The sequence below is a fragment of the Mycobacterium sp. P2_H7 genome, from assembly GCF_056403275.1.
Genome location: NZ_JBFUFU010000004.1, coordinates 1 through 55009, shown reverse-complemented (window position 1 = coordinate 55009; position 55009 = coordinate 1). Strand labels below are relative to the sequence as shown.

At 66.1% G+C, this 55009-nt stretch carries 61 protein-coding genes, 2 tRNA genes and 1 rRNA gene (1 of these 64 cut by a window edge); 27 read left to right on the top strand and 37 right to left on the bottom strand.

Translation table 11 applies throughout. The annotated features are described in order from the left end of the window. The 3 genes from AC1DY7_RS04620 to AC1DY7_RS04610 form a co-directional block, all read left to right on the top strand. Positions 1 to 15, top strand: partial view of a catalase gene (locus tag AC1DY7_RS04620; RefSeq protein ID WP_477492485.1) — the 3' portion only. Its footprint begins 2136 nt before the window's first position; 15 of the gene's 2151 nt are visible here — the last part of the coding sequence; its start codon lies off the left edge, out of view; the stop codon is at positions 13 to 15. Between the two features lie 123 nt (positions 16 to 138). Next, complete coding sequence (locus tag AC1DY7_RS04615; protein WP_477492484.1) at positions 139 to 1689, top strand: FMN-binding glutamate synthase family protein; 1551 nt, start codon at positions 139 to 141, stop codon at positions 1687 to 1689. Between the two features lie 72 nt (positions 1690 to 1761). After that, complete coding sequence (locus tag AC1DY7_RS04610) at positions 1762 to 2025, top strand: hypothetical protein (protein ID WP_477492483.1); 264 nt, start codon at positions 1762 to 1764, stop codon at positions 2023 to 2025. A gap of 42 nt (positions 2026 to 2067) precedes the next feature. Here the strand turns inward: AC1DY7_RS04610 and AC1DY7_RS04605 are convergent, their stop codons facing one another. Next, positions 2068 to 2583, bottom strand: a complete 516-nt coding sequence (locus AC1DY7_RS04605) for a hypothetical protein (RefSeq protein WP_477492482.1) — start codon at positions 2581 to 2583, stop codon at positions 2068 to 2070. An 89-nt stretch (positions 2584 to 2672) separates the two neighbouring features. Continuing rightward, positions 2673 to 3233: an RNA polymerase sigma factor gene (locus tag AC1DY7_RS04600; protein ID WP_477492700.1), complete on the bottom strand. Its 561-nt coding sequence runs from the start codon at positions 3231 to 3233 to the stop codon at positions 2673 to 2675. A 203-nt stretch (positions 3234 to 3436) separates the two neighbouring features. On the opposite strand from AC1DY7_RS04600, the gene AC1DY7_RS04595 reads away from it, so the two are divergent. The 6 genes from AC1DY7_RS04595 (at position 3437) to AC1DY7_RS04570 (ending at position 5977) form a co-directional block, all read left to right on the top strand. Further along, the gene (locus AC1DY7_RS04595; RefSeq protein ID WP_477492481.1) at positions 3437 to 3904 is read left to right on the top strand and encodes an Asp23/Gls24 family envelope stress response protein; all 468 of its coding nucleotides are present in this window, start codon (positions 3437 to 3439) and stop codon (positions 3902 to 3904) included. A gap of 5 nt (positions 3905 to 3909) precedes the next feature. Beyond that, positions 3910 to 4206 (top strand): hypothetical protein, encoded by a 297-nt coding sequence (locus tag AC1DY7_RS04590; RefSeq protein ID WP_477492480.1) that lies wholly within the window; start codon positions 3910 to 3912, stop codon positions 4204 to 4206. After that, entirely contained in the window at positions 4206 to 4388 is a 183-nt protein-coding gene (locus AC1DY7_RS04585; RefSeq protein WP_477492479.1) for a DUF2273 domain-containing protein, read from the top strand. Before AC1DY7_RS04590 ends, AC1DY7_RS04585 begins: the two co-directional genes overlap by 1 nt. Beyond that, entirely contained in the window at positions 4366 to 5109 is a 744-nt protein-coding gene (locus AC1DY7_RS04580; RefSeq protein ID WP_477492478.1) for a hypothetical protein, read from the top strand. The genes AC1DY7_RS04585 and AC1DY7_RS04580 overlap by 23 nt, the downstream gene beginning before the upstream one ends. Continuing rightward, positions 5109 to 5663, top strand: coding sequence for a hypothetical protein (locus tag AC1DY7_RS04575; protein ID WP_477492477.1), 555 nt, complete (start codon positions 5109 to 5111; stop codon positions 5661 to 5663). The genes AC1DY7_RS04580 and AC1DY7_RS04575 overlap by 1 nt, the downstream gene beginning before the upstream one ends. Positions 5664 to 5764: 101 nt before the next feature. Next, on the top strand, positions 5765 to 5977 hold the full coding sequence (locus AC1DY7_RS04570; protein ID WP_477492476.1) for a CsbD family protein: 213 nt from the start codon (positions 5765 to 5767) through the stop codon (positions 5975 to 5977). 925 nt (positions 5978 to 6902) lie between these two features. On the opposite strand, the gene AC1DY7_RS04565 is transcribed toward AC1DY7_RS04570, so the two are convergent. Continuing rightward, the gene (locus tag AC1DY7_RS04565) at positions 6903 to 7103 is read right to left on the bottom strand and encodes a hypothetical protein (RefSeq protein WP_477492475.1); all 201 of its coding nucleotides are present in this window, start codon (positions 7101 to 7103) and stop codon (positions 6903 to 6905) included. A 212-nt stretch (positions 7104 to 7315) separates the two neighbouring features. Here AC1DY7_RS04565 and AC1DY7_RS04560 point away from each other — a divergent pair, with 212 nt between their 5' ends. Continuing rightward, a complete protein-coding gene (locus AC1DY7_RS04560) occupies positions 7316 to 7759 on the top strand; it encodes a response regulator (protein ID WP_477492474.1) in 444 nt (147 codons plus the stop codon). 107 nt (positions 7760 to 7866) lie between these two features. Further along, positions 7867 to 8472 carry a DUF1345 domain-containing protein gene (locus AC1DY7_RS04555; RefSeq protein WP_477492473.1) on the top strand — a complete coding sequence of 202 codons (606 nt, stop codon included), beginning with the start codon at positions 7867 to 7869 and terminating at the stop codon, positions 8470 to 8472. A 114-nt stretch (positions 8473 to 8586) separates the two neighbouring features. Here the strand turns inward: AC1DY7_RS04555 and AC1DY7_RS04550 are convergent, their stop codons facing one another. Then, the gene (locus AC1DY7_RS04550) at positions 8587 to 9954 is read right to left on the bottom strand and encodes a CYTH and CHAD domain-containing protein (protein WP_477492472.1); all 1368 of its coding nucleotides are present in this window, start codon (positions 9952 to 9954) and stop codon (positions 8587 to 8589) included. An 85-nt stretch (positions 9955 to 10039) separates the two neighbouring features. Further along, the gene (locus AC1DY7_RS04545) at positions 10040 to 10642 is read right to left on the bottom strand and encodes an LGFP repeat-containing protein (protein ID WP_477492471.1); all 603 of its coding nucleotides are present in this window, start codon (positions 10640 to 10642) and stop codon (positions 10040 to 10042) included. Between the two features lie 264 nt (positions 10643 to 10906). Here AC1DY7_RS04545 and AC1DY7_RS04540 point away from each other — a divergent pair, with 264 nt between their 5' ends. After that, positions 10907 to 12112 (top strand): Fic family protein, encoded by a 1206-nt coding sequence (locus AC1DY7_RS04540; RefSeq protein WP_477492470.1) that lies wholly within the window; start codon positions 10907 to 10909, stop codon positions 12110 to 12112. A gap of 33 nt (positions 12113 to 12145) precedes the next feature. Here the strand turns inward: AC1DY7_RS04540 and AC1DY7_RS04535 are convergent, their stop codons facing one another. Together AC1DY7_RS04535 and AC1DY7_RS04530 are read right to left on the bottom strand one after the other, a co-directional pair. Next, positions 12146 to 12403 carry a DUF3297 family protein gene (locus tag AC1DY7_RS04535; RefSeq protein ID WP_477492469.1) on the bottom strand — a complete coding sequence of 86 codons (258 nt, stop codon included), beginning with the start codon at positions 12401 to 12403 and terminating at the stop codon, positions 12146 to 12148. Positions 12404 to 12779: 376 nt separating this feature from the next. Continuing rightward, positions 12780 to 13964, bottom strand: coding sequence for a site-specific integrase (locus AC1DY7_RS04530; protein WP_477492468.1), 1185 nt, complete (start codon positions 13962 to 13964; stop codon positions 12780 to 12782). A gap of 243 nt (positions 13965 to 14207) precedes the next feature. Here AC1DY7_RS04530 and AC1DY7_RS04525 point away from each other — a divergent pair, with 243 nt between their 5' ends. The 9 genes from AC1DY7_RS04525 (at position 14208) to AC1DY7_RS04485 (ending at position 23300) form a co-directional block, all read left to right on the top strand. Further along, entirely contained in the window at positions 14208 to 14441 is a 234-nt protein-coding gene (locus AC1DY7_RS04525) for a helix-turn-helix domain-containing protein (protein WP_477492467.1), read from the top strand. After that, positions 14432 to 15457 (top strand): helix-turn-helix domain-containing protein, encoded by a 1026-nt coding sequence (locus tag AC1DY7_RS04520; protein WP_477492466.1) that lies wholly within the window; start codon positions 14432 to 14434, stop codon positions 15455 to 15457. The genes AC1DY7_RS04525 and AC1DY7_RS04520 overlap by 10 nt, the downstream gene beginning before the upstream one ends. Further along, positions 15442 to 15741 carry a zinc finger domain-containing protein gene (locus AC1DY7_RS04515; protein WP_477492465.1) on the top strand — a complete coding sequence of 100 codons (300 nt, stop codon included), beginning with the start codon at positions 15442 to 15444 and terminating at the stop codon, positions 15739 to 15741. The genes AC1DY7_RS04520 and AC1DY7_RS04515 overlap by 16 nt, the downstream gene beginning before the upstream one ends. Beyond that, entirely contained in the window at positions 15742 to 16206 is a 465-nt protein-coding gene (locus AC1DY7_RS04510; protein ID WP_477492464.1) for a hypothetical protein, read from the top strand. Further along, positions 16203 to 16625 carry a hypothetical protein gene (locus AC1DY7_RS04505; RefSeq protein ID WP_477492463.1) on the top strand — a complete coding sequence of 141 codons (423 nt, stop codon included), beginning with the start codon at positions 16203 to 16205 and terminating at the stop codon, positions 16623 to 16625. Before AC1DY7_RS04510 ends, AC1DY7_RS04505 begins: the two co-directional genes overlap by 4 nt. Further along, on the top strand, positions 16618 to 17013 hold the full coding sequence (locus AC1DY7_RS04500; protein WP_477492462.1) for a helix-turn-helix domain-containing protein: 396 nt from the start codon (positions 16618 to 16620) through the stop codon (positions 17011 to 17013). Before AC1DY7_RS04505 ends, AC1DY7_RS04500 begins: the two co-directional genes overlap by 8 nt. Next, positions 17010 to 17243: a hypothetical protein gene (locus AC1DY7_RS04495; RefSeq protein ID WP_477492461.1), complete on the top strand. Its 234-nt coding sequence runs from the start codon at positions 17010 to 17012 to the stop codon at positions 17241 to 17243. Before AC1DY7_RS04500 ends, AC1DY7_RS04495 begins: the two co-directional genes overlap by 4 nt. Beyond that, the gene (locus AC1DY7_RS04490) at positions 17240 to 18343 is read left to right on the top strand and encodes an HK97 family phage prohead protease (RefSeq protein ID WP_477492460.1); all 1104 of its coding nucleotides are present in this window, start codon (positions 17240 to 17242) and stop codon (positions 18341 to 18343) included. The genes AC1DY7_RS04495 and AC1DY7_RS04490 overlap by 4 nt, the downstream gene beginning before the upstream one ends. 283 nt (positions 18344 to 18626) lie before the next feature. Then, positions 18627 to 23300: a phage tail tape measure protein gene (locus tag AC1DY7_RS04485; RefSeq protein WP_477492459.1), complete on the top strand. Its 4674-nt coding sequence runs from the start codon at positions 18627 to 18629 to the stop codon at positions 23298 to 23300. 31 nt (positions 23301 to 23331) lie between these two features. Here the strand turns inward: AC1DY7_RS04485 and AC1DY7_RS04480 are convergent, their stop codons facing one another. From AC1DY7_RS04480 to AC1DY7_RS04470, 3 genes are all read right to left on the bottom strand, one after another. After that, on the bottom strand, positions 23332 to 24213 hold the full coding sequence (locus tag AC1DY7_RS04480) for a type II toxin-antitoxin system death-on-curing family toxin (protein ID WP_477492458.1): 882 nt from the start codon (positions 24211 to 24213) through the stop codon (positions 23332 to 23334). Further along, positions 24210 to 24374 (bottom strand): hypothetical protein, encoded by a 165-nt coding sequence (locus AC1DY7_RS04475; RefSeq protein ID WP_477492457.1) that lies wholly within the window; start codon positions 24372 to 24374, stop codon positions 24210 to 24212. Before AC1DY7_RS04475 ends, AC1DY7_RS04480 begins: the two co-directional genes overlap by 4 nt. Positions 24375 to 24469: 95 nt before the next feature. Beyond that, entirely contained in the window at positions 24470 to 25510 is a 1041-nt protein-coding gene (locus AC1DY7_RS04470) for a hypothetical protein (RefSeq protein ID WP_477492456.1), read from the bottom strand. Positions 25511 to 25841: 331 nt separating this feature from the next. On the opposite strand from AC1DY7_RS04470, the gene AC1DY7_RS04465 reads away from it, so the two are divergent. After that, positions 25842 to 25916 (top strand) — tRNA-Ile (locus tag AC1DY7_RS04465). A 154-nt stretch (positions 25917 to 26070) separates the two neighbouring features. Here AC1DY7_RS04465 and AC1DY7_RS04460 read toward each other — a convergent pair. The 4 genes from AC1DY7_RS04460 to AC1DY7_RS04445 form a co-directional block, all read right to left on the bottom strand. Then, positions 26071 to 27108: a tyrosine-type recombinase/integrase gene (locus AC1DY7_RS04460; RefSeq protein WP_477492455.1), complete on the bottom strand. Its 1038-nt coding sequence runs from the start codon at positions 27106 to 27108 to the stop codon at positions 26071 to 26073. Then, positions 27105 to 27464: an amino acid aminotransferase gene (locus AC1DY7_RS04455; RefSeq protein WP_477492454.1), complete on the bottom strand. Its 360-nt coding sequence runs from the start codon at positions 27462 to 27464 to the stop codon at positions 27105 to 27107. Before AC1DY7_RS04455 ends, AC1DY7_RS04460 begins: the two co-directional genes overlap by 4 nt. A 227-nt stretch (positions 27465 to 27691) precedes the next feature. After that, positions 27692 to 28474 carry a hypothetical protein gene (locus AC1DY7_RS04450; RefSeq protein WP_477492453.1) on the bottom strand — a complete coding sequence of 261 codons (783 nt, stop codon included), beginning with the start codon at positions 28472 to 28474 and terminating at the stop codon, positions 27692 to 27694. A 209-nt stretch (positions 28475 to 28683) separates the two neighbouring features. Further along, positions 28684 to 28757 (bottom strand) — tRNA-Pro (locus AC1DY7_RS04445). A 95-nt stretch (positions 28758 to 28852) separates the two neighbouring features. Here AC1DY7_RS04445 and AC1DY7_RS04440 point away from each other — a divergent pair. After that, on the top strand, positions 28853 to 30340 hold the full coding sequence (locus AC1DY7_RS04440; protein ID WP_477492452.1) for a cryptochrome/photolyase family protein: 1488 nt from the start codon (positions 28853 to 28855) through the stop codon (positions 30338 to 30340). Here AC1DY7_RS04440 and AC1DY7_RS04435 read toward each other — a convergent pair. From AC1DY7_RS04435 to AC1DY7_RS04400, 8 genes are all read right to left on the bottom strand, one after another. Continuing rightward, positions 30320 to 31234: a sulfite exporter TauE/SafE family protein gene (locus AC1DY7_RS04435; RefSeq protein WP_477492451.1), complete on the bottom strand. Its 915-nt coding sequence runs from the start codon at positions 31232 to 31234 to the stop codon at positions 30320 to 30322. The genes AC1DY7_RS04440 and AC1DY7_RS04435 overlap by 21 nt on opposite strands. 203 nt (positions 31235 to 31437) lie before the next feature. Then, the gene (locus tag AC1DY7_RS04430) at positions 31438 to 32220 is read right to left on the bottom strand and encodes a sulfite exporter TauE/SafE family protein (protein WP_477492450.1); all 783 of its coding nucleotides are present in this window, start codon (positions 32218 to 32220) and stop codon (positions 31438 to 31440) included. A 22-nt stretch (positions 32221 to 32242) separates the two neighbouring features. Continuing rightward, positions 32243 to 33679, bottom strand: a complete 1437-nt coding sequence (gene der / locus AC1DY7_RS04425) for a ribosome biogenesis GTPase Der (protein ID WP_477492449.1) — start codon at positions 33677 to 33679, stop codon at positions 32243 to 32245. Next, positions 33676 to 34362, bottom strand: a complete 687-nt coding sequence (gene cmk, locus AC1DY7_RS04420; RefSeq protein ID WP_477492448.1) for a (d)CMP kinase — start codon at positions 34360 to 34362, stop codon at positions 33676 to 33678. Before cmk ends, der begins: the two co-directional genes overlap by 4 nt. Next, on the bottom strand, positions 34359 to 35102 hold the full coding sequence (locus tag AC1DY7_RS04415; RefSeq protein WP_477492447.1) for a pseudouridine synthase: 744 nt from the start codon (positions 35100 to 35102) through the stop codon (positions 34359 to 34361). The genes cmk and AC1DY7_RS04415 overlap by 4 nt, the downstream gene beginning before the upstream one ends. A 1-nt stretch (position 35103) precedes the next feature. Beyond that, the gene (scpB, locus tag AC1DY7_RS04410; protein ID WP_477492446.1) at positions 35104 to 35853 is read right to left on the bottom strand and encodes an SMC-Scp complex subunit ScpB; all 750 of its coding nucleotides are present in this window, start codon (positions 35851 to 35853) and stop codon (positions 35104 to 35106) included. After that, positions 35853 to 36665: a segregation/condensation protein A gene (locus tag AC1DY7_RS04405; protein WP_477492445.1), complete on the bottom strand. Its 813-nt coding sequence runs from the start codon at positions 36663 to 36665 to the stop codon at positions 35853 to 35855. Before AC1DY7_RS04405 ends, scpB begins: the two co-directional genes overlap by 1 nt. Then, positions 36662 to 37543 (bottom strand): ParA family protein, encoded by an 882-nt coding sequence (locus AC1DY7_RS04400; RefSeq protein ID WP_477492444.1) that lies wholly within the window; start codon positions 37541 to 37543, stop codon positions 36662 to 36664. The genes AC1DY7_RS04405 and AC1DY7_RS04400 overlap by 4 nt, the downstream gene beginning before the upstream one ends. 88 nt (positions 37544 to 37631) lie before the next feature. Between AC1DY7_RS04400 and AC1DY7_RS04395 the strand changes: the two genes are divergently transcribed. Then, positions 37632 to 38384 carry an O-methyltransferase gene (locus AC1DY7_RS04395; RefSeq protein WP_477492443.1) on the top strand — a complete coding sequence of 251 codons (753 nt, stop codon included), beginning with the start codon at positions 37632 to 37634 and terminating at the stop codon, positions 38382 to 38384. Here AC1DY7_RS04395 and AC1DY7_RS04390 read toward each other — a convergent pair. Then, on the bottom strand, positions 38375 to 40045 hold the full coding sequence (locus AC1DY7_RS04390; RefSeq protein ID WP_477492442.1) for a cytochrome c biogenesis protein CcdA: 1671 nt from the start codon (positions 40043 to 40045) through the stop codon (positions 38375 to 38377). The two genes, AC1DY7_RS04395 and AC1DY7_RS04390, sit on opposite strands and share 10 nt — an antisense overlap. An 8-nt stretch (positions 40046 to 40053) precedes the next feature. Continuing rightward, positions 40054 to 40770 (bottom strand): peptide-methionine (S)-S-oxide reductase MsrA, encoded by a 717-nt coding sequence (gene msrA, locus AC1DY7_RS04385; protein ID WP_477492441.1) that lies wholly within the window; start codon positions 40768 to 40770, stop codon positions 40054 to 40056. Between the two features lie 199 nt (positions 40771 to 40969). Between msrA and msrB the strand changes: the two genes are divergently transcribed. Then, on the top strand, positions 40970 to 41470 hold the full coding sequence (gene msrB / locus AC1DY7_RS04380) for a peptide-methionine (R)-S-oxide reductase MsrB (RefSeq protein WP_477492440.1): 501 nt from the start codon (positions 40970 to 40972) through the stop codon (positions 41468 to 41470). Between the two features lie 19 nt (positions 41471 to 41489). Here msrB and xerD read toward each other — a convergent pair whose 3' ends face one another. From xerD to AC1DY7_RS04350, 6 genes are all read right to left on the bottom strand, one after another. After that, the gene (gene xerD / locus AC1DY7_RS04375; protein WP_477492439.1) at positions 41490 to 42437 is read right to left on the bottom strand and encodes a site-specific tyrosine recombinase XerD; all 948 of its coding nucleotides are present in this window, start codon (positions 42435 to 42437) and stop codon (positions 41490 to 41492) included. Further along, positions 42434 to 43054, bottom strand: coding sequence for an NUDIX domain-containing protein (locus AC1DY7_RS04370; RefSeq protein ID WP_477492438.1), 621 nt, complete (start codon positions 43052 to 43054; stop codon positions 42434 to 42436). The genes xerD and AC1DY7_RS04370 overlap by 4 nt, the downstream gene beginning before the upstream one ends. Beyond that, complete coding sequence (locus AC1DY7_RS04365; RefSeq protein ID WP_477492437.1) at positions 43047 to 44795, bottom strand: CTP synthase; 1749 nt, start codon at positions 44793 to 44795, stop codon at positions 43047 to 43049. The genes AC1DY7_RS04370 and AC1DY7_RS04365 overlap by 8 nt, the downstream gene beginning before the upstream one ends. A 134-nt stretch (positions 44796 to 44929) precedes the next feature. Next, complete coding sequence (locus AC1DY7_RS04360) at positions 44930 to 45862, bottom strand: copper transporter (protein ID WP_477492436.1); 933 nt, start codon at positions 45860 to 45862, stop codon at positions 44930 to 44932. A gap of 31 nt (positions 45863 to 45893) precedes the next feature. Beyond that, positions 45894 to 47078, bottom strand: coding sequence for a putative cytokinetic ring protein SteA (gene steA, locus AC1DY7_RS04355; RefSeq protein ID WP_477492435.1), 1185 nt, complete (start codon positions 47076 to 47078; stop codon positions 45894 to 45896). A gap of 100 nt (positions 47079 to 47178) precedes the next feature. Further along, a complete protein-coding gene (locus tag AC1DY7_RS04350) occupies positions 47179 to 47697 on the bottom strand; it encodes a CGNR zinc finger domain-containing protein (protein ID WP_477492434.1) in 519 nt (172 codons plus the stop codon). Positions 47698 to 47816: 119 nt separating this feature from the next. Here AC1DY7_RS04350 and AC1DY7_RS04345 point away from each other — a divergent pair, with 119 nt between their 5' ends. Beyond that, positions 47817 to 48266 carry a VOC family protein gene (locus tag AC1DY7_RS04345; RefSeq protein ID WP_477492433.1) on the top strand — a complete coding sequence of 150 codons (450 nt, stop codon included), beginning with the start codon at positions 47817 to 47819 and terminating at the stop codon, positions 48264 to 48266. 50 nt (positions 48267 to 48316) lie between these two features. Next, positions 48317 to 49156 (top strand): pyridoxamine 5'-phosphate oxidase family protein, encoded by an 840-nt coding sequence (locus tag AC1DY7_RS04340; RefSeq protein ID WP_477492432.1) that lies wholly within the window; start codon positions 48317 to 48319, stop codon positions 49154 to 49156. A 3-nt stretch (positions 49157 to 49159) separates the two neighbouring features. Here the strand turns inward: AC1DY7_RS04340 and recN are convergent, their stop codons facing one another. The 7 genes from recN to rrf all read right to left on the bottom strand — a co-directional run bounded on the left by recN (position 49160) and on the right by rrf (position 54976). After that, the gene (gene recN, locus AC1DY7_RS04335) at positions 49160 to 50914 is read right to left on the bottom strand and encodes a DNA repair protein RecN (protein ID WP_477492699.1); all 1755 of its coding nucleotides are present in this window, start codon (positions 50912 to 50914) and stop codon (positions 49160 to 49162) included. Beyond that, complete coding sequence (locus AC1DY7_RS04330; RefSeq protein WP_477492431.1) at positions 50914 to 51837, bottom strand: NAD kinase; 924 nt, start codon at positions 51835 to 51837, stop codon at positions 50914 to 50916. The genes recN and AC1DY7_RS04330 overlap by 1 nt, the downstream gene beginning before the upstream one ends. Continuing rightward, positions 51834 to 52640 (bottom strand): TlyA family RNA methyltransferase, encoded by an 807-nt coding sequence (locus tag AC1DY7_RS04325; protein WP_477492430.1) that lies wholly within the window; start codon positions 52638 to 52640, stop codon positions 51834 to 51836. The genes AC1DY7_RS04330 and AC1DY7_RS04325 overlap by 4 nt, the downstream gene beginning before the upstream one ends. Positions 52641 to 52644: 4 nt before the next feature. After that, positions 52645 to 52848 (bottom strand): hypothetical protein, encoded by a 204-nt coding sequence (locus AC1DY7_RS04320; protein ID WP_477492429.1) that lies wholly within the window; start codon positions 52846 to 52848, stop codon positions 52645 to 52647. Between the two features lie 27 nt (positions 52849 to 52875). Next, positions 52876 to 53877 (bottom strand): HAD-IIA family hydrolase, encoded by a 1002-nt coding sequence (locus AC1DY7_RS04315; protein WP_477492428.1) that lies wholly within the window; start codon positions 53875 to 53877, stop codon positions 52876 to 52878. 1 nt (position 53878) lies between these two features. Continuing rightward, positions 53879 to 54703 carry a tetratricopeptide repeat protein gene (locus tag AC1DY7_RS04310; RefSeq protein ID WP_477492427.1) on the bottom strand — a complete coding sequence of 275 codons (825 nt, stop codon included), beginning with the start codon at positions 54701 to 54703 and terminating at the stop codon, positions 53879 to 53881. A gap of 160 nt (positions 54704 to 54863) precedes the next feature. Further along, a 5S ribosomal RNA gene (rrf, locus tag AC1DY7_RS04305) occupies positions 54864 to 54976 on the bottom strand. Positions 54977 to 55009: the final 33 nt, after the last annotated feature.

Genomic DNA, 55009 nt, shown 5'->3' with positions numbered 1-55009 from the left:
CGCGCTTCTCGCTGAGCCTCATGACAATCCGGTGGCGGATATCGGGCGGGTCCGTTAACGGCAGCTGACAGCTTGGCGTCCAGGAACAGGACACGCGTCCTTGCTCGTGCTCGCCGCTTATCGTTTCCGGCTGTGCCGATGAACTGGAAGAGCCTGCTGCCCGTTGCACCGATCGCGGGAATTGCGGCGCTCGCCGCGTACGACCTCACCCAGAAGCCTCATGCGTTGCTGCGCAACTTTCCGGTGATCGGTCACCTTCGCTACCTTCTCGAAGAGATGGGTCCCGAACTACGCCAGTACATCGTGACGAGCAATGACGAGGAGCGACCGTTCAGCCGCAACCAGCGGCGCTGGATCTACGCGTCGTCGAAGCTGCAGAACAACTACTACGGCTTCGGCACCGACAACAACGTCGAATACACGCCGGGCTACCCCATCATCAAGCACCGCACGTTCGCCGTCGTCTCGGACGGGTCGGTGCGCACGTCGAGCGCCATCCCGTCGGCCAAGATCCTCGGTGGGCCACGCGGACGCGCCAAGGCATTCCGGCCCCAATCGGTGGTCAACATCTCGGCGATGAGCTTCGGGTCCATGTCGGCGAAGGCAATCGAGGCGATCAACAAGGGTGCGGCCCTTGCGGGTTCGATGCACAACACCGGAGAGGGTGGCCTGTCACCGCATCATCGCAATGGCGGTGACCTCATCCTCCAGATCGGCACGGCGTACTTCGGTTGCCGTGATGAGCACAGTCGCTTCGATATCGACAGACTCAAGCGCGTGGTGGAGTCCGCGCCGGTCAAGGCGATCGAGATCAAGCTCAGTCAGGGCGCCAAGCCCGGTCTCGGCGGCATGCTCCCCGGGGCGAAGGTGACCGCCGAGATCGCCGAGATCCGCGGCATCCCCGAGGGTGTGGACTGCCGAAGCCCGTCGCGACACACCGAATTCCACGACGTCGACAGCATGCTCGACTGGGTCGAGTTCATAGCGGCCGAAACCGGATTGCCGGTCGGCATCAAGTCGGCGGTCGGCAACATGGATTTCTGGGACGAGCTGGTGGCGCAGATGGCCTCCGGTGAGCGCGGCGTCGACTTCGTCACCGTCGACGGTGGCGAGGGCGGCACCGGCGCGGCTCCCCTGATCTTCAGTGAATCGGTCGCCTACCCGTTCCGCATCGGCTTCGCCGAGGTGTACAAGCGGTTCGCGGCGGCCGGCATCAGCGACCGGGTGACGTTCATCGGGTCGGGCAAGCTCGGTCTGCCCGACAACGCCGTCGTCGCCTTCGCGCTCGGCGCCGACATGGTCAACGTGGGCCGCGAGATCATGCTCTCGATCGGCTGCATCCAGTCACAGAAATGCCACACCGACTCCTGCCCCACCGGAATTGCCACCCAAAATGCCTGGCTTTCAAGGGGTCTCGACCCGACATTGAAGTCCGAGCGGGCGGCGAACTACATCAAGACGCTGCGGCGTGATCTGCAGAAGGTGTCCGAGGCCTGCGGCGTGGAGCATCCCGGGTTGATCGCCACCGATGACTTGGACATCCTCGAAGGTGTCGGATCCAAGACCCCGCTGCGTGAGGTGTACGGATACGAGGCGGGGTGGGGCCTGCCGTCGGTGGCCGACCAGGCAGCGGTGATCGCCATGATGGCCACCGTCGGATCGGCACAGCACCTGTCGGCGATGCAGTAGGGTGTCACGCAGGAGGCAACTGGGAACGCGCACGATGCCTGCGCGTAACCAGCAGGCCGTACTGTCGCCGCTATGCACACCAGTTCTGTCGAGTCGGCCCTAATCGCTTTTCGGGAGCTGCTCAGTGCTGCGATCTCACGAGGTCGCCGCCCTCACCGCACCGGTGACCTCGGTCCGGCGACGTGGATGGCGATAGATGTCGTCGCGCGCGAACACCCCGACGCCGAACCCGAGCACATCGTGGCCGCGCACGACGCGTTCGCGATCGAGCATCCGCACTGCATCGAGGGTTCAGCGTTCGAGGTTGTCGCCGCGAACGGGCCGGCTGCGGTGTAATTCGTCTATGCATCCCGTGACAACCGACGACATCTGTTGAAATCAGCCGTTCCCTGATTCGACGAGGTCGTCCCAACTGATGTCTATCTGTGCCGAGTTGGTCCCGACGGCCTCGTGTAAAAGGAGTGCGGCGTAGTCCCGCAGTGTGTCGCCGTCTTGGAGATAGGTCTGACGGCGTTGGCCGACGCCGACACCGATCAGGTGAATGTGCACTGCCGCCAACTCTCGCGCCTCGACGCGTAACTCGACGTCGGCAACGGCCGCGGCCACCGCAGCGGCGGCATCGGCGAGCGACCACGTCAGCAGTTTGGCAAGGGCGATATGGCTGACGGTGACATCGGGACTGGAGGTGCGGATCGGTATGCCTTGGCGCGGAAACCCCGAAATCCGTTGCGCGATCGAGGCACGGATCTCGCTGAGACTCGAACCGGTCCGCTCCCAACGGGTGTCGGGGGCGGGGTCGGACTGGCTCAGGCCGGCGAACCGGCGGGTGGCGTCGGCGATCCACGCCGCCGCATGCGCGGTCGCTTCGTACTCGTTTTCGGCTGCCGTGCTCATCAGTTCTCCAAACTGGCCTCGCTCTCCAGTGTTACGCATTCGGCCGGGGCTGTACAACCGGGCGGGAACGGTCGCGCCGCACGACGGCGTCATGGCCGGAATCCTTCGAGGCGCTCTGCCAGGCGTTTTCGGGTGCGCTGCAGCAGGCCGCGCACCGAGCCCTCAGTGGTATGCAGCACGGTGGCGATCTCGGTCAGCGGCAAGTCGTAGATTTCGCGCAGCCACCACGCAGCGCGGGCCGAGTACGGGAGCTTCGCGAGCTCCTGGTGCAGCGCTGACATGAATGCGGCGTATTCGGCCTGCTGTCCTGGCCCGGGCCGGAAATCGATGGTCTCCGGTGCCGAATCGAGGTCGCTTTGCGGGTGCCGCCGACGGAGCGCGTCGATGGTCTTGCGGGAAGCCAGCGAGTACAGCCAGGTCCGGAACTGGGACCGAAAGGCGAATGTCGGCAACGCTTTCCAGGCGGCGATGAAGGTTTCCTGCACGATGTCGTCACAATCACCGGACTCCGGGTAGGTGTGCACGACGAAGCGCAGCAGTGCCGGCGCGTGGCGCGCCACCAGTGCATCGAACGCCGCGGCGTCGCCGCGCTGAGCACGACGGGCGAGCGTGTTGTCGGGCAGCGACCCAAGCAGCTCGTGGGCCTGCACGCAGCGTCCTCCTTGCACGTTGTTCACCGATCGACTGACTCGCTGTCGATTCGGAACAGAGGGCGTGCCGGATTGGTCCGGATGGCGGCGCATCACCAGAAATGTGTTCTGCGTCTCGTTTGCGTGCGGGGCACCGGTCGGCCCGCGACTAACGACTGTGCCGGACAAAACGTCCGCGTCAGCCCACATCGAAGGAGTTACCGATGACCACAGCAGTTCAGGCCCGTGAAGTTGGCTCTGTCGCCCAGCCCGGTTCCGAGCTGGCCGAACTGACCGGCCAGCACGGCGCCACCACCATCGCCGACATCGTCGTGTCGAAGATCGCCGGCATCGCCACCCGCGAGGTAGACGGGGTCTACGACCTCGGGGGGCAGGCCGCCCGGGTGGTCGGCAAATTGCGGGAAACCCTGCCTGGCGCGCGTGACCTCACGCAAGGTGTCAGCGTCGAGGTGGGCGAGCGTCAGGCGGCCGTCGATATCGGCATCGTCGCCGAATACGGCGTGGCCATTCACGATCTCGCCGAAGGCATTCGGGGCAACGTCATCGCTGCGGTCGAGAACATGACGGGGCTTGAAGTGACCGAGGTCAACATCACCGTCCACGACGTGCACTTCGCCGACGAAGACGACCGCGGCGACGGTGCCGGCGACACCCAGCCTCGCGTTCAGTGACCGATGTGAGCGCTGCCGATCGGGTCGATCGCGTCGTCGCGGCGGTCACCGCCGTCGACGGCGTGATCGGTCTGCATTCCGGCCCGGGCGTGGCTGCAACGCACCTACCCGGCCGCACCGTGGCCGGGGTCCGACTCGGCAACGAAGGCGCGGTCGTGCATGTCGTGCTGGCGCTGCACAAACCACTGCTCGCCACCGCAGAACAGGTCCGGGCGGCAGCGAGCGCTGCTGCAGGCATTCCCGTCGACGTCGTGATCGGCGACGTAGGCGATCAGATCCCGACTCTTGAAGGAAGGCAATGATGAACAACGGTTATCTGTTGCCAGGCCTGTTCGCAGGCCTGCTGTTGGCGCTGGCCGGAGTGTGCGGAGGACTCGTCGGGTTTGTCCTGGCGCTGGTGCTCGGCGCCGCGGGCGCGGCCGTCGGTGCGCACCTGGACGGCACCATCGACCTGACCGCGCTTGGCCGACGGCCAAGGAACTGACGTGACAACGGATGCGGCCACCGCGGAATCGACTGCTCGCGGGCAGACGGTCATCGATGCACGGGTGCGGCAACGCCTGGTCGAGCGTGCCGTCCTGTCGGTGACGGGCGTGGTGGCCCGACGGACGCTGGTCCCTGGCCGCACCCTGCCAACCATCACTGTTGGGGGACAGAGTGATTCACCGGATATCGACGTGGATATCGCCGCCTCGTGGCCGGTGGACAGCGACACGCTGATCGATGCTGTGCGCCGCGCGGTCATTGGGGAGCTGGCGACGGCCGTCGGCGAGCATCCTGCGTCCGTGAACGTGCGGATTGCCCGCCTGGAAGCCACGCGCAGTACCGCGCAGGTATCCGACGCCTATGCCACCGTCCAGGACGCCCCCGCGGTCGCCGACCATCACTCACGCTCTCTGGCGCCTCGCGGTTTCGCCGCATCCACGGCGACCGGCCTGCTCATCGCTTTCGCGCTGATTGCGGTCGGCGCCATCGCGATCCGGGATGCGGTGAGCAGCGGTTCAGACTGGATTTCACTTGCGCTGAACTGGGCTGCTCACCAGCAGTGGCAGTGGTGGTGTTGGCCGGCCGCAGCGCTGGGCGCGCTCGCCGGGCTGGTGTTACTGATAGTGGCGGTGAAACCTCGTCGCCGCTCCCATGTCGAGGTGAGCGATGACGTCTGGGTTACGCGTTCTGCCGCAAAGTCTTTCGTAGGAGAATCGTAATGACACCGACACTACGAGCAACCGACCGACTGCTCACCGCAGTGCTCGCGCTGCTGTTGCTCGGCGCCGGGATCTGGGCACTCGGATACGGCAGTGGTAACCGTATCGCCCGGGCGGCGGCCGCGCGGGTCGACGGCGCGGCGCTGGGTAGGGTCACTGCGCAGTCGTGGTGGCCGGCGGCGTCGGTGACCGCCGGCGTGATCGTGATTCTGCTCGGAGCGTGGCTGGTGCTTCTGCATCTGCGGTCCCGCGCCGTACATTCCCTGCCCCACGGTGGTGGGGTCATCGACGTGGCGCAACTGGCCGATGCAGCTGCACAAGATCTGGGCGGCCATCCCGCCGTGCAGTCCGCGAAGGCGACCACCCACACCCATCGAGGTCGCGCGGTCGTGCGGATCACCGTCGGGGTCACCCCCGACACGGGAAGCGAGACGATCCACCGGCTGGCGCGCCACTGCGGAGCTGAGGTCCGGCGTGCCGCCGGCCACGACGTTGCTTTTCAACTATTGGTCGAATCTGCTCGCCCCGAACGTGTGCGTCGAGCGGTGATCTGACACCAACCGTCCCGCCCGGTAGATGAATCGGCAGCGGGCTCCAAATAACCGGAGCGGTAAGCCTTTTCGATGGCTTGCCGCACGACGAAGGGAACACGAAAATGGGAATCGCAGACAGCGCCAAGAACAAGGCCGAGGATCTCAAAGGCCAAGCGAAGGAAGCAGTCGGTTCGGCCACCGGCAATTCGGACCTGCGGGCCGAAGGACAGGTCGACCAGGCCGTGGCGGCGGTCAAGGACACGATCGCCGGCGCCGCGGACAAGGTCAAAGACGGCGTGGAGGCCGTCAAGGACAAGCTGACCGGGAACTCCTGACCAACGTGCACCCGGGGGGTGCCGCGACATCCTGACGGCACCGCCCCGGGTTGCCCGGTCGGCAATCGGTTACCCACCCCCTGAACGGGGTAATGAATCAGCATCACATCAGGAGGCGCCAGCATGCTCACTCAGGACGACACTTCGGTTGACGACAGCTTCGTCGAGCGGGTATCCAAGCGGGGATTTCGCGCTGCCGCCGAGGCGGCCCGCGCGTGGGCATGGGCAAATCCCCTCGTGCCCTTGGCATTGGCGGCGGCAGCCATCGCGTCGCACTTCTTGCACCGACGGGGGCGCCCCTCGCGCGTGGGCGATGTCGTGGACAGCACGCTCAGTACGGCCGGCCCGTTGTTGGATCCGCCGCGGTCGAAGTCGGGGTGGCGGATACCGTCCCCGTTCGCATCGCTACGGCACCGCTTCATCGCTCGGATCACCCGCGGTGCGCGGGCCCGGCGGCACGAACCCCTCAGTCCGGCCATATCCCCTCGACCATGACCACGGGTATCGCGGTGGGGACGCAGGGCAGGGTCTTCGTCCGGCCTGTCAGTCTCCACATCCACCGCCCGTTGTCTGCCCGCAGGGTGACCATCTCGCCGTCGAAGCTGAGTCCGATGTCGGGATTCGTACGGGCGCCGGCAAGGACGTGGCTCGCAAACCACATGACCGGTGGGGCGTGTTCGACGCACAACTGAGCGCCGTCACGGCGGAAACGTAGTCGATCGCATGATCGCTGGGCGGTCCGGATCTCTGTCGCGTTGGTCATCGCCGTCCCTTCATGGGGTGTGACGCGTGTCGTGCGTACAGAGTTTGCCCATTACGCCCCGAGGTAAACATCGGAGTTTGCCACCACTTTGGCGATGGGCGTCTGCGGCCTCGGCCGACGGTGACCGAAATTCGGCTTTCGATCCCGTTGTTTTGCCACGTCCTAGCCGATATCGAGTTTCGCATCGTCATGCACTTCGGTACCTGCGATCAGATGACACGCCTCCCCGAAACCGGTACGTGAGTTTGCAAGGATCTCCGGATATTCTTTGCCAACCGGGGTAAGTAGCGGTGAAGGTCGACCGTCCTGCCACGAGGGCCTGACGAGACACCATTCATCGGCGCCGCCGACGATGCCGGGCATGGCGAATAGTGTTGCGGCACAGGACTTCACCTCCTCCTGAGCTGAATCGGTGGATCACCTGAACCGTCGTGTCGGCCGGTCGTCGTCACGCAGGAGCACGGCGTGGGCTACGGTGACACAGTCTCCGTCAAAAGAGCGGCGCAGGCATCTGCCTCCTGCGTATGGGCCAGCCCGCCCCGACGCAGCCCGACCTGACGTATGGAGCATCGCGGATGACACCTACCGGTAGACCCATCGACGTCCTGCTCATCGAGGACGATCCCGGGGACGAGCTCATCACTCGGGAAGCATTCGAGACCAACAAACTGGCCAACACTCTGAGCGTGGTCCGCGACGGCCAGGAGGGGTTGGACTACCTGTACCGGCGCGGTGCCTATGAGGGTGTGACCCGGCCCGATCTCATCCTGCTCGATTTGAACCTGCCCAAATACAACGGCCGCCAGATCCTCGAGATCATCAAGGCCGACCCCGACCTGGGCTCCATTCCGGTCGTCGTGCTGACGACTTCGGATGCGCAGGAAGACATCCGGCACAGTTACAAGCTGCACGCCAACGCCTACATCACCAAGCCGGTCGACTTCGACCGTTTCACCACCGCGGTACGCCGCATCGACGAGTTTTTCGTCCAAGTGGTGCGCCTTCCGCAACAGCCCTGACCTTCCCGGCGTCGGCGCGTCACGGCCTTGATGAGGACACGCGGTGGTCCACTGACCCGATGGGGATACTCGGGTCGTTAGGACGCAGCGGACCTGCAGCGGTACGGATGGTGACTGCCGTCCTGATCGGGGTCGGTGTCGGGTTCGCCGTCGGATGCGTCGACGTCCGGTATGCGCTCGTTGCGGGCTGGATCAGCACTGCCGCGGTGTATCTGGTGTGGACGTGGGCGGTGATCGGCGCGATGGACGCGACGGACACCGCGTCGCATGCGACCCGGGAAGACCCGACACGTCCCTTGTCAGACCTGACTCTTCTGCTCGCCAGCATCGCGAGCCTCGGCGGCGTCGCCTACCTCCTGATGGCCGGCGCGACCCACGGCGCCGACACCGAGATCGCTGCCGGTGTCGGGGTGGCGAGCGTGGCGGCCGCCTGGCTGGTGGTGCACACCGTCTTCACGCTGCGCTACGCGCTTCTGTACTACACGCCGCCGTCCGGTGGGGTGTCGTTCAACCAGGACGATCCACCGTCCTACGCCGACTTCGCCTACCTTGCATTCACCCTCGGCATGACCTATCAGGTGTCCGACACAGACCTGCAAACTCGCGCCATCCGCGGCACCGCCCTGCGCCATGCGCTGCTGTCGTTCCTGCTCGGCGCGATCATTCTGGCCAGCACCATCAACCTGGTAGCCGGACTCGGGTCATCGTCCTGAGCGGGCACTCTCAGATCGACTGGCCCAGCCCCAACATGTTGTTCTCCGAATCCCGGAAGAATGCGCTCCGCTCGCGCGTGCGTGCTCGCCGCGAGACTCATCGAGTTCGGCGTATCAGTTCAGCAAACTGCGCGCCTGCGCTCGGCACTGCGCCGCGATGGCGTCCTCCCGGCCGTACAGGATTCCGAACGTGAAGCCGTTCTCTGCCGGCGTGGTGCCTGCCGTCGCGCCCAATCGTCGCAAGACCTCCTTGGCCACCACCGTGTCCTGATGGTCGCCGAGCACCGACTGGACTTCTTTGTGCCCCTTGCGTCTACGTGCCGCCTGCCCGTCGATCGGCTCGACGAGTTCGGCGGCGTAGCGGGCCCGCTTCGCCGCCTTACGCGCACCATGCAGCAGCTCGGCGTCGTCGTGGTCGAGCGCACCCGCCAAACGTCGGCGAGCCTTGCGGCTGGCGCGCCGGGCGTCGTCGCGCAAGTCGCCGACGGAGACGTTCTTGACCACGGGTGGATCGATCCGCCACTGCCGCAACGTGTTCAGGATCTCGACGTAGCGCTCGCTGATCATGGCGTCGTCGACAAGCTTGCGCGCGGGCAACTCGATAGCCATCAGGTCGCTGCTGATGCGTGATCGCACCGGGCCCAGGACCAACTCCGGGGCGATGCGGTCCAGCGCAGCCGCGAATCGCTCCTGCTGCACCTGGGCGTCGCGGACCTCACCGAGGACGCCGGCGAACCATTTCAACTCGCCGTCGAACGTCGCGACGTCGACGGTGAGGCGCCTGTCGAAGACGCGCAGAACGCTGCGAATGCGGCGGATCGCGACGCGGGTGTCGTGGATCGGATCGAGGCCGCGCCGCAATTCGAGGTCACCGCGAATGATCTGGTCGATCTGCTCGTCGATGTAGGACAGCACAGTCGACGGTGCTTTCGACACTTTCCTGGGTGTCCCGCCGATCGCGTGCGCAAGTTTCGACGGGTAGTCCGAGGGACGCGCCCCGGACGACTTCAGCCGCTTACGCAGTCGCTTCGGCACAGTCGCGGTTCCCGGCGCCAACTCGACTTCAACTTCCCGCCATGCCAAGAGCGCTGCACCGTTGGAGGCACGCACGCCGTCGTCGGCCAGCTCGAAACGCAGGGCACCCGCACTGTCCACGCGGTGCCGGCGGCGATGAGTGCGGATCGTCGTGACACTGTGCAGCGGCTTACCCAGCGACACCCCCGCCAGCACGCGCACCAGTTCTGCCGGCATGGAATCTTCTGGGGGCCAGTGTAATTCGAGGCGTCCGTCGTCTGCCGGCACCTTCACCCGCCAACCGGTGTCATCCTCTCCGGTGCGGTTGCGGACCACGATGCCGAAAGCCTGCAGGTCGTGGTCGGCGGTGTCGTAGTACACGCTTTCCAGGTCGACGGCATCGATGGCGACGTGCGCGCCCGGAACCACATCGGTCAGGGGCGGAAGGACGAATCCGTCATCGACCATCCACTTTGTTTCTCGTTCCAGCTGTTGATGCATCCGGTTGGATCCCCCGGCCTGACACGTCTCAAACGGCGGAATTGAACCCCGCCTACAGGCCGGCCGGCACGACCTTGTCATTGACGGTCACTTCGACCTGGCCGGTCTTCGAGTTGTACGCGATCTTGCCGTGCTGAAACGTCGTGACGAGCAGGTCGCCGTCGGCGGTCTCGTCACTGGTGGGAACGCCCAGCGGACCCACCGAACCGTTCTCGCCGGTGATCTCCGGCATTCCGGCCGCATCGCGTTGGACATTCCAGGCCTCGCGGATCTTGCCCCAGGTGATGTATCCGGGCGTTGCGGCCTCGGCGTTCGCGGCGATGATCACGCCGCCCTCGAACTGCTGGAACACCGCCCCGCTCTCACGGGCCCCCGCGTTGCGGTCGCCGGTGAGCGGCTTGCCGAGAAAGTCCTTCTGATTCTGGGTCGCCGACAGGTATTTGGCGGCGATCGGGCCGGTCAGCGTCACCTCGACGTCGCGGTCGCCAACGAGCTGCACCTGGGCGGGCTGCGCCGGGGCTTCGGAGGTGGCGATCAACCCGACTTGAGGCGACAGCGACGCGTCGGCGCCCCCGTCATTGCCGCAGCCCGCAGCGATCAGCGCGACAATCGCCAGGCCGCCGACAGTCATGGGGCGGTTAGCCATCTTCCTCATCAGTTCCTCTCGTCTCTTCTTCGAGCACCATGTGATCCGCCTGGGGAACTACCCCCAAAGTGCATCATGCAACACCTTGGATGGCCGTGCGGGGCGGGGACCTGCGGCGCATCACTGATCTGGTTGATCCCGACGTGGTCCAATGTCGGCATCGCCGCATGGGACACGAAGCTCGCCGCGATCGTCGATCAGCGCATACGCCATCTGATGTCTCACCTCTTCCGATAGCATCACTTGCTCCATAAGTGATGCTATCGTGCAGAGGTGGCATCACTTGTTGGCACAGGCATTGGCCATGAAAAGTTGACCTGGCCGACGCCCACGGAAGCGGGCTACGGCCTGGCCGATCTCCGCGCGGCGCAACGCCAAGCCGGCGAATACGACGCCGCGGTGCCGGCGGCAATCGCCAACCTCCACATGGCCTTACCTGCCCACGTGCTTGCCAACGCCGACGAAGCCAGCCGAGAAGTTGCACGCTTCGACGCCGAACTCGGGCATGAGATTGCCCCGTTTGCCTCAGTGCTGCTGCGATCGGAGTCTGCGGCCAGCTCCAACATCGAAAATCTCACAGCATCCGCGCGCGCCATCGCCGAGGCCGAGGCCCTCGGCGCGACAGGCCGCCGCAACGCCGCCCTCATCGTGAGCAACACCGAGGCCATGAAGGCCGCCGTGGCCCTCGCCGACCAGATCGACGGGGATGCGATCCTCGCAATGCACGCGGCACTGATGCGCGGCAGCCACCCAGCCATGGCTGGCCGATGGCGTACCGAGCAGGTTTGGATCGGTGGAGGCGCCTTCGGCCCCCGGGGCGCTGATTACATTGCGCCGCAACATGACCGGGTTCAGCCCGCCATCACAGATCTGCTTCAGTTCACCCGGCGTACCGATGTGCCAACGCTGCCCCAGATCGCGATCGCTCATGCACAGTTCGAGACGATCCACCCGTTCACAGATGGCAATGGTCGCACCGGGCGAGCGCTGGTGCAGGCGATGCTGCGCAACAAGCGACTCACTCGCCAGGTCACCGTTCCGGTCTCGGCCGGCCTGCTCTCCAACACCGACGCGTACTTCCAGGCACTAGGTGCTTACCGGGGCGGCGACCCCGCGCCCATCGTCGAACAGCTTTCATCAGCAGCCATTCTCGCGGTCGTCAACGGCCGGCACCTCATCGGCGACCTTCGGGCGATCCGCGAACGTTGGAACGAACAGATCACCGCACGGCGAGACTCGTCCGTTCATCGCGTCGCAGATTTGCTTGTCCGACAACCGGTGTTCAATGCCCTGACGCTCCAGCGCGAACTCGGAATCACCACCGGCAACGCCCGCCGGTACGTCGACCCCCTCGTCGAGGCGGGCGTCATCGTCGAGTTCACCGACCGCACCCGCAACCGCGCGTGGCGCGCACCGGACATCCTTGTCGCTCTCGACGCGTTCGCCCAGCGCTCCGGGCGCCGCACCATCGCACCGTGAACGACTCACCAGAACCGTCCGGGTATCCCTCCGCTATTCCGCTGAGCGGAAAAAGGGTTCAACTGTGCCGCTGAGCTTGACGACCATCGGATTTCCGCGGCGATCCTTGGCGGTAGGGACCTCCACCTTCACCCAACCCTCGGCCACGTCGTATTCGTGCACATTGGTCTTCTCGACGCCGTTGAAGCGAATGCCCACGCCGCGCAGGAGCGCCTCTTCGCTATAGAAGGGGCTGCGCGGATCGATGGATAGGTGATTCGGGGGAACGTCTGTGTTCTGATCCTGGGACATGGTGGCTTTCGTCGAGTGCTGCGTAGATTCTTGGATCTGATTGTCCAAGAACCTACGCGACCCCGTAGTCGCGGGTTCCTCGTAGGTCTCGGCGCGGAATTTTCCCCGCTAGTGACTCTCCGTGATGAATCCGGGTTCGTCGAGCGCTCAAGCGATCTTCCGGAAACAAAAAGACCAGCTCAAGGCTGGTCTTTTTGTCGGGCTGACAGGATTTGAACCTGCGACCACTTGACCCCCAGCTATAAGGATCGCATACCGATGCTGTCCGAATCCGTCCTAATTCGTTTGTGTAACAACGGATTATGGACGACCTCGGACAACTTTGGACACCCTCGTACGAATCCGAATTCAGCGCGGGCTGAGGTCAGAACTGCGGTCATTGAAGTCCCAGCTGACCGGCCAACCCCGTCACCGCGGCCCGGGCGGTGTCCTGGGAACTGTGGCCGTATACGTCTCCCGTGATGGCAATCGATGAATGCCCGAGCATGTCAGAGACGGCCTTCAGGTGGATGCCTTGTTCAAGCCACGCGTACGCGGCGGCGTGCCGCAGGGTGTGAACCCCAACCCCGCCCGCGTGGCCGGCCGACTTCGCCGCCACCTCCATCACTCGCAGGAGATTCCGCGGATCCACTGGCTTGCCCAGCTCTGTCGTGAACACCAGCCCTGACTCCTGCCATTGATCGCCGGCACGGAGCCGCTCGGCCTTCTGCGTTATGCGATGCCGCCGAAGCGCCGACACCACAGCGGAATCTAGCGGTACCTCTCGCCGCGACCGGGTGGTCTTGGGTTCCGTACGGATCAGCTCTTTATCCACTCTGCTCAATGTGCCGGTGACTCGCAGTACCTCAGCGTCGAGGTCCACGTCCCTCCAGCGCACCGCGAGGGCTTCACCACGGCGGAGGCCGGTTGTCGCGATCAAGACGAGCGCCAAGTGGTAACGGCTACCGGACGCTGCCGCGAGTATCGCAGCCACATCGCCAGGCTCTAGGTGGGTCACCTCCTGCCGTGCCACTCCCGGCCGCTGCACCGCGGCCGCGGGGTTCTTGGCCAACAGCCCGTCCCGCACTGCACCGTCAAGCCCTGCCCTCAATACCCCGTAGACGGAGCGGATGGTGCTGTCGGAGTATGACCGCATCAGCTCCGAGCCCTCCCCCTTGCCAGGCTTCATCTGAGACCTCATCCGCCGGATCATCGCCTCGACGTCTGTTGGCCGCAGCTTGTCTAAGCGGATCTTCCCGATAGGTGTCGCCTCAATGTGTTTCTTTGCCAGGAGCGCGGTCGTGGCTCTTGTAGTGGGCTTCCTGTTCGACACCGCCAGCGTGGTCTCCCGCCACGTCGCGAGCCACGCCGCCACGGTTATGGTGGCGTCTTTGACTGGCTGACCGTCGTTAAGCCGATCGCGCGCAACCTTCATCTTGTCGCTAGCCAGCTTCTTTGTCCGCCCGTAGAAGCTCTGCCGCCGCAGCACGCCGTCCTCGTCGGTCCACGCCAGCGATGCCTCCCAGCGCCCATCAGAGCGCTGCCGGATATAGCCTTCGCCGTTGCCTCTTCGCCCCGCCATGTCCGTCCCTGTCTTGTCGTTATTCGTGAGGTCACGAACTACGCAACTTTGTAGACCGATACCGAAAAACCCAAGACTTGCAGTTTGAGGTTTTCACCTGGGGTCATTCCAGCATCCGAGGGCTCTGCGAAGTCAGTTAAGTGGTCTCCGCAGACCCGCGGAGGGAGCTTACCCCGTCCGCTGTTCAAGGTAGTTCTAAGTCGTCCAATTCAGTAACTATTGGAAGCCCTAGGAGTCCCTTACATGACCACTGAAATCCACACGCTTGCAACCACATCTGCCGAACCACCCAAGCGTCGCCTGGTCACCCACGAGCAGGCGCGTTCCTATCTTGGCGGCATCGGGCGCGGCACGCTATACCTACTTCGCAGGGAGGGCGAGATCACGTTTGTGAAGATCTCCGGCCGCTCGTTCGTTGACCAATTGTCACTCGACGCCTATATCGACCGGCAGATTGCCAAAGCCGAATGCGGGTAAGCCCGGCCCTCCCGGAGCGGACGCGCGCCAATCGGCACGGTCCTGCCGCCGAAGAGCAAAGTGCCCGGCACCATCCCGCGCCGGGCACTTACCAGCGGTCGCTGCACAAACCGTATGAACAACAGCGGCCAGAGTACCTGAAACAGAACACTTTGGCGCCCGACCGCACCTCGGGGCGTTGCCGATATGCATTGGCCCCGAGGAGGATTGAACGTGCAGTATCGCATTATCGGGTGGTGCTCACCTTGATCAGTAGGAAGATCACCTATCTGACCACGCTCCGTGGAGTGAACATTTCACCTGTCGACTATCGAGTGCTGATCACCCTCCTCACCTACGCGGATGCGGATGGGACGAGGGCCTTTCCGAGTGCCAAAGAGCTTGCGAAGGCCTGCCATATGAATCTCAAGACGGTCCCGGCCGCGTTGAAACGGCTGGAGCAGCGGGGCCTGATCACTTGCGTCAAGCGCAGCAAGGGCGGCCCGGGTTGCTCAACGCGCTGGGAGATCAACGAGGTGCCCCAGCTGCCGGGCGAGCCGGAAGAACCACCCCACCTCGCGGAGGGGTTATCGGAGATACAACTACCCTGCAGGGCGGAGGGGTTAGCAGAGCGTGAACCCTCCCATCGGGAGGAGGAGTTACAGTCGGAAGTATCTCCGGTGGAAGGGGTTTCGGCTAGCGAGGTGCTAAGCACTGCGCTAAACCCTGCGCTAGGGGTTAGCGACGGGGATCAAACCCACCCGTTTGACGGCTCTAACTCCCCCGCGCCACGGCCGCAACCCCCCCGTCCGTTGGGGAACTACCACGTTAAGACCACGTCTATAAACCATGCCCTTGCGCGTGTTTTGGAGGTAAGTCCAGAGGGACGTCCGAATCGGACTCGCCCTGGCCTCTGCACTCGATGCGGGCAAGCCGATTCGCTAGGCGACGAAGCCACGACCAATGAAGACCCATTGCTCTGCGGCAACTGCAACTTCGATTCGGTTACAAACGCTCGGCGATGGGGGCAGCGATGAGCCGGGCCGGCCAGCCGATCGCGGCGGCGTACGAGCAGACGAACGCACGGGCTGTCGCGTGTCCCACGTGTTCTGCTGCAGCTGGGGAGTTCTGCGGAGATCACCATGGCCGACTCCACCGCGTGCCGCATGTCCACCGAATTGCGGCGGCTCGCCCACAGGCCCAGGATCGCCGCTCGGCGACGAACGGAAGCGATGTGGTGGAACGGCCCGAAGTCACGTCCACGGTGACCGCGACTTACCGGGATCCGTCCGAACCCCGGTACGAGCGTGAGGTCCGGTAGATGGTGCTCACAGGCCGTGAGAAGACCGCGGCGTGGCGGGAACGCAAACGCCTCAGCCTCGTCGGGGTCAAGGCGGACGACAACGCGGGAAAGCGCGCAGCGGTTCAGGCGGCATTGAAAGCTGACCCCGGCGCGGCGGTGGCGGTGGTAGCCGAACATCTCGGGGTCTCGCCTTCCCTGGTTGGCCGCGTACGGACGGAACTCGCGTCGCGGCTCCTCGCCGCAATAAAGACACCCAACCTGCCCGACGCGTCGTGCCGCGGACAGCACGAACTGTTTGACCCGGCTGCAGCCGGAGAGGATCCGACGCACGTCGAGCAACGCTTCGTCCGGGCAGTCCGGGTCTGCGCAGGCTGCGCAGAGTTCATCGAGTGCCGCCGATGGCTTGACCAGCTTCCGGCCCATCAACGTCCGGCCGGAGTCGTGGCCGGCCGAATCAACCCCAACGAGAGGACCGCCCCATGAGCGACGAGATAAGTGCACGGCCGCAGGATGATTGGTTCAAGTTCGTCGCCGCGGTGACGATGGCCGCGCAGAAGAACGCCATCGACCTGGTCGAGCTGCGCGTCACAGATGCGACCACTCGGCGACTGTTGATATCGGTGCTGGCGCACCCGATCGAGAACGCGCTGGCACCCGCGGTAGAGGCGCTCCCGGACGGGCGGCACTACAGCACGGGCTGGCCGGTAGTCACACGTGAGGATCTGGGCCCGGACTGCGGCTGCGCGTACACCCACGTGTGGCACTTCGACAGGCGCCACGAGGCCAACAAGCCGCGGGAACTGCTAGCCCAGCCGTGCCCCCGGGGTGGCTGGCACCGGCTATTCATAACAGCGCCAGGCGAACTCGACGTGGTCACGGAGGGCGGGTCGACTGGTGCGTGACGGGCTGATTCTGGAGGAGAACGAGGTGGCGTTCCATGCTGCGGTGTTCGAGGTGGCCGAGCGATGCGCGCGGGAGCTGGGGCGCCCCATCACTCCACTGGTTGGCCTGCGGAGGAAGGACTTGCAGGCGTGGCTGGATGTACGTCGCGCAGATGGTCGCGATGACGCGACGACGCGACTGCTCGCGGAGGTGATGGCTCACGATGAGGACGAGGACGAACTGATCGATACCGAGGAGGCCGCGAGAGTGTTGGGCATCAGCGTCGGGGCTGTAGCCAAGCGTTGCCGCCGAGGCGGCATGTTCGCCGCTGTTGCACACCAGTCCCGGGGTCGCTGGCTCATTCCACGGGCCGACGTGCAGGCCGTGATGGGAACGGGAGCGGCGTGAGTGCTGCTGTGCCGCCAGAGCAGTTGCTACAGGCGCTGGACACGCTGCTTCGCAAGCTCGAGACCGATCCAGCGGAAGCTGTCAACGCGTTGGAGGCGCTTCGCTCGTCTGACCCGGATACGGCGGTGCGCATCGAGGCGGTATTACAGCAGCTCGCGGCACCGGACGATCACAGTCGGACGTTCTGGGAAGCAATCTACTGCGGACACGATGAAAGGGCGTCGGAGTGAATCGTGCTGAGGCTGAGGCGCTTATCGCCAAGGATGCGCACGCGAATGCAGAGCGAAACCGCAACTCAGCGGCGTTTCTGGCAGAGCGGCTGATCAGCGGTCCAGTGCGCCGGGCCAGGCCCACCACCATCACGGACGCCCCCGAACATCGTGGAGTCTGGGCCGCCAACTGGGAACTCCGTGAGCAGGGCTCAGCGCTGAAGCTAAGCGGATATGCATCGACGTTCGAGCCCTACGAGATGCACGGTGGCCCCGCCAAGGGCGGCTGGATCGAGCAGATTGCGCGGACTGCGTTCGACAAGACTCTGAGGGGGAAACCTGACCTCCACTTGCTGATCAACCACGAGGGAATGCCCCTGGCACGTACCAAGTCTGGCACTCTGCACCTGTCGGTCGACGATCACGGCCTGCTGGTAGAGGCGATGCTTGATCGCGAGGACCCGGACGTGCAACGTCTGGAAGGCAAGATGAAGCGCAAGGACATGGACGAGATGTCGTTCGCGTTCCGAGTGATCAAGCAGACATGGACCGAAACCGAGGGTGATCCAACGGGCCTGCGCACCATCGTCGAGGTGTCCCTGCACAAGGGCGACGTGTCGGTGGTCAACTTCGGCGCGAATCCGACGACACACGCGGAGCTGGCGAATCAGCAGCGCAGGGGCCGCAAAGGTTCCCCGTCGGTGGTTAAGCCGGTCATGGCGACAAAGGTGTCACGGGCGGAGGCCGCCGCAATTGTCGCGGCTGACTCAGCGACGGCTGCAGTTCGTCGAACCGAAGGTGACGAGATCGTCAAGCGCGCGCTGGAGATGCTCAACGGTCGCCCTGCCGAGGTCCCGGCCGATCGCGTGGCAGCCGAACAGCATCGTCGAGCGGAGGTCAATGAGCGTCTTGCGAAGCTGGCGCACGCCATCCAGGTCCGTGAGGCAACCAGCGGGCGCCGGCAGTGGGCCGCACGAGCCGAGCATCAACGGCTGGCGGAGGACGAGCAGCAGCGACGTCAGGCCGCGGACGAGCGGCAGGATCAGCTCCGATGCCGCCGCGACATCGTGGACACCGTCAAGGCTCGTAAGTCGAACATCGATCTGCGACAGAAGAATTGACCACTGAAGACTGCGGTGGCCCGGTGCCTCTCGCTGACGGGAGCCTTCTGTCGTTCTTCACTCCCGTCACGTCGCGTGCGCCGTTTGGCAGTGGAGACCAGCGCCGCCACCGGGCCACCCCGCCCATTAACCAGAGGAGTCGTCGGTGACGACAGCTGTTGAGCTTGCTCAGATCTGGGTGCCACTCATGCCTGAGGCGTCGAAGCTGGCCCAGGGCGTCGAGAAGATCGGGCGGGACGCCGAGCAACGGTTCGGCCGCGCTACCAAGGTGATGGGCGGCCAGATGGCATCGTCCTTCACCTCGGCGTCCCGCAAGGTCGTCGAGAGCCTCCGCGACATCGAGAAGCACACCACCTCAGTTGCTAAGGCCAACAAAGTAAATGAGGACGCACTGGGGCGCCTCACTGTTGCGCAGGTCCGGCAGCAGCAGGTCTCGGCGAACGCCAAGGCGACGGAGGCGCAGCGGGCCGCAGCCATCGAGACGGTCAACCGGCTGGAGCGCGCCCAGACCATCACGGCGGACAACCTCACCGCTGCCACCAAGAAGCTGACGACCGCCCAAGCAACGCAGATCGCCGCACAGAAGTCTCTGGCCACTGGCCGGCCAATGGCCGCCGTTATGCCGCTCGGCGGTGACATGGCGGCCACCGCGGAACGCGCGGGGACGGAGTCCGGATCACGTTTCGTCACTGGCTTCAAGCGGGTTCTGGGAGCCGGTGCCGCGCTCGCGATCGGTGGCGGGTTCATCGCCGGAGTCAAGAGCGCCGTCATGGCGGGCGTGGACATGGAGACCAACCTCAACCGGCTACAGGGCGTCACCTCCGCCACCGCGGCGGAGATGAAGAACGCCAGCGACATTGCGCACCAGCTCGGTGCCGACACCACGATCGTGGGGGCCTCAGCAGCCGACGCGGCCGCCGCCATGCTGGAGCTGGCCAAGGGCGGCCTCACGATGCAGCAGGCCCTCGCTGCGGCCCCAGGTACCCTCCGGCTGGCCGCTGCCGCTCAGATCGACGCCGCCACCGCAGCGGAGTCTCAGGCCACCATCCTCAATAGCTTCCAGCTCGGGGCAGACCAGGCCAACCGTGTTGCGGACGCTCTCGCCAACGTGGCGAACGCAGCCCAGGGTGAGGTCCCGGACTTCATGCTGGGGATGCAGCAGGCTTCTGCCGTCGCTCACGGCTTCGGCATCTCGATGGAGGACACCGTCGCGGTCCTCGGGCTGTTCGCCAAGGCGGGCATCCGCGGCTCCGACGCCGGTACGTCGTTGAAGACGATGCTGACGCATATCGCGAACCCGAGCGATCAGGCCTCCGCCGCGATGGATGAGCTGAGCCTGAGCCTGCACAACGCGCAGGGCGAGTTCGTCGGTATGCCGGAGATGTTCCGCCAGATCGGCGAGGCCGCAAACCATATGCGGCCGGACGACTTTCAGCGCGCTGCTGCAACGGTTTTCGGCACCGATGCGATCCGCGGTGCCATGATCGCGGGCAACCAGGGCGTCGACACGCTCAACCAGATGGGCGAGGCGGTGCGCAAGCTCGGTGGTGCCGACAAGATGGCGGCCGCCAACATGCAGGGCGTCCCGGGAACGCTGGAGAAGATCAGCAACGCGGCCGACGGCGCCAAACTGTCGTTCTACGAACTGATCAAGCCTATGGTCCAGGCGGGCGGCGAGAAGCTCGTCCCCCTCCTCCAGAGCGTCGCGACCGTCTTCGACAAGCTCAAGGACGGCGGAAACAACGGCGGACTCCGCATCATCGGCGCCGCGTGGAGTGATATCGCCAGTGCTGCAAAGGATCTGGCACCCGCTGCCGCGCAGGCCGTGAAGGCTCTTGCCGTCGGCGCCGGGACCGTTGTGGTGTCGGGGTGGACCGCTCTGGCGGCCGCGGTCAAGGTGCTCGAACCGCCACTCAAACTGGTGGCGAACATCCTCGGCGACAACCAGTGGCTGTCAACAGGTCTCATGGCCGGTATCGCCCTGTTCGTCGCGAAGGCGAAGCTGCTGCCCCCCGTCATCAACGGCGTGAACAACGTCATAGGGCGCACCCGCAGCATCGTGGCGGACCTCACGGGCCCGCTATCCGACGTCACAGACAAGACCACCGGGCTGGTGACTCAGCAGGGCCTCTACACCCGTCAGGCCCAGGGCACCCTCGGGCCGCTCGGTCAGATGCGCGCGGCGTACGTCGACGGATCCACCAAGGCCAAGGACTTCGCCAAGTCCAATCAGTTGTCCACACAGTACGCAAAGGACCTGCGGGACCAGATGATTCAAGGATTAGGACCTATGGGCCGGATGCGGCAGGCCGCCGCCGACGCTGGCGGCGCCATCCGCGGAATGTCACCGGTCGTCGGGGGCGCCAAGGCCGCCATGTCCGGCCTCTCCATCGCGGGCGGTGGCCTGCTGTCCATGCTGGGCGGCCCCTGGGGCGTCGCCATCATGGGGCTCACCGGAGCGATGGCACTGGTAGGTCAGGCACACGCGGACGCGGCAGCCAAGGCAGAAGCCCAGCGTGAGGCGGAAGTGCGGTTGCAGCAGACGCTGGATGCCACAACCGGCCGGACGACTGAGCAGACTCGCAAGGAGGCGGCGGACCGGTTCGGCGTCGTGGACAAGTACGGGACCAGTGATATTGGTCGGGCCCGTGACTATGGCGTGGATCCGAAGCTGTTGGTAGACGCGGCGACCCGGACGGGCAATCAGCAGGCGTACGACATCATCAAGGCCCGCGCAGCCCAGGGCGTATCGGACGGGATTTCGGCCGGCCAGATCCCCACGGACATGGCGGCCGAGCTGCAGAAGATGGGCGTCAGCCGCGACCAGCTCACCAACGCCCTTGTCCGCGAAGGCAATGGCTGGAACATCGTCAACACCGCGATCCAGGACTACAACAGCAAGCAGCGGGACGCCAACAAAGACTACAAGCCGATGATCGAGGGCCTGCAGACCCTCATCGACGTCATGCCAGACGGCGCCGAGTCGATCATCACGATGGCGCAGAACGTCAACGAGCTGCGCCGCCAGAATACGAAGGGTGCGGAGTCCCAACGCGCGCTGACCGAAGCGCAGTTCGGCACGTGGAAGGCCACGGCTGAGGGCGCTGCCCGGTTCAAGAACCTTGGAGCCGCCATCCTGGACGTCCCCACCGGCACCGAGGTTGTGGTCAACGTCCTCGATGACGCTGCCCGCAAGACCCTCACAGATCTGGGCTACACCGTCGACCGCTTGCCCGACGGCACCGTCAAGGTCGTGGCCGCTACCGACGAGGCCAAGGCCCGGTTCACTCAGCTGGTGGAGCAGATCGAGGGAACAACGCCCGAGGTGAAGATTCGTGTGGCGATCGATGACTACAACTCTCAGCTCCAGCAGTGGATCCGGAACGTGCAGATGGGGGTCGACCCCGGCGCGATGCCCTCGATGAAACTTCCGGGTCGCGCGGGCGGCGGTCACGTCTCCCCATCTGGCCGGATCTCCGGTCCCGGTAGCGGCACGAGCGACCACATCATCGCCCGCGTCCTTGGCGGCGGCGCCATCGCGGTGTCCAACGGGGAGTCGATTAACACCGAGTCGTCCACGCGCCGCAACTGGTCGCTGATCGACGCGATGAACAAGGGCTGGACCCCACCGCTCGGGATGCTCCGCGGCATGGTGCCGGGGTTCTCCGGCGGCGGGTTGCTTGACCTTACGGACGCTGCGGACGCGATGGCGGGAACCCCGTACAGCCAGGACCTCCGTAACGACTGCTCCGGGTCGATCGCAAAGTTGGTCAACGTGGCCCTCGGCGACATGGGCGGCGGACTGATGACGACGCAGAGTGCCGAGGAATGGTTGGCGCAGCGCGGATTCCAGCGCGGAACCGGCCCGGCAGGGTCGTTCCAGGTTGGCTGGTACAACCACGGGTCCGGCACGAACGACGGTCATATGGCCGCCACCCTTCCGGACGGCCGGAACGTTGAAAGCGGCGGCAAGAACGGCATCTTCACTGTCGGCGCGGGTGCGGCCGGGGCGAGCGACTCCCAGTTTGACCAGCACATGTACCTCCCGATGGACGCGATGTACCCCGAGGGGTCGGGCGGCGGCGGTGGCGGCGGATTCGGCGGCGGCGGAGCTGGCGGTAGCGGCGGGGGTGGCGGCTACAGCAGCGGCCCCACGGGCGCCGAGCAGCGAGCACTGCGGAACGCCACGCAGAAGATCGACGACACCGCCAAGTCCATCGAGACGGCTCAGAAGCACCTCGATGAGCTACCTGCCAACGCGAAGGACAGCACTCGCAATGCAGCCCAGGACCGCCTCGATAAGGCGAAGCGGGAGCACCAGGACGCGCTCGATGACGAAGCCTCCATGCAGGAGGAGGTCAACCAGCGGGTCTCTGATCGCGGCGCCCGGAACGCTGAACGCGGCGGTAAGGACGGACGCGGCGGCGCCCCCGATCTGAAGTCTTTTGGCAAGGACATGCTGGGCGGCGTCTTCGAGATGTTCGGTCTCGACGGATCTGTCTTCTCCAACCCGATGGAGTGGGGCATCTGGAAGCTGTTCACCGGCGGCGCCAATTACGTTGGCGGGCTGCTCAAGAACGCTTTCGGTGGCCCGGACGCCAAGCAGGGCCAGGGCTACTGGGGACAGAAGGGCGACGGCAACCCGAACCGCACCCAGCACGGCCTCGGCGGGTCGCCCGGGCCGGGCAACTTTAGCGATGGCGGATTCGGCGGCGGTGACGGCGGCGGGGGCGGGGGTGGCGCGGTTGCTGACACCCTCGGGTCCCTCCTGCCCAACGTGTCCGATTTCCTCCCGAACTCCCAGACCGGAGGGGACAACATCACGACCAACCAGAACAGCAACAACTCCTCCAGCACCGGCGCGGTCTTCAACGGCCCCGTCACCATCAACGACCCCAACCGCGTAGTGAAGCCGCCGGACCGCATTGAGAGCGCAGCCTCGGGGTTGCCGAGATAGAACTGGGTTTTCGAAGGGCAGCCGGACTCCCCTACGCGAGGAGAGTCGCCGGTGCGTGTGTCATCTGCTGAACTTGAAACGGCAACTCCGCAATCAGCTCGCCGTCGAGGCTCAGCTCGACCGTTGCGCGTCCGGGGGCCACAAAGACCGGATTCACCTGAATCCGGAACACCATGGGCAGCAGACCTGACTGAGCGTGCTGAGGATGTTCACTCGGCGGCGGTGAAAACTGCGCAAGCTCCAGAGTCGTAGACGGACGGTTGATGCGCTTTCCTCCTGGTTCCGGAACGACTGTCGCGGTCAACGTGTGCGCAATGATGTTGTCGCCGGCATTCCAGTGCAGGCGCCCTAGTACGACGAACTCGATTGGCACGGGAAACACTCCAGGAGCGGCCTGGACAATGAAAGTGGATATGCCGCCTCGCACGACGTGGAATACGCCGTTGCGAAACGCTTCGACGCCCTCCGCTAGGAACACGTACTCAAGGCGATGGTGTTTGGCATTTCCAGCGCGCTGCCGGTCCCACGCGGTATGCAAGAACTCGGCCGCTTTCCCGACGGAGGCGTTCGGATCGTCCTCGGTCTTAAAGATGTCCTGGCCGATGGCTTGAACGAAGATTTCGGCGTCGATGTCATTGATATGCGGAAGTTCGTAACCGTTTGCTTCGAGGAAGATGTTGGTGGCCAACCACGCGGTTCGCTTGTTGCCGTCGTGGAAGTACTGATTAGCCGCGATGACGTGCAGGAGTGCTGCAGCTTTAGCCCAAATGTCGGGAAAAAAGTCGACATCGCCGGACCCGCGTTGAGGGCGATAAGCGGCGGACTCGACGCCATCCATGTCGCGGACGCCGACGGCGCCGTCCTGCTCGGCGTTGATGTCAATCAGCGATTGAGTTGACAGGTAGACCGTCACTTGAGTCGCTCAAGCACGCCAGCCCATCGGCGGGTGTGCTTAGCCAACAACCGGGCAACCTCGTCAGGTTCAACGAAGCCCTCGTTGACGTCCGCATCGCGATCAGCGCGCGGCGGTGACTCCGTCGCGGCGGCAGCCTCTTCACTCAATTGCTTGGACATCAGTTCATAGGGTACGGGCGACGCTGCGCCTCAGCAGCATGTTCGCCGACCCTCGACTTGAAGGTTTCCTCGGACACTCTAAAAACTGGGAGCCGCTATTCGGACTCCTCCGTCCGGAGGATCTCGGGCGTTCTACGCCTAGCTTCATCGGCAAAGCGTTGCGCCTCGATCCCGCCGCGCGCGTGGGCATCGACATGCCCACCGCCGCTGATCCGGTCCGCAAGCGTTTGGCCATTGTCGCTGAGGTCGACGCTGAACGGCAGCGGCGGAGCAGCGGTCGTTGACCCAGTGATGAGGGTAGGAATTGCGACGCGGGCGACGTAGTCGTGCAGGCGCGCCAACTCTCCGGTGGGTGACACCCAGGTGCCGGTGTCCGGCCGCTCCACATGCAGCCCCGAGTTTGATTCCAACATGATCGGCTCACCTTCCCGGGTACTCGCCAGGATGTCGCCGGGTTCAATCGGCTGCATCGATCGATCCGTCGAGTAGAACGACACGTCGCTGCGCTGAATGCTCGACCGCGGTTCCGCCAGCCGGATGGCCCGATGCTTGTCTTCGTTCGAGTAGCCCTGCAGAAGTAGCAGGGCGTGGACATTCTCGGCCGACACGCCCGAGAGTGCCGCCAGCAGAGCAGGCATCGACGCGATATCGGCGGTGCTGGCGTACGGCTGCAGCGACTCGACGCGCTGGTAGAGAACGGATGTCGGGTCCCCCAACTCGGGGATCTTCCGGACGATTCGCTGAGCCCATTCTTCGAACTTCGACTGCTGGGTGTGAATCGGAAATGCAACCTTCCGCGCCTGGTCATCTGGCAGCGCCTGCCCACGTGCGGTCGTGACGAGATGGAAAACCACATTGTCGAGGGCAGCTCGTAGGTGGTTGATGGCCTCACTGAACCGTAACGCCGCACTCGGCGGGACCGGCTTGATGCTGACGACGACCGCGTCCAACATTCCCGGGTTGGTGGCGGAGCGCACCTGTTTGACCACCGTTGAGCCGTTGCCACCGTTGTACGACCAGTTCATCGCCAATCGGGCGATTTCGAGAGTTAGCTCATCAGCCCGGCCGAGTCGCATCACAGCGCCCTCAAGCTCGGATGGAAGCCAACTGACGGCGCTACCGCTCATCTGGGTCACTGGCGACTCCTTGGTCGGGGATTTGACGCCGACGTAGCGTACACAGCTCAGCGCCATCCCGCGCCCGCCCGCCCAACCCCGGCGCCCCCACCCGGCCGGAGCACACCCCCAGGCAAGGGGAGGGGCCCCTCCAAAGTCGCGGGCAGCCTCGCCCGGCCCCAGGCCACGGCATTGGGGCCTCTCCCCCCGAGAAAAAGTGAACACGACATAGGGCCTGGCCTGCCCTAACGGCGCCCCTCACGCATGCGCGGCGGTAACCTTTCCCCGTGATCGTCTCCGTCCCGCTCATACGCTGAGCGTTGCCGCGCGTGCGGCAACGCCCGGGCAATACGGGGCGGTAGCTCAGTCGGTCAGAGCTCCAGACTCATAATCTGCGAGGTCGCGGGTTCAAGTCCCGCCCGCCCCACCCATTCCCCTGGCCCGCAAACGGCAATCCCGGTGGCCGCCAACATCCTCGATACGGTGCTGTAGCTGACCCGAGGGAACGTCGGGGGTCGTGGACAGCGTGTCCACGACCCCACGCAGCATTTGAAGGGGGACCCGATGTCCCTCACATGAGGTCAGAATTCCATGTAGGCGGCCGCTGCGGCCTTCCTCATCGCCTCATCCGCGACCTTGGTGTAGATCGCCGTTGCAGCTGGTGACGCGTGGCCAAGAAGATCTTGGACGGCACGGATGTCGCCCGAAGCGACATAGGCGGCGGTGGCGAATCGGTGCCGGAGAGTGTGAGTAGTCCACGAGTCCGGCAGGGCCCTGGTGATCTGCGTGCCCAGGTGTCGTGGGGTGATCGGACCGCTACCGGCGCCGCCGTACGCGGGGAACACATGATTGGTTGGTACCGCCAGAAGTCGCGCCGCCAGGTCGTCGGAAATCGGAATCACACGAACGTGGCCGCCCTTGCCCACGACACGGACCTGGAACTTGCCACACTGCCCCTCGACATCGGCCGGCCTGAGTCGCGCCACCTCTGCCCGGCGCATTCCTGTTTCAACGAGAATCCGAAGTGCCAAACGCACGGCTGTGGTTGCCCCCGCCGCGGCCTCTCGAACGACTGCGTCCGGGCATGGCCTCGGAAGCGACCTCGGAAGCGAGATGGTGGGGAGCGTGGCGGCCGGGTTATCTCGCCGATGCTCTCGTTCGTGCATGAATCGGAAGAAAACCCGCAGGCTGGACCGCACACCGTGTGCCGTCCGCGGCTGCCAATGCGGGGTGCCAAGCCACGCGATCAATTGATCGCGGCTTGCGGATAATGGCGACGTGCGGGGATGCGCCCGCGCGAAGGTCACGAGGTGCTCCGTGCGCTTGGCGATGGTGTCCGGAGAGCGCCGAGCGGCTGTCAGCTCATCAACGAACAGATCCAGCCACGGCGCCCAAGATGCAGGTGGGGCCTCAGGCTGTGGTCCAGGAGCGCGGTAGTGCGGGATTACTTGGTCTGCGATCCACACCCCGACGGTGTCGATGTCGCCCAGCCGAACAACCTGCTCTTTGTCCCAAACCGACATTGACTCTCCACGTACGACGAGGCGGAAGCCCAGTCGCTTCGCGCGCGCCCGCACCGTCCGGATCTTGTGCTTCACGTCGATCTCCGGCGCGGTCACAGCATCTCGATGACGTCGGCCGCGGTACGGATCGCGTGGGCAACGCCTGCCTGATCGTCGAGGAATCCGGATCCCCACCACCCGTCTTCGACAGCGTTTGCCCGGTGACGCAACGAGCCGACCGGATCGTCCACCATCACGGCGTCAAAGGCGATAGATGCCACGACCATGCGGGCGTCGTCCCAGCTGAGTCCGGCGAGTGCTCCGGCGAGCTGCAGTGCCCCCGCGAGGTCCTGAAGCACCTCCCTGAGTTCCGTCCGGCCGGTGGCGAGTTCGGGTGCCCGGACGAGTAAGTCAAGCGCCGCACGCTCGATATCGGCGGGCTTTGGCGGGCTGGCGACTGCTGTAGTGGTCATGAGGCGACCATAAATCGCTGTTCGTGAAAAGCCCAGTCCTACAAGGGAAATGACGCATTTAGGCGGATAGTTCCATCATGGAAGTTTGGGCATATATGGGTACTTTCTGTCACCAGTGGGCACGCGATCCACTAGTGGATTCCAAACCCACCCGCGGGCAGGCATCAGCTGGAGCGGGCGTTCCGCATTCTGAGATGGGCCCGGCCGTCCAGCCGACGCTAAGTCGGCTAGTAGTGACGTGGCACGCCGTCAGCGATGTCTGGCGATATCAGCTGTTCGCACAGCCAAAGCACGCCATCCCCATCGACACCGGCAGTGAGGCCGCGGAGGCATTCGCCTACGGGAGTGTCGCCGCGCAGATCGCCGCAAGGGTTTAGTTCCGGCTTGGATGCGGCGCTGACGACGACCAGAGTTAGATGCATTCCCGAGGAGTTGGATATGGGACCTACCCCGGACTGCGTAGCCTTGACCTTCTCCTCGTCCGGCCAATACGGCTTGTCGAAACTGAGATAGACGTCGAGGTAGGTGGCGTCGCCCTCTTTGGGCACCGGAAGAATCACACGCCCACTTTTAGTCTTCTCCTTGGGCCACCTCGAACCGCCAGCAGGCGGAGCGTCTCCGACAAACGGTTCCCGCTCTGCGCAGAATCGGACGATGTGGCCGGCATCTTCTCGGACCTCGCGCCCGGAGAAGTAGGTTGGGCCGTCCTCGACGTCAGTGAGGAACCGTCCTCCGGCCTGCATCGCTTTCTCGATCAGTTCGGGGTCGGATACCCGGTCGTAACGCAGGTGCTGCTTTCCGGGATGTTTGGGGTCCGGGCCGTGGATGCTTACCTTCGCTCCCTCAAGCGCTGGGTTCATCGACTTGATGTAGAACGAGGACGTCGACCACTCGATGAGCCAGTGCCAACCGTCGATGCCGGTGCCGTTCTCGGCCCAGAAGAACTCGACGGCCCGCTGCGGGCTCATCGGCGGCCAGTCCGTCATCCCGGGGTAGGGCACTGAGTCCATCGCTGAAATCCTCCGTCGCGAGCCGCTTAATTTGGTCTAACACAGCTGGGCCGCATCCCGGCGTTACGTGACGAGTGTTGAGCGATTTTCGGGTATATCCGAGAGCAACTGGCTGCGGTCAAAAACTGCGGTCAACGGCGCTCTGGACACAGAAAAGGCGGCTCCCGAATCGCTTTGGAAACCGCCCTCTACCTGCTACTTCTCCGCTGTCGGGCTGACAGGATTTGAACCTGCGACCACTTGACCCCCAGTCAAGTGCGCTACCAAGCTGCGCCACAGCCCGCGGTGCCGCCGGGATCGCCGGCAGCGAGCGAAACTCTACCTCAGCTCCCGGTCCCGACCACAATCGCCCCATCGGCATCGGCGCCTACCCTCGACATGGTGACGCGCGACGACACTCCGCTCTGGCTGTTCGCCGATCAACTGGGCCCGGCCGCCCACAGCGGTGAGCATGCCCACCGCGAGATTCTCCTGGTCGAGGCCACCTCGGCGTTGGCCCGTCGCCGCTATCACCGCCAGAAACTGCACCTGGTGCTGTCGGCGCTTCGGCACGCCGAACGCGACCTGGGCGAACGCGCCATGCTGATGAAGTCCGACACCTACAGCGACGCCCTCGAACGTTACGGACGCAAGGTGCTGGTCTACGAGCCGACCTCACATGCCGCCGAGAAGTTCGTCCACCGGCTCAAGTCGCAAGGAATGGTGGCCGAGGTACTGCCGACCCCGACGTTCGCGCTATCCCGCAGCGATTTCACCGAGTGGGCGGCCAACCGCACCCGCTTCCGGATGGAGGATTTCTACCGCGATCAGCGCCGCCGGTTCGGCGTCCTGATGAACGGTGCCGATCCGGTGGGCAACCGGTGGAACTTCGACGAGGACAACCGCGAGTCCCCGCCGAAGAAGCAATCGACCCTCGACGCGCCCGCGCCCTACCGGCCGCGCGAAAGCGAGATCGACGACCAGGTGCGCCGTGACCTGGACCGGATGAATCTCGACACCGTGGGCGTCGACGGTCCCCGCTTGTTCGCCGTCACCCCCGCCGAGGCCAAGCGGGCCCTGGACCGCTTCATCGAGCACCGCCTGCCATTGTTCGGCCGCTATGAGGACGCCATCATGGCCGAGGACTGGGCCATGTCGCACTCCCTGCTGTCGGTGCCGCTGAACCTCGGTGTGCTGCACCCGCTGGATGCCGTCGAAGCAGCCGAACGCGCGTATCGCGACAAACAGGCCCCGCTGGCCGCCGTGGAGGGATTCATCCGCCAGATTCTGGGCTGGCGTGAATACATGTGGCACCTCTACTGGCACTTCGGCCCCGGCTATACCGCCGAGAACGAACTGAATGCCCGTGCCCCGCTACCTGATTGGTGGGCCGACCTCGATGCCGACGCCGTCACCGCGGCGTGCCTGCACCACGCCCTCGCCGGTGTGCGTGACCGCGGCTGGACTCATCACATCCAGCGGCTGATGGTGCTGGGAAGCCATGCGCTGCAACGTGGTTACCGCCCCGACGCGCTGACCGAATGGTTCGCCACCGCCTTCGTCGACGGGTTCCGCTGGGTCATGCCCACCAACGTGATCGGGATGAGCCAGCACGCCGACGGCGGTCTGCTGGCCACCAAGCCGTACACCTCCGGCGGCGCCTACCTCAACAAGATGAGCGACCACTGCGGCGACTGCGCCTTCGACCCGAAGAAGCGCCATGGCGAGGACGCGTGCCCGTTCACAGCAGGCTATTGGGCGTTCACGCACCGCCACCGCGACATGTTGTCCAATAACATGCGCACCCGGCGAGCCGTCTCCTCGATGGACCGCCTCGACGACCTGGAAGCGGTCGTGGAGCAGGAATCAGCGCGCGACCACTTCTGATACGACGGGCTCAGCGCCACCCGGTGCGAGCTGCGGTGCGCGCGACACCCGCCACGCGTACACCACCAGAGACACCCAGACGGCGACGATCGCGGCGTACACCAGCGTCGACGCGGGCGCCTGCACACCGAAGTACTTGAGCAGCTTCTGGCTGTTGGTCAGGACGATCACCCCGCCCACGCCGGTGCCCAACAACGCGGGACTGACCCGGCTGACAAGCCATGCGGCGAACGGCGCCGCGACCACGCCGCCGACCATCAGCCCGACGACCACCGGCCAGTTTTCCAGGAAGTCCTGTCGCAGCCCGATCAGAAAGCCCAGCGACGCCGACACCGATACCAAGAATTCGGATGCACTGACCGAACCGATCACGGTACGTGGCGCCGTCTTGCCCTGCGACAGCAGCGTGCTCGTCGTCACCGGGCCCCAGCCGCCGCCGCCCGAGGCATCGATGAATCCACCGAACAATCCAAGTGGGGCAAGGAATTTCGCGCTGTGGCTAGTTCCCCGCGCGCCGAAGTTCAGAGGAGTGCGCATGGAGAAACGCAGCAGCACATAGAGACCGATTCCCAACAGGATCGCCGCCATCAACGGGGCGGCCTGCTCCGTGGACAGGGACGACAGCACCGTCGCCCCCAGGAAGGCACCGACGGCTCCGGGCGCCCCCAGTTTCGCGACCAGGGCCCAGTCGATGTTCTTGAACTTCCAGTGCGACAGCCCCGACGCGAACGTCGTACCGACCTCGGCGAGGTGTACCGCGGCGCTGGCCTGCGCCGCCCCCACCCCGGACAGCACGAGCAGCGTGGACGCGGTGACACCGAACGCCATGCCCAGGGCGCCGTCGACCATCTGGGCGCCGACACCGACGAGCGTGAAGATGAGAAGCGAACGCATGGCTGCTTTCAGGGGGTGCGGTCACCAGGCGGTGACCGGAAGGACGGGTGGGGGGCGTCAGGAACGCCGACAACACCACTCGTCGAAAGCCATGGACCGCCGTGAGGGCCAGAACGGCTCGAGCGCGGACAACTCGGACGGCGACGCCGCAAGTGTGCGCTCACCCATCTGATGTCCTCCCAATAACAAAGCCGTCGGCCAGACTACAGCGACAACAAACGATAGAGCCCGATCAATCCCACCAGCACGATCACGATGCGCAGCACCCCCGGCGACAACCGCCGTCCGTAGTGCGCGCCGAGGAAGCCGCCGATCAGCGATCCGACCGCGATCAGGCCCGCCGCCGCCCAGCTGATGCGGTCGAACGCGACCAGTGTGTAGGCGACCGCGGCAACGATATTGACCAGCAACGACAGCAGATTCTTGGCCGCGTTCATGCGCTGCATGTCCTCGGGCAGCAGCGCGCCCATGACGGCGATCAGCAGGATGCCCTGCGCGGCGGTGAAGTAGCCGCCGTACACGCCCACCGCAAAGGTGCCCGCGACCAGCGCCGCCATCCGTGCGGGTGTGACGTGCTCTGCCGAGCGGCCGGAGGCTTCCGCACGGTTGCGTGCCCACGCCTGGATACGCGGCCCGATCACCACCAGTACCAGGGCCGCGACCAGCAGCACCGGCACCACCTGCTGGAACACCTTTTCCGGCAGGTGCAACAGGAGCCAGGCACCCACGCCGGCCCCGAGCAGCGAAGCGGGGATCTGCCATTTCAGCCGATCCCATTGGCCGCGCAGTTCACGGCGGTAGCCCCAGGTGCCCGACACCCCGCCGGCAACCAGACCGACCGCGTTGGACATCGTCGATGTGACCGGTGGATAGCCCAGCGCCACCAGCGTCGGGAAGGTGATCAGCGTTCCGGAACCGACGATCGCGTTGATCGCGCCGGCTCCGACACCGGCGAGCGCGATGAGCACCATGTGCGCGACAGACACTCAGGCAACCCTACTCACGCCGCTACCGACGCCTGGGCGGAGCGCCCCTCTTCTCGCGGACCCGGACGTTGATCCGAACCGGGCTTCCTTCGAAGCCGAACGTCTCCCGCAGCTTGCGTTCCAGGAAGCGCCGGTACCCGGCCTCCAGGAAGCCCGTGGTGAACAGCACGAACGTCGGCGGCCGGGTGGTCGCCTGAGTGGCAAACAGGATGCGCGGCTGCTTGCCGCCACGCACCGGCGGCGGGGTCGCCGCGATGATCTCCTTGATGAAGGTGTTCAACCGGCCGGTCGGGATTCGGGTGTCCCACGATGCCAGCGACTTCTCCAGTGCCGGAACAAGTTTCTGCACCGCACGGCCCGTCGCGGCCGAGATGTTGACCCGCGGTGCCCACGCCACCTGCGCCAGTTCGCGGTCGATCTCGCGTTCCAGCAGATAGAGCCGATCCTCGTCGACCAGATCCCACTTGTTGAACACCAGTACCAGCGCGCGGCCCGCCTCGATGACCATGGACAGCACCCGGATGTCCTGTTCGGTGACCGGTTGCGAGCCGTCGATCAGCACGATCACCACTTCGGCGGCGTCGATGGCACTGTGTGTGCGCACCGAGGCGTAGAACTCATGTCCGCTGGCCTGGCCGACCTTGCGACGCAGTCCGGCGGTGTCGACGAAACGCCAAGGCTTGCCGTCCAATTCGATCAACGAGTCGACCGGATCGACGGTGGTGCCCGCCACGTCGTGCACGACGGAGCGCTCGTCGCCGGCCAGCCGGTTCAGCAGTGAGCTCTTGCCGACGTTGGGCTTGCCGACCAAGGCGACGCGCCGCGGGCCGCCGGTGCCGCCGCGCACCTCGGAAACCTCGGGAAGTTCGGCGGTGACCACGTCCAGCAGATCGGCCACCCCACGGCCGTGCATGGCGCTGATCGGGTGCGGCTCCCCCAGCCCCAGCGACCAGAGCGCGGCCGCTTCGGCTTCGGTGCGGTCGTTGTCCACCTTGTTGGCCGCCAGGTACACCGGCTTACCGGAGCGCTGCAGCCGTTTGGCCGCCGCCTCGTCGGCCGAGGTCGCCCCGACCACGGCGTCGACGACCATGATGATCGCGTCCGCGGTCTGCATTGCCACCGATGCCTGCTCGGCCACCTTCTGCTGCAGGCCTTTGGCGTCGGGTTCCCAACCACCGGTGTCCTGGACGACGAAACGCCGCCCCATCCAGTTGGCGTCATAGGACACCCGGTCCCGGGTGACACCGGGGATGTCCTGCACGACGGCTTCGCGGCGACCCAGAATGCGGTTCACCAGAGTCGATTTGCCCACATTGGGCCGGCCGACGACCGCGATGACCGGAGGCGGAGCGTGCTCGCCGTCCTCGACGGCGTCGTCGTCGTTCGAGAAGCCGACCTCCCAGTCGCTTTCGTCGGACCAGGTGCCGTCAGCCGGCGAACCGGCATCGATGTCGGTCATGGGCATGCTCCCGCCCGCTGTACCACGAGGTCTTCCAGATGGATGATGACTTCGGATTCGGTCATCGCGCTGGTGTCCACGATCAAGGCGTCCTCCGCGGCGCGCAGCGGCGACACCGCACGGGACGAGTCCAGATGATCGCGGCGCAACACGTCGGCCAGCACCGCGTCGTACTCGTCGGGTAGCCCATTGGCCATGTTCTGCGCATTTCGGCGCCGTGCCCGTTCCTCGGGCGAGGCGGTCAGGAAGATCTTCACGTCCGCGTCGGGCAGCACGACGGTGCCGATATCGCGGCCCTCGACCACCACCGCACCTTCGCCGGCGGCCAAGTCGCGCTGCAACTGCACCAGCCGGGCCCGGACCGCGGGGATCGCCGACACGGCGGAGACCGCCGCCGTGACCGCGTCGCCGCGGATCTCCAGCGAAACATCTTCTCCCGCAAGAAAAGCGGTGTCGAAATCGGGGTCATAGCCGACCGCCAATTCGACGTCGTCGGCGACTTCGGCGATGCGGTCGGAATCGGACAACTCAACGCCGGCACGCAGCACCGCCAGTGTCACGATCCGGTACATGGCACCGGTGTTGAGGTACCGGGCTCCCAGCGCGTGCGCCAAACCCCTTGATACCGAGGACTTTCCCGTCCCCGCGGGCCCATCGAGGGCCACCGTCAATGCCTCACTCACATCCCCACCGCCTTGAACAACTCGCCGACCTCTTTACGGGTCAGCACCCGGATACTGCCCGGCCGCATCTCCCCCAGATTCACCGAACCGATATCGGTGCGCACCAACGCCTGCACCGGGAAGCCCACCGCCGCCAGCAGCCGGCGCACAATCCGCTTACGTCCCTCGTGCAGGGTCACCCGCACCAGCGTCTTGCCGGGCAGGGTGTCGACAAGGGCGAAGTCGTCGACCTTGGCCGGGCCGTCGTCGAGTTCCACACCGGCCTTCAGTTTCTTGCCCAGCCCGCGCGGCACATTGCCCAGCACCGTCGCCACGTAGGTTTTCGGCACCTCATAGGACGGGTGCATCAGCCGGTGCGCCAGCTCACCGTCATTGGTGAGGATCAGCAGCCCTTCGGTGTCGGCGTCGAGCCGGCCCACGTGGAACAGGTGCTTGTTACCCCGCACCCGGTGCTCCACCAGGTCGCCCACGCAGGGCCGCCCGCGATCATCGGACATCGTCGAGTGCATCCCGCGTTCTTTGTTGATCGCCAGGTACATCATGTCGTCGTCCAGCTGGATGCGCGTGCCGTCCACCCGGATCTCGGAGTTCTCCGGATCAACCCGGGTCCCCAGCTCGGTGACGATCCGTCCGTCGACCTCCACGCGGCCGTCCAAGATCATCCGTTCGGCCACGCGGCGCGAGGCTACCCCGGCCTGCGACAGCACTTTCTGCAGTCGCACGCCATCTGGCTCGGTCATGTCAGTCCTTGTCCACATCAATGGCCGGTGGCGCTTGAGGCGCCGGTCCGGCCGCATTCAACTTCGCGAATCTCGGCTCACTGCTGAGGTTTTCGCTCAGATCATCGATCACATCGATATTGGGCAGCAGCGGCGCGATATCGGGCAGGTCGGTCAGCGACGACAACCCGAGACGCTCCAGGAACAGCTCGGTGGTGGCGAAAGTCACTGCCCCACTGTCGCCGTCCGTGCCCGCCTCGATGATCAAGCCGCGCGCCAACAAGGTGCGCATCACCGCGTCGACGTTGACCCCGCGCACCGCACTCACCCGCGCCCGCGTCACAGGTTGCCGGTACGCCACCACCGCCAGCGTCTCCAGCGCCGCACGAGTCAGTTTGGAGCGCGCGCCGTCGAGCAGCAGCCGCTCCACATACGGGGCGTAGCGGGCGCGGGTGTACATCCGCCATCCGCCACCGGATTCGCGCAGGTCGATCCCGCTGTCCCTGGCGGCCAAGTCCGCGGCCAGCTGTCGCAGCAGCGCCTCGATCCGTTCGGCGGACTGCTCCACCGTGGCGGCCAGCACGTCCACCGGCACCGGAGCGTCCACCACCAGTACCAGCGCTTCGAGCACCGCGAGCAGTTCGGTGTCGTCGAGTTCGAGCAGTTCCAGAGGCTGCGATTCCGGCTCGACCTCGGTGTCGTGTGCAGACTCGTCGGCGACCTCGGTGCCCAGATCGACACGTGGCTGCGTGTCGGTCATGTCGTCGGTCATCAATCTTCTTCCACTGCGGCGGCGAGGTGTTCGTTGGTAGGCCGATCTCCGGTCCACGAAACTTGGAGCACACCAAGCGCTTCTGGTTGCTCGAATGTTACCGCCCTGGCACGGTAGAGCTCTAATAACGCCAGGAAGCTGCCGACGATCTCCATCACGTCGCAGCCGCTGACCAGCTCGCCGAAGGACGACCACCCGCCGATCCCCCGCGTCTCCAGCAGCCCCATCAGCCGCATCGCCTGCTCGGGCACCGACACCGACTGCACATGCAGGTGGTCCAGCCGCACCGTCGGCACGGGCCGCGGGGTGAACGCCGACGCCGCGATCTCGGCGAACCGCATCGCGTCGACACCCAGCGTGACCTCGGGTAACAGCTCTTCGAAGCGCGCCTCCAGGGCCACCGAGCGCGGATAGCTGCGGAGCGCCGCAGCCTCCAACTCGGCGAACATCTCGGCGACATGCTTGAACGCCCGGTACTGCAGCAGCCGCGCGAACAACAGGTCGCGCACCTCCAGCAGCGCCAGATCGTCTTCGTCCTGCACCTCACCGGCGGGCAGCAGCCGGGCCGCCTTGAGGTCCAGCAGTGTGGCAGCAATCACCAGGAACGCGGTGGTCTCATCGAGCTCGAGCTGGCGGCCGATGTCCTTGGTGTAGGCGATGAAGTCGTCGGTCACCTGGTGCAGTGCGACCTCGGTCACGTCCATCCGGTGGGCGAAGATGAGCTGCAGCAGTAGGTCGAACGGACCCTCGAAATTGCTCAGCCGGACTCGGAAACCCGTTTGCGCGGTGGCCGGCTCGGGTTCGGCAGTCACACGCCGAACCGGTAGATGACCTCGCGAGCCAACGCCCGGTATGCCTGGGCGCCACCGGATTTCGGCGCCCACGACGTGATGGGTTCACCGGCGACGCTGGTCTCGGGGAACCGCACCGTCCGGGTGATGACGGTGTCGAAGACGAGATCGCCGAAGCGTTCGACCACCCGGGCCATCACTTCGCGCGCGTTCACGGTGCGGGGGTCATACCTGGTAACCAGGATGCCGCTGATGTCGAGTTTGGGGTTGAGCCGGTCGCGCACCTTGTCCACGGTGTCGGTGAGCAGGGCGAGCCCGCGCAGGGAGAAGAACTCACACTCGGTCGGGATCACGACACCGTCGGCGCAGGCCAGACCGTTCACCGTGAGCAGGCCCAGCGACGGCTGGCAGTCGATCAGCACGTAGTCGTAGCGGTCGAGCACCGGATACAGCGCACGGGCCAGCGACTGCTCGCGGCCCACCTCGTTGACCAGCTGGATCTCCGCTGCAGACAGGTCGATATTGCTGGGCACCAGGTCCAGGCCGCTGACCCGGGTCTTGATGATCACCTGGTCGATGGACACCCGCGGCTCGATCAGCAGGTTGTGCACGGTGTGGTCCAGCTCGTAGTGCGGCACACCCAGCCCGGCCGACAGCGCACCCTGCGGATCCAGGTCCACCAGCAGCACCCGGCGGCCGTATTCGGCCAGGCTGGCGCCCAGATTGATGGTCGAGGTGGTCTTGCCGACGCCGCCCTTCTGGTTGCACATCGCGATCACCTTGGCGGGACCGTGACTGCTGAGCGCGGCGGGTTCGGGAATCTCACGGGGCGGGCGTCCGGTCAGACCCACTTCTGGCTGGGGTTCGATACCGAGATGGAGGCTGCCGTCGTCGCTCATCCGGCCCCTTCCTCCATGGCGAACATCGCAGCGAGTCTAGCCGTGGTCACAGCCCTGACACGGCAGACCCGCTGGGTAAGGTCACGATATGGGTCTCACACGGCGTGCCCCCTTTCTGCGCTGGTCCTTCCTGCGGTTGGCGTGGGGCGCCCGCAACATCAGCAGGACCGGTCAGATCGGCGACGGACGCGAGGCCGCGGCGGCCGACTACGTCCTGCGTGAGTCCCGGCGCGGCGATATCGACGACGTGCTGGCCACCATCGACCGGTTCGCCTACGAGCAGTCCTTCCTCATCAACGTCGGTGACGAAAAAGGCGTGCTGCTGGACGCCGCGGTACAGCGCGCCAACCCCGCGATCACGCTCGAGCTGGGCACCTACTGCGGCTACAGCGCGCTGCGCATCGCCCGCGCCGCCCCAGCGGCTCGGGTGTTCTCCGTCGAGTTGTCGGCGGCCAATGCCGACATCGCCCGTCGGATCTGGGCCCACGCCGGCGTCGCGGACCGGCTGACCTGCGTCGTCGGCACCCTCGGCGACGGCGGCACCACGTTGGACGCCCTGGGTTTCGCACCGGGCGCCCTGGACTTCGTCTTCATCGACCACGACAAGAGCGCCTACCTGACCGACCTGCAGAGCATCATGGACCGCGGCTGGCTGCACTCCGGATCGATCGTGGTGGCCGACAACGTCAGGTTGCCGGGCGCGCCGAAGTACCGCGCCTATATGAAGAAGCAGCAGGGCGCGCTCTGGCAGACCGTCGAACATCCCACCCACGCCGAATACCAGACGCTCCTGCCGGATCTGGTGCTCGAGTCGACGTACCGTGGCACCGATCAGCCGTAGGTGAGCGAGTACGCCTGCAATCCACGGGACACCGCGATGTCGACGCGTCCCGCCCCACCGGTGTCGCTGGTGACGATCTGCCGCATGTTCGGCGGCCCCGCCACGGGTATGCGGGTGGTCTGGCCGTCACGGGTCACCGTGAGGGTTCCGGTCCCGCCGACCACCAGGTAGACGTCGCGCGCGTGGTAGTTCAGCGCGATGGCATCGTCGTCGCCGTCGGCGGTGGCCGATTGCCGGTCCAGTGTCCATGCACCGTGCAGCGCGAACGAGTCCTCCGAGAGCTCGGGCGGATAGTCGAAGTTCGCCCGACCTGGGACATAGGCCCCGGACCCTTCATAGTTCGACGCGTTGTCCGCCCCGAGGTAGGTCTCGGGAGTCAGCATCGACGTCGGCGTGGTGTCGGGGGCGTCCACGCCGGCCGGTAGCGCGGCCTTCGCATCGGCCCGCGAAAGCAGTTGGCGGATCAGCTTTTCGGTCACGTCGTAGTCGCCTTCGCCGAATTTGACGTGCCGCACGACACCGTCGGCGTCGATCAGGTAGTGCGCCGGCCAATACTTGTTCCGGAAGTTGGTCCAGGTGGTGAAGTCATTGTCCAGCGCAATCGGATAGGTGATCTTCAGATCGGCAGCGGCGCCGGCCACATTGCCCTTGTCATGCTCGAAGGCGTACTCGGGCGTCTGGACGCCGATGACCTCCAGCCCCTTGTCGTGATAGGCGTTGTACCAGCCGACGACGTGCGGGATGCTGCGTTGGCAGTTGATGCACGAGTAGGCCCAGAAATCGATGAGAACCACCTTGCCCCGCAACGACTTCAGATCGATGGGCGCACCGCCCGGGGTATTCAGCCACGCAGTGATGCCACCGATGCCCGGCACGTGACCACAGCTCTGCAGTTCGGTTGAGCCGTCGGTGCACCCGGACAGGTCGGCGTTGGCATCGTCCACCTGGTTGCTGAGCTCCAGCTGCCTGCCGACATTGTCTCCACCCACCGTATTCTGCAGCGCCGCAGTGTAATCCGGTATCGACCGTTGCAAGGCTGCGGGCACATCGAACACCAGCGCCACTGCCAACAGGATGGCGACCGCACCGGAGACCATCCGGATCTCGCGCTGACGGCGCCGGAACGCCTGCACCCGCTCGACGATCCGGCGGCCGGCGAGCGCGAACACCAACAACGGGGCGGCTGCACCAACGGCGAAGGACAGTGTCAGTGCGACCGTCGGCCAGCCGATCTGACCGGTCGCCCCGGCCAGCACGATGGCGGCCAGGACCGGACCTGCGCACGGGACGTAGAGCACGCCCAGCGCCAGACCCAGGCCGAATCCCCCACTGCCCACCGCGAATTGCTTCTGTGGCAGTTTCGCGAACGGCCGCTCCAGCAGCGCCTCGACGCGCGGGAAGATCAGCCCGAGGCCGATCGCCGTCAGCGCGATCAGCCCCACCCAGCGGATGACACCCTGCGGCAGGTGCAGCAGGGACAGCAACGCGGAGCCGACCAGCGTGACCAGGCTGAAGCTGAGAACCAACCCCGCGATCACCAGGTAGGGCCGGCGGGCACCCTGGGCACCCGAGAGCAGAACCACCGGAAGTACCGGCAGGATGCACGGCGAGATTCCGGTGATCAGCCCGCCCACCAGACCGATACCGATCAAGGTCACCATCGCGTCGTTCAACCCTTCGCCAACACGGGCTGCTCACTGTAGAGCGCCGGGTACTGACGCTTCAGCTGGGCCAGTTTGGGCATGTCGTTGACGGCGATGTAAGAGTTCGTCGGGTTCGCGTCCATGTAGTCCTGGTGATAATCCTCGGCCGGATAGAAGGTGCGCCCACCTTCCACGGTGGTCGCGATCGCCGCCGGAAACACCTGGGCCGCACCGAGTTGCGAGATGTAGGCAGCGGCGACGCGCGCCTGATCGTCACTCTGCGGGAAGATCGCCGACCGGTACTGCGTACCTGTGTCTGGTCCCTGCCTGTTGATCTCGGTCGGATCATGCACCACCGAGAAGAAGATCTGCAGCAGGGTTCCATAGGTGACCCGGTTGGGGTCATAGGAGATCTGGACCGACTCGGCATGTCCGGTGCCGCCGCCACTCACCTCGTCGTAGTGAGCGCTCTGCTCATCGCCTCCGGTGTATCCAGCCACCACCCGCGTCACGCCCTTGACGTGTTCGAACACTCCTTGCACACCCCAGAAGCAGCCACCGGCGAAGACCGCAGTCGTCGTCGTGTTCGCCGTGGCACTCTCGTCGACGACGGCCGTGGGGACGTTCGTCGCGGTGCCGGTGGCGCCGGCCGACGACGTCAGGCCGGCGCACCCTGTGGTCAGCACACCCAGCGCGACGGCCGCCAGGGCCAGTCGGGTGGATGTCGAACGTGATGTGCGCACGTGTTCTCCTGGTGATCGCAGCCGATTCGGCGTGATACCAACCAGGCTAACCGGCAGAAGGCCGCCAAAATCTTACGAAAGCATGTCGTCGCACTGATGACCGAAGTCTGACATCGAGGGCCCACCGCGTGACCCGGACCGTTTTCGGGGTTACCGTGGAAGTCACTCAAAGATGCTGTCAATCAAAGGTGTTGGTGTCATGTTGATGACCCGAAGGCGCTTCGTCATCGCCGGAAGCGCGCTGACGTTGTCGGCCGTCGCCGGCACCGCCTGCGCCCACTCCACCGCGTCTCCGGCCCGCTCCGAGGACTTCGCCGTCACCCACACGGAAGCGGAGTGGCGACAGCTGCTGAGCGCCAGCCAGTTCGATGTGCTCCGCAACGAAGGCACCGAGGCGCCCTACAGCAGCCCGCTCAACGATGAACACCGGCGCGGCACCTTCCAGTGCGCAGGCTGCGCGGCACCGTTGTTCAGTTCGGACACCAAGTTCGACAGCGGAACCGGCTGGCCGAGTTTCTGGAAGGCGCTCGACGGCGCGGTCCTCGAGCATTCGGACGCCAGCATGGGCATGATGCGCACCGAGGTGTCATGCCACCGGTGCGGGGGCCACCTCGGGCACGTGTTCGACGACGGCCCGGAGCCGACCAACCTGCGCTACTGCATGAACGGTGTCGCCATGACCTTCGCGCCACAGTCCTGACACCGAATTCAGGTGCGGCCTACACGGCCCGCGGGTGCGCCCCGGCCCACACCTCGCGCAGCGCGTTGACCGTCACCAGCGTGTAGATCTGGGTGGTCGTCACCGATGAGTGGCCGAGCAGTTCCTGCACGACGCGGACGTCCGCCCCGCCCTCGAGCAGATGGGTGGCGAACGAGTGCCGCATGGTGTGCGGGGACACCGCGGCCGTGACACCGGCATGTTCGGCGGCGTCTTGGAGCACCTGCCAGGCGCTCTGCCTCGACAACCGGCCACCGCGGGCGTTGAGGAATATCGCCGGGGTGCCCTTGCCGCGGCGCGCCATGTCGGGCCGGGCCCGCACCAGGTAGGTGTCCAGCGCCGCGACCGCCGGGCGCCCGATCGGCACCAGCCGCTGCTTACCGCCTTTACCCCGCAGCAGCACCGACCGCGACGTGGTGTCGATATCGTCGAGGTCCAGCCCGACGGCCTCCGAGATGCGGGCGCCGGTCGAGTAGAGCACCTCCAGCAGCGCACGGTTGCGCAGGCTCAAGGGCCCGTCGGAGTCCCGGTCGCCGCCGGCGGACTCCAGCAGCGCCACCACTTCGTCGACGGTCAGACTCTTGGGCAGCCGGCGTGACGGGGTGGCCGGCTTCACCTCGCGGGCGACGTCGACCTCGAGGACACCTTCGGCGGTCAGGAATTTGTGCAGACCGCGCACGGCGACCAGCGCCCGTGCGGCCGAGACCGCCGACAGCGCCACCACCCCGTTGTCGGGGTCGCCCTTGCGCAGCGCGACGAGGAAGTCGCTGACATCAGTCTCGGAGGTGTCGCGCAGGTCGGCGATGGCGCGCTCGGTGAGGTGTTCGGTGTAGCGGCGCAGGTCGCGCCGGTAGGAGCTGATGGTGTTGGCTGCCACTCCGCGTTCGATCACCAGATGGTCCAGATACCCCCGGATCTGATGTTCGAGCGCGCCGACAGCCGTGGTCACGGGTGGCCTTGCCGGGCGGCGAACGCGCGGGGCCGATCCGGCCACGGCGCGTCCACCGAACGCAGCGCGGACCGGTCAGGCATCGTATGAGCGGCCAGAATCCCGGCCACCGCAAGCGAATTGACGATCTCGCCGTCGAACACCCGCTGCACGGCGGTGGCCAGCGGGACCCATTCCAGCTGCAGGTCGGCCTCTTCGTCGTGCGCCTCGGGGCGGGCCACCTCGGTCAGTCCGGTGGCCAGGAAGATGCGCACACTCTCGTCGCTGAAGCCCGGGGTGGAATCGACGTCGACCAGTACGGCCCAGGATTGCGCGGTCAGCCCCGCCTCTTCCTCCAACTCGCGGGCGGCGGTGAGCGCCGGCGGCTCGCCACCGAGGTCGAGCAAGCCGGCGGGTAGTTCCCACAACCGTCGCCCGATGGGGTGGCGGTACTGGTAGACCAGCGCGACGTTGTCCTGTTCGTCGAGCGCGACGACGGCCACCGCGCCGTAGTGCTCCACCACCTCGCGGCGTGCGGACGTCCCGCCGGGCATCTGCACCTCGTCGGCGCGCAACGCGAAAATCTTTCCGACGTAGAGGGTTTTCGATTCGAGGGTGTCGAACCGGTGTTCAGCCACGGTGTGCGGGTTCGGTGAGCGTTTCGGCGTCGGTCCCGTTGGCCCGGGCACGCGTCAGTTCTTCCAGGGGAAGCCGCTCGCCTGCCTTGTACTGCAGCGCCGCGCCGATGAACGCGGCGAACAGCGGGTGCGGCCGGGTGGGACGGCTCTTGAGCTCTGGGTGAGCCTGCGTGCCGACCAGGAACGGGTGCACCTCACGGTCGTATTCGACGAACTCCACCAGGTGTCCGTCCGGGGACGTGCCGGAGAACTTGAGGCCGCTCTCGGCGATGCGGTCCCGGTAGGCGTTGTTGACCTCGTAGCGGTGCCGGTGCCGCTCGGACACCTCGGTGGCATCGTAGGCCTGCGCCACGATCGAACCCGCCTGCAGCACCGCCGGATACGCGCCCAGGCGCATGGTGCCGCCCAGGTCGGCCTCACCGGCGACCGCGTCGAGCTGATCGGCCATCGTCGAGATCACCGGATCCGGGGTCTCCGGGTCGAATTCGGAGGAACTGGCGTCGGTCAACCCGATCGACCTGGCCGCCTCGATGACGATGCACTGCAGCCCCAGGCACAGGCCGAGCACCGGCACGCCGCGCTTGCGGGCGTAGCGGATGGCGCCGAGCTTGCCGTCGATCCCGCGGATGCCGAACCCGCCGGGGATCAGCACCCCGTGCACGTCGTCGAGTGCGGCGATCGAACCGGCCTCGGTCTCGCAGTCGTCGGAGGCGACCCAGCGGATCTCCACCTTGGACCGGTGCGCGAATCCGCCGGCGCGTAGCGCCTCGGCCACCGACAGGTACGCGTCGGACAGGTCGATGTACTTGCCCACCAACGCGATCCGCACGGTCTCCTGCGGTTCGTGCACGCGCTGCAGCAGGTCGTTCCACTGCGTCCAGTCGACGTCGCGGAACGGCAGGTTCAGCCGGCGCACCACGTAGGCGTCGAGTTCCTCGCGGTGCAGCACCTTGGGGATGTCATAGATCGACGGGGCGTCCGGGGTGGAGATGACGCCGTCGATGTCGACGTCGCACATCAGCGCGATCTTGTTCTTCAGCGGCTCGGGCACTTCGCGGTCGCAGCGCAGGATGAGGGCGTCCGGGGAGATACCGATGCTGCGCAGCGCGGCGACGGAGTGCTGGGTGGGCTTGGTCTTGAGTTCACCCGAGGGCTTGAGGAACGGGACCAGCGACACGTGCAGGAAGAAGCAGTTGTCGCGGCCGACCTCGTGGCGCACTTGGCGGGCGGCCTCCAGGAAGGGCAGCGATTCGATGTCTCCGACGGTGCCACCGATCTCGGTGATGACGATGTCGGGGCGGTTGCCCTTGGCGTCGGGCGCGGCCATCGCCAGGATGCGGCGCTTGATCTCGTCGGTGATGTGCGGGATGACCTGGACGGTGTCGCCGAGGTATTCGCCGCGCCGCTCCTTGGCGATCACCGTCGAGTACACCTGGCCGGTGGTGACGTTCGCCGACCCGGACAGGTCGCGATCCAGGAACCGCTCGTAGTGACCGACGTCGAGGTCGGTTTCGGCGCCGTCCTCGGTGACGAACACCTCGCCGTGCTGGAACGGGTTCATGGTGCCCGGGTCCACGTTGAGGTAAGGGTCGAGCTTCTGCATGGTCACCTGCAAACCGCGCGCGGTGAGCAGCTGCCCGAGGCTACTGGCCGTCAGGCCTTTTCCGAGTGAAGACGCCACACCACCGCTGACGAAGAGGTGTTTTGTCGCGGTCTGCGGGTGCTTGCGTAACGATGGCAAGAACAACCTCCGTGGCGATGGGGCAAGGTAACTGACTGCTACCTGGGGCCTGCCGACCCACGGAATCTCACCTTAACACCGACTCCGACAAGCTGTCGCTGGCGCGCCGATGGTCTCCGTCACTGCGGGGAGGATTACTGCGGGACGGTCACGGACGCGGCGCCTTGGCCGATCCCGAACTGCCCGGGCTTGCCGCCCCGGATCAGGTCGGCCAGCGCGAGCACACTGGTGATCCGTCCCGACTCGGCGTTGACGTCGTCGACTGTGGTCACCGCCGAGGACAGCGCCGCATCGGATCGGGTCACCGCGACCGCCGCGGTGCCCGTCGCCGACCCGTCGCGGCCGGCGAGCACGGTGCCCGCCCCGTGGGGTGCCAGTCCGGCGGCGAACCGGGCCACCGTGGCGCCCCGGTTGCCTGCGTCGTCGCCGAGGTTGCCGCCGGTGACGATGACCGCGGTGTTGGCGGCGCCGATGTGCTGGGCGTCGTAAGAGATGAATCCGGTCTCACGCAGGGCGGCCAGCACGGTGTCGCGTTGGTCCTCCACCACCGCGGGATCCTTGCCCGACAACAGCGCGATGCCGAGCAGGTCGCCGGCTTGGGAGCCCTGGTCCACCGACTTGGTGGACAGTTGGCGGCCCGCCGGCAGGATCGGTGAATTGACCACCGACAGCAGCTTTTCCGACGAGTTCGCGTCGACGAACTGCGGGGTCAGCGAGATGGCTCCGGTCACGGTGGCCCCGCTCTGGGTGGCCAGCCGGGTCACCGCGTCGACGTCGTCGTCCGCGGCGTCCGGGGTACGGAAGATCACCACCGACTTGCCGCCGAGGCTGTCCCGCAGGATCCTGGGCGCCATGAGGTTGTCGAATTCACCCGCAGCACTGAGCTTTTCGTTCAGCGCATTCTTGTCATCGGTCAGGGTGTTGATCTGATTGTGCAGGTCGGCCTTGTCCTTGCGCAGCCCGGACAACACGGTGTCCGACAGCAGACCCGATCCCAGCACGACACCGATCGCCAGGGCAAGGAACACCGCGGCAAGCGAAATCGCATGCGAGCGAAGTGAAATCATGCAACACCCCTCGAGTTTGAGGTCAGGACTACTAGCTGACCAAGCCCTGGACCCAGATCAGGAAGCGGTTCCAGTAGTCCGCCACCCAATCCAGCACGACCGCGTCGGTACGTGACACCCACAGCGCGACGATGACCGCGATCAGCATGGCCAGCACCAGCAGGGCGATGGCGCCACCGGAGATCCGGCTGCGGTACAGCGTGGCCACGGCCTTGGCGTCGACCAGCTTCTCGCCCACTTTGAGTCGAGTCAGGAAGGTCGACGGGTTGCTCTGCTGCCGGGTGCGGTCGAAGAACTCCTCGATGGTGGCGCTGTGACCTGCGGTGACGATCAGCGCGGCGCCGTGGTGGTGGCACAGCAACAGGGCCAGGTCAGCGGCCGAACCGGCGGCCGGGAACGTCATGGCACCGACGCCGAGGTCCTGGATGCGCTCCAGGCCGGGCGCGTGGCCGTCGGCATCGGCGGGCAGCACCACCTGCGCGCCGCAGCGCAGCGCGTCGCTGCTGATGACACCGGGGTCGCCGACGATGAGCTGCGGCCGGTAACCGGCCTTGCGCAGCACATCGGTGCCGGCGCCGACACCGACCAGCACCGGCTGATACTCCTTGATGAACGGCTTGAGGGCCTTGAGATCCTCAGCGGCCGAAGGGCCTTCGGCGACGACGACCACATGCCTGCGGTCCATGTCGATATCGATGTCGGGGATGCCCATCCCGTCGATCAGCAGCGGGCTCTCACTGCGGATGAACTCGATGGTGTTGCCCGCGAACGCTTCCAGGTGGGCGACCAGTCCGCTCTTGGCTTCCACCATGAGCTCGTGGATCTCCAGGTCGTTGCGTTCGGTGCCGTGCGCGATCCTGCGGTCACCGACGTACACACCGCCGTTGTTGACGCGGACCCTGGCGCCGTCCTTGACCTTCTTGAAGACCTCGTCGCCCGTCTCGTCGATCAGGACGATGCCGTTGGCCACCAACACTTCCGGACCCAGATTGGGATAGCGGCCGGAGATCGACGGCGAGGCGTTGACGACGGCGGACACCCCCGACTCGACGAGTGCGTCGGCGGTGATCCGGTCAAGATCCAGGGCGTCGAGGACGACAACGTCGCCCGGCCCCACGCGGCGCAGCAGACGGTCGATGTCGCGATCAACGCGGGCGGTACCGATGACGCCCGGCTTTGAGCTGGCATTACGCGATAGCAGCGCTGACATCTTCATGGGGCGATTCTGTCGGCCAACCCTCAAGTTGAGGTGGAGGCGCGCCGTAACACCAGCCCCACAAGTTTTCTTTTGTCACATCTGCAACATCAGAAACATCTCAATCGCGTTTCGCGTAGTGCCGGGCGGCCTTCGCGCGGTTGCCGCAGGTGGTCATCGAATGCCAGCGTCGGGTGCCGTTTTTCGACGTGTCGTGAAACCAGAGAATGCAGTGCGGATGGGCGCACTGCTTGATCCGTTGCGGCGATTCGGCCAGCAGGCCCAACAGATTGTCCGCGGCCAGCCAGCCGGCCAGCCACTGCGACTCCGCGACATCCGGCAGCTCTACCGGTCCCGCATCGGCCAGCCGGCGCCGAATGCGTCCGTGCTCGAGAACGTCGTTCAATTCGTCGGCCACGCCGTCGGCGACCACCCGCAGAATCGCTTGTCGGGCAGCCAGCAGCGCGTCGAGGGACCCCTCGTCGGCATCACACCGGTCGGCGAGTTCGTTGGCCTGCAACCAGCAGCGCAATCCCGCCGTGTCCGACAGCAGATCTTGCGGACCGTCGGCCGACGCCCACCGGGTGTTCAGCAGGTCCAGCGCAAGGGGTTCCCCGAGGTGCGGGCGTGGATCACGCATACCTGAGATTAACCACCCCTCTGTCGCTAACCACCGAATACGGTTTAGACGGTTGACAGCGACGCATCTCCATCATAACCTTTGAACATAATTTTGATGGTTATAGATGGAGGATGGACATGGCGATTGCAACCACCCCCGGGCACGTCGGGCTCAATGTCACCGACCTGGAACGCTCGGTGGCGTTCTACCGGCGGGCATTCGGCTTCGAACAACTCGGCAGCAACACCGAAGGCGATCAGCGGTACGCCTTCCTGGGATCTGACGGCACCCTGCGGCTGACCCTGTGGGAGCAGAGCGACGGCACCTTCTCCACGCAAACACCGGGCCTGCACCACCTTTCGTTCCAGGTGGACGACCTCGACCAGGTCAGAACGGTCGAGGCGGTACTGAAGGAACTCGGCGCGTCGTTCGCACATGACGGTATCGTCGCGCACGGCGAGGGCGCCTCCTCCGGCGGCATCTTCTTCAGCGAACCCGACGGGATCCGGCTGGAGGTGTACGCGCCGAGCGGCGCCGAAGCCGAGCCGGCGCCCAGCGGCTCGGCACCCACCTGCGGATTCTTCTGAGCCGCAACGTGACTCTCTACCACCCGGGCGAAATTTCGGTACAGCGCCGCATGGGACAAAGCCAGATCGCCGCGCGCGTCGGCAGGATGGTGCGCGCAGAGATTCCGGACGCTGCCGCGGATTTTCTGACCCAGCAACCGATGGTGGTGCTCAGCTCGGCCGACGAGGCCGGACAAATGTGGGCCGGCCTGATCACCGGTCCCCCTGGCTTCGTCCACGCCGAGGATGCGCGGACCATCGTGATCGAGGCCCTACCCGCTCCCGGCGATCCGCTCGGCGAGATCCTGACACGACCGCACCGGATCGGCATGATCGCCGTCGAACCGGCGACCCGGCGCCGGATGCGGGTGAACGGGACGGCCGAGCCGATCGACGGCGGCCTGCGCGTCCACACCGATCAGGTGTATTCGAACTGCCCGAAGTACATCTCGCGCAGGCACATCGAGGAGGTCCATGACGGGCAGCCCGCGGTGCGCCGGGCGGTGCAGATCGCCGCACGCACCCGGGAACTCATCACCGCGGCCGACACCTTCTTCATCGGTTCCGCCGACACCCAGGGCAACGCCGACGCCTCGCACCGGGGGGGCAATCCCGGCTTCCTGCAGGTGATCTCGCCCAACCGGCTGCGCTGGCCCGATTATCGAGGCAACTCGATGTTCATGACGCTGGGCAATATCGAGACCAATCCGAACTGCGGATTGTTGATCCCCGACTGGCACACCGGCTCGACCCTTCAGCTCACCGGCACCGCCCGGATCGACTGGGAACACGAGGGCACCGTCGGCGCGCAGTGCTCCATCGACTTCACCGTGTCCGAGCTGGTCGAACTGACCGAGGCGAACCCGCTGCGCTGGGGCACGGCCGAGCTGTCCCCCGCCAACCCGGCCTGACCGTCACGGGCTGGTGCGCTCCTGCTGCGCGGCGTCGAGCAGCTCCCGCGCATGCGCCCGACCGGTGTCGGTGTCACCCAGACCTGCCAGCATCCGGGCCAGTTCGGCCACCCGATCGTCTTCTTCCAGGCGCACCACCCGGCTGGACTTGGGTCCGCTCTCGACCACCAGATGAGTGTCGGCGTAGGCGGCGACCTGTGGCAGGTGGGTGACGACGATGACTTGATGGGTGCGGGCCAGCCGCGCCAAACGCCGGCCGATCTGCACCGCGGCCCGCCCGCCGACGCCGGCGTCGACCTCATCGAACACCATCGTTGTGCCCGCCGCCGAGGCCGCCAGCACCACCTCCAGCGACAGCATCACCCGGGACAGTTCACCGCCGGACGCACTCTTGGCCAGCGGCAGCAGATCGGTGCCGCGGTGCGCGGCGAACCCGAACTCCACGGCGTCGGCGCCGTCGTGACCGGCGTGCACGACGGTGCCGTCGGGCAGCGTGAAAGGCGCGGAATCATCGGCGCGCGCCGGCAGCGCCGACACGGTGATACCGAAATCGGCACCAGTCATAGCCAGCCCGGCAAGTTCAGCGGTGACGGCCTTCGCCAGCCCTTTGGCGGCCTTGGTGCGGGCTTTGGTGAGATCGGCTGCCACCACGATCAGGCGGGCGTGCAGTTCGTCGACCCGCGCCCGCAGACCCGAGAGCGCCTCCTCTGAGACGTCGAGTTGTTCCAACCGTTCCCGCGATTCCTTTGCCCAGGCGAGCACCCCGTCGATATCGGCGGCATATTTACGTGTCAGCCCGCGCAATTCGGCCTGGCGCGTGAGTTTGCTCTCCAGAGTGCTTGCATCGCTGGGCAAGTCGGCGACGTAGCCGCCCAACTCGGTGGAGACATCACCGATGACCGCGACGGCCTCGCCGAGTCGCTCCCCGAGCGCCTGCAACACGGCGTCGTCGGTGCCCTGCAGGGCGGCCTTGGCCTGGGCGACCGCACCGGCGGCCGAGACGGACTCCCCGCCGTCGTCATCGGGGGCACCGGCCAGCGCGGCCCGCGCCCCGGCGGCCGCCTCGCGCAGCGCGTCCAGTTCGGAGAGCCGACGGATATCGACGACCAGCGCATCGTCTTCGCCTGGTTGTGGCGCCACCTCGTCGATCTCACCGAGGCCGAAGGTCAGCCGGTCCGATTCCAGTGCCAGCTCGCGTGCCCGTTGGGTGCGGTCGGTCAGATCTCGCCGGGCCGACAGCCACTCTTCGCGCACGGCACGGTATTTGGCCAGCGGGGTACTGACATCGGCGAACCGGTCCAGCGCGCCGCGCTGCTCGTCTGGGCGCATCAGTCGCAGCTGATCGTTCTGGCCGTGCAGGGCCAGCAGTTCGTTGGTGAACGTGCTCAGCGATTTCGCCGGCACACTGCGCCCGCCCAGATAGGCCCGCGACGGGCCTTCGCGGCTGACCGACCGTGCGGCGATGACGCTGTCGTCGTCGTCGCGTTCGGCGCCGGAAGAATCGAGGATCTCGTCGATCCGTCCGATCACCTCGGTCTGCACGTCGACGGTGCTGAACCGCCCCTCGACCACCGCACGCGGCGACCCGGTGCGCACCCGATTGGCATCGGCGCGGGCACCGCCGAGCAGATGCAACCCGGTGACCACCATGGTTTTACCGGCACCGGTCTCACCGGTGAGCACCGTCAGGCCCCGGTCGAATTCGGCGGTCGCGGTGCTGATCGCACCCAACGACTCGATACGGATCTCGGAGAGCACTACTGGCCGCGCCATCCGGTGACGGGCAGGCGGAACTTGCGCACCAGCCGGTCGGTGAACGGGGCGCTGTCCAGGCGGATCCACTTCAACGAGGTGCCGCAGCGCGTCACCTCAACCCGCGCACCCGCAGGCACCACCATCTCGCGGCGGCCATCACAGAACACCATCGCGTCGTGTCCCCCACCTTCCACTTCGATGGCGATCGCGGAGTCCGGGCTGGTGACCATGGGCCGCGCGAACAATGCATGAGCATTGTTGGGCACCACCAAGATTGCTTCCAGCTCCGGCCACAGGATGGGCCCGCCCGCCGAGAAGGCGTAGGCGGTGGACCCGGTCGGTGTCGACACCAGCACCCCGTCGCAGCCGAACGAGGACACCGGGCGGCCGTCGACCTCGAGCACGACGCCGAGCACCCCGAGCCGCGGCCCCTTCTCCAGGCTGGCCTCGTTGAGTGCCCAACCACGTTCCCGGATCTCGCCGCCTTCGCGCACCACGATGTCCAGGGTCATCCGGTTCTCCACGCGGTAATCGCGGTTGATCACGTGTTCCAGGACCATGTCGAGCACTTCGGTCTCGGCCTCGGCAAGAAATCCGATGCGGCCCAGATTGACGCCCAGCACCGGGATCTCGACGTTTCGGGCCAGCTCGGCAGCACGCAGGAAGGTGCCGTCACCGCCGAGAGCGAGCACCACCTCGCACCCTTCGGCCGCGCGCTCGTCGGGGTCGACCACCTCGATGTCGATCCCCAGGGCGCGCATGTCCTCGGGGTTGAGGTGCAGCGCACCGCGATCGACGGCCTCGGCGGTCAGGACCCGCAGCCCGATGCCGTGGTCACCCAGCACCTTCTCGACCCGGCGAGCGGTCTCGGTGGCTTCATCGCGGCCGGTGTGGACGACCACCAAAACAGTGCGTTCGCAGGTCATTGCGGCCCTTCATCAATGGCACGCGCGACCGCGCGCTCGAGATCGTCACCCTCCAACGGGTGGTCCGTGGTCGCCCGCAAGCGCAGGAAGAATTCGACATTGCCCGACGGACCCGGGAGTGGACTCGCTGTCACATCAACGGTGTGCCAACGTAATTCGGCGGCGCGGCGGGCGACTCCGAGCACGGCGTCCGCGCGCAGCGCGGGGTCGGACACCACGCCGCCTGCGCCCACCCGATCCTTGCCTACCTCGAACTGCGGTTTCACCATCGGCACGATATCGGCGTCGGCGGAGGCGCAGGCGGTCAGCGCGGGAAGGACGGTGTTCAACGAGATGAACGACAGATCGGCCACCACCAGGTCGACGACGCCGCCGATGATCTCGGGGGTCAGTTCGCGCACATTCGTGCGCTCCAACACGCTGACCCGGTCATCGGAGCGCAACGGCCACGCCAGCTGCCCATAACCGACATCGGCCGCGACGACGTGCGCGGCGTCGCGGTCCAGCAGGACTTCGGTGAAACCGCCCGTCGATGCGCCCGCATCCAGGCAGCGGCGGCCCTGCACCGGCACGCCGAACGCGTCGAGCGCCCCGATCAACTTGTGGGCCCCGCGGGACACCCAGGTCTTCTCGTCGGCGGCCACGGTGAGCGCGGCGTCCACCGACACCGCGGTGGCAGGTTTGACGGCCGGCATTCCGTCGATGCGTACCAAGCCGGCGCCGATCAGCTCGGCAGCCTGCTGGCGCGAACGGGCCAACCCGCGTCGCACCAGTTCGGCGTCCACTCGCGCCCGCCGCGTCATCGGCCTAGTGCTCCCGGATCGCTTCGCCCTGCAGTCGGCCAAGGCCCTCCACCGATTCCAGCGCGTGGACCAACAGCTCGTGGGCCTGTTCCAGGCGCACGGCGACAGCCTCGATATCGGCGGACTCGACGCCGGCGACACCCGGATCGGGGAGGTCGGCCAGCAACGCGGCGATATCGGAGCGGATCTGCTCGGGATCGGTACTCATGTCAAGAGATCACGCTAGTCGATCCGGTCAGCTGAGCAGCGACCAGCGTTGCAGTGCGGCACGGGCCGTGTCGTCGGCAGCGGTGACGTCCAGGGGGCCGTCCGCACCGACCGCCCACACCGTGTGCGCCACCGCACGCACGACGCTCAACGCATCGCCCGCATCCGCCCCGGTTGCACGCACGGTGACCACGGTAGCGTCGGCGTCCACCTGCCACGCGGGATGCGCAGCGATCCGCAGCGCGTCACCGTCGACGTGCAGGGATCGTAGGTCGGGCCCGACGAACACCGGCCGCTGATCGGCGACGGCGTGCACCATGTCGGCGGCCGTGTTGACGCCGGTGAGCACCATCAGGCTGGGTAGTCCCGCGGCATTCGCGCCTTCGATGTCGGTGTCGAGGCGGTCGCCGATGACCAGCGGCGTGCCGAACGTGCCGCGGGCCAAAGCGTCGTTGAGCAGTGTGGGGGCCGGCTTGCCTGCGACCTGTGGGTCCTGATCGGTGGCGGTCCGCAATGCGGCGACCATCGATCCGTTTCCGGGCAGCAGGCCCCGCTCGGACGGCAACGTCCGGTCGACGTTGGCGGCCACCCAGATGGCACCGGCCCGGATGGCCAGTGCGGCCTCGGCCAGATCGCTCCATCCGGTGGACGGCGAATGCCCCTGGACGACCGCGGCGGGATTCTCGTCGAAGGTGCGCACCGGCTGCAGGCCGACGGCGCTGATCTCGGCGGCCAGTGAGTCGGTGCCGACGATCAGCACCGACGATCCGGCAGGCAGCTGGGCGGCGAGGAGCCGGGCCGCGCTCTGGGCGCTGGTGACGACATCGTCCTCGCCGGCGGAGAATCCGAGTTCTTGCAGGTGCTGTGCGACCTCGGCGGCCGAGCGCGACGCGTTGTTGGTGACGTAGAGCGCCCGCGGGCCCACCGAGGCCAGGCTTTCGACCGCCCCGACGGTGGGTTCGTGACCGCGGAAGACGGTGCCGTCCAGATCCAGGAGCAGGCAGTCATGCTCCTGTAGGAGTGTCCCCATGTCAGGTCAGCTCGGTGAGTCGTTCTTCGGCGTCGGTGACACCGTCGACGTCGGCGGCCGCGGCGTGGATGAACGCCTGCACCGCGTCGTCGGTCCGGCCGAGTGCCACCAACGTCTCGGCGTAGGCGTAGAACAGCCGGGCGCCGGTCTGTCCGGTCCGCGTCGGGTCCAGCGGCGGGCTCGACAGCACGGCCAGCGCCTGCTCGTGCTGGCCGAGATCGGAACGGGCACCCGCGACGACGATGCGAAGCTCGTCGGCGTCGTCACCGGTGAGCTGGTCGGCTTCGGGTGTGCGGGCCAACTCGATCGCACGTTCGGGCCTGCCGACACCTCGTTCGCAATCCGCGATCAGCGGCAGCAGTGACGACTTGCTCCCCATTCGGCGGGCGGCGCGGAGTTCGGCCAGGGCTTGCGCCCAGTCGCCGCAGAAATACGCGGCAATCCCGACGGCTTCGCGGACGGCAGCGATACGGCCCGAGCGGGCACGGGCTGCTCGGGCATGCTCCAGTGCGGCCGCCGGGTCTTCGTCGAGAAGTTCGCCGGCTGCCACCAGATGCCGGGCCACCACGTCGGCGGTCGACTTGTCCAGGGTGATCAGCTCGGCACGGATCTCCGGGGAAAGCTGTTTGGCTTCGATCTCTTTCGGGATCGCCGGGCCGCTGGGCCGGTCACCGTCGCCGTCGTTCCGACGCGGTTGCTCGCCACGGCCTCTGCCAGGCCCGGACGTGCGCGGTGCGTTGGGACGGTCACGGGATCCTCGTTGCGGTCCGCCGTCGGTGCGGCGCGGACGCCGTTCACCGCTGCCATCCTGCCTGTCCTGCGCCACGCTGGGCCTTCCTCGTTGCTCGTTCGTACAGACAAAGGATAGCCGGGCGCCGGCGAATCCCGACAGTCGCGCGAATTCGGGGCCGATCTGTGCCGATAAAAATTCGGCTGGATAAATAGAATTACCCCCCACGTAATTGTGGGGGGTAATTCTAATGTGTGTTCGGCGGTGTCCTACTTTTCCACCCGAAAGGGTAGTATCATCGGCGCTGGTAGGCTTAGCTTCCGGGTTCGGGATGGGTCCGGGCGTTTCCCTGCCGCTATGGCCGCCGTAACTTTATTCACTCTTTTCTGAGTGCCCCCTGGT

What these genes read in the sequence shown, in the direction of transcription:
- AC1DY7_RS04610 (WP_477492483.1), top strand. Translation starts at nt 1,762, where the DNA reads ATGCACACCAGTTCTGTCGAGTCGGCCCTAATCGCTTTTCGGGAGCTG.
- AC1DY7_RS04550 (WP_477492472.1), bottom strand. Translation starts at nt 9,954, where the DNA reads ATGGTCGATGACGGATTCGTCCTTCCGCCCCTGACCGATGTGGTTCCG.
- AC1DY7_RS04345 (WP_477492433.1), top strand. Translation starts at nt 47,817, where the DNA reads ATGGCGATTGCAACCACCCCCGGGCACGTCGGGCTCAATGTCACCGAC.
- AC1DY7_RS04320 (WP_477492429.1), bottom strand. Translation starts at nt 52,848, where the DNA reads ATGAGTACCGATCCCGAGCAGATCCGCTCCGATATCGCCGCGTTGCTG.
- AC1DY7_RS04515 (WP_477492465.1), top strand. Translation starts at nt 15,442, where the DNA reads ATGGGGGCAGCGATGAGCCGGGCCGGCCAGCCGATCGCGGCGGCGTAC.
- AC1DY7_RS04330 (WP_477492431.1), bottom strand. Translation starts at nt 51,837, where the DNA reads ATGACCTGCGAACGCACTGTTTTGGTGGTCGTCCACACCGGCCGCGAT.
- AC1DY7_RS04535 (WP_477492469.1), bottom strand. Translation starts at nt 12,403, where the DNA reads ATGTCCCAGGATCAGAACACAGACGTTCCCCCGAATCACCTATCCATC.
- AC1DY7_RS04340 (WP_477492432.1), top strand. Translation starts at nt 48,317, where the DNA reads ATGGGACAAAGCCAGATCGCCGCGCGCGTCGGCAGGATGGTGCGCGCA.
- AC1DY7_RS04595 (WP_477492481.1), top strand. Translation starts at nt 3,437, where the DNA reads ATGACCACAGCAGTTCAGGCCCGTGAAGTTGGCTCTGTCGCCCAGCCC.
- scpB (WP_477492446.1), bottom strand. Translation starts at nt 35,853, where the DNA reads ATGACCGACGACATGACCGACACGCAGCCACGTGTCGATCTGGGCACC.
- AC1DY7_RS04350 (WP_477492434.1), bottom strand. Translation starts at nt 47,697, where the DNA reads ATGCGTGATCCACGCCCGCACCTCGGGGAACCCCTTGCGCTGGACCTG.
- AC1DY7_RS04525 (WP_477492467.1), top strand. Translation starts at nt 14,208, where the DNA reads ATGACCACTGAAATCCACACGCTTGCAACCACATCTGCCGAACCACCC.
- AC1DY7_RS04555 (WP_477492473.1), top strand. Translation starts at nt 7,867, where the DNA reads ATGGTGACTGCCGTCCTGATCGGGGTCGGTGTCGGGTTCGCCGTCGGA.
- AC1DY7_RS04615 (WP_477492484.1), top strand. Translation starts at nt 139, where the DNA reads ATGAACTGGAAGAGCCTGCTGCCCGTTGCACCGATCGCGGGAATTGCG.
- AC1DY7_RS04390 (WP_477492442.1), bottom strand. Translation starts at nt 40,045, where the DNA reads ATGGTGACCTTGATCGGTATCGGTCTGGTGGGCGGGCTGATCACCGGA.
- AC1DY7_RS04520 (WP_477492466.1), top strand. Translation starts at nt 14,432, where the DNA reads ATGCGGGTAAGCCCGGCCCTCCCGGAGCGGACGCGCGCCAATCGGCAC.
- msrB (WP_477492440.1), top strand. Translation starts at nt 40,970, where the DNA reads ATGTTGATGACCCGAAGGCGCTTCGTCATCGCCGGAAGCGCGCTGACG.
- AC1DY7_RS04475 (WP_477492457.1), bottom strand. Translation starts at nt 24,374, where the DNA reads ATGTCCAAGCAATTGAGTGAAGAGGCTGCCGCCGCGACGGAGTCACCG.
- AC1DY7_RS04315 (WP_477492428.1), bottom strand. Translation starts at nt 53,877, where the DNA reads ATGGGGACACTCCTACAGGAGCATGACTGCCTGCTCCTGGATCTGGAC.
- AC1DY7_RS04510 (WP_477492464.1), top strand. Translation starts at nt 15,742, where the DNA reads ATGGTGCTCACAGGCCGTGAGAAGACCGCGGCGTGGCGGGAACGCAAA.
- AC1DY7_RS04485 (WP_477492459.1), top strand. Translation starts at nt 18,627, where the DNA reads ATGGCATCGTCCTTCACCTCGGCGTCCCGCAAGGTCGTCGAGAGCCTC.
- AC1DY7_RS04415 (WP_477492447.1), bottom strand. Translation starts at nt 35,102, where the DNA reads ATGACCGAGCCAGATGGCGTGCGACTGCAGAAAGTGCTGTCGCAGGCC.
- AC1DY7_RS04400 (WP_477492444.1), bottom strand. Translation starts at nt 37,543, where the DNA reads ATGAGCGACGACGGCAGCCTCCATCTCGGTATCGAACCCCAGCCAGAA.
- AC1DY7_RS04455 (WP_477492454.1), bottom strand. Translation starts at nt 27,464, where the DNA reads ATGACCACTACAGCAGTCGCCAGCCCGCCAAAGCCCGCCGATATCGAG.
- steA (WP_477492435.1), bottom strand. Translation starts at nt 47,078, where the DNA reads ATGAAGATGTCAGCGCTGCTATCGCGTAATGCCAGCTCAAAGCCGGGC.
- AC1DY7_RS04565 (WP_477492475.1), bottom strand. Translation starts at nt 7,103, where the DNA reads ATGCCCGGCATCGTCGGCGGCGCCGATGAATGGTGTCTCGTCAGGCCC.
- der (WP_477492449.1), bottom strand. Translation starts at nt 33,679, where the DNA reads ATGACCGACATCGATGCCGGTTCGCCGGCTGACGGCACCTGGTCCGAC.
- AC1DY7_RS04545 (WP_477492471.1), bottom strand. Translation starts at nt 10,642, where the DNA reads ATGAGGAAGATGGCTAACCGCCCCATGACTGTCGGCGGCCTGGCGATT.
- AC1DY7_RS04325 (WP_477492430.1), bottom strand. Translation starts at nt 52,640, where the DNA reads ATGACGCGGCGGGCGCGAGTGGACGCCGAACTGGTGCGACGCGGGTTG.
- AC1DY7_RS04505 (WP_477492463.1), top strand. Translation starts at nt 16,203, where the DNA reads ATGAGCGACGAGATAAGTGCACGGCCGCAGGATGATTGGTTCAAGTTC.
- AC1DY7_RS04605 (WP_477492482.1), bottom strand. Translation starts at nt 2,583, where the DNA reads ATGAGCACGGCAGCCGAAAACGAGTACGAAGCGACCGCGCATGCGGCG.
- AC1DY7_RS04395 (WP_477492443.1), top strand. Translation starts at nt 37,632, where the DNA reads ATGGGTCTCACACGGCGTGCCCCCTTTCTGCGCTGGTCCTTCCTGCGG.
- AC1DY7_RS04440 (WP_477492452.1), top strand. Translation starts at nt 28,853, where the DNA reads ATGGTGACGCGCGACGACACTCCGCTCTGGCTGTTCGCCGATCAACTG.
- AC1DY7_RS04435 (WP_477492451.1), bottom strand. Translation starts at nt 31,234, where the DNA reads ATGCGTTCGCTTCTCATCTTCACGCTCGTCGGTGTCGGCGCCCAGATG.
- AC1DY7_RS04575 (WP_477492477.1), top strand. Translation starts at nt 5,109, where the DNA reads ATGACACCGACACTACGAGCAACCGACCGACTGCTCACCGCAGTGCTC.
- AC1DY7_RS04360 (WP_477492436.1), bottom strand. Translation starts at nt 45,862, where the DNA reads ATGATTTCACTTCGCTCGCATGCGATTTCGCTTGCCGCGGTGTTCCTT.
- AC1DY7_RS04530 (WP_477492468.1), bottom strand. Translation starts at nt 13,964, where the DNA reads ATGGCGGGGCGAAGAGGCAACGGCGAAGGCTATATCCGGCAGCGCTCT.
- AC1DY7_RS04570 (WP_477492476.1), top strand. Translation starts at nt 5,765, where the DNA reads ATGGGAATCGCAGACAGCGCCAAGAACAAGGCCGAGGATCTCAAAGGC.
- AC1DY7_RS04585 (WP_477492479.1), top strand. Translation starts at nt 4,206, where the DNA reads ATGAACAACGGTTATCTGTTGCCAGGCCTGTTCGCAGGCCTGCTGTTG.
- AC1DY7_RS04450 (WP_477492453.1), bottom strand. Translation starts at nt 28,474, where the DNA reads ATGGACTCAGTGCCCTACCCCGGGATGACGGACTGGCCGCCGATGAGC.
- AC1DY7_RS04560 (WP_477492474.1), top strand. Translation starts at nt 7,316, where the DNA reads ATGACACCTACCGGTAGACCCATCGACGTCCTGCTCATCGAGGACGAT.